The organism is Novosphingobium mathurense (assembly GCF_900168325.1).
GTDB classification, from domain to species: domain Bacteria; phylum Pseudomonadota; class Alphaproteobacteria; order Sphingomonadales; family Sphingomonadaceae; genus Novosphingobium; species Novosphingobium mathurense.
Genome location: NZ_FVZE01000003.1, coordinates 461,019 through 505,286 on the forward strand (window position 1 = coordinate 461,019; position 44,268 = coordinate 505,286).

The window sequence follows — 44,268 nt, forward strand, 5'->3', positions numbered from 1 at the left end:
TAGCTCGGCGGACAGGTCGGTTCGCTCCCAAGGATCGGCTTCGATGTCGTAGAGCCTCGTCTGCTTCCAGTCGAGCGAGCGCCACAACTTGTAGCGGCCATGCCGAAGTGCCTGGACCGGCCTTTGATCCCAGACGAAGGAGCGTTGCGTGGGGGCAGTGCCGGAGAGGGTATCCAGCAGATCAACCCCATCGAGTTCTTTCGGCAGCGGCTTGTTGGGTGACACGGCCTCGAGAACCGTTGGTACGATGTCGAGCGAACTGACCGGTGCCGCGATATGCTGTCCGGGCGCGATATGACCGGGCCAGGCAGCCATGAACGGCACGCGCATTCCGCCTTCGAGATAGGTGAACTTCCCACCGCCCCAGGGATGGGTCTGCGTGCAATAACCGAATTGGACTGGACACCCGTTGTCGCTGAGGAAGACGATCAGCGTGTCGTCGCGCAGACCCTTGTCGTCGAGTGCCTTGAGGATCTGGCCTATACCCGCGTCAAGCGCGTCGATCATCGCGACATAAGTGCGCCGTGCAGGATCGCTGATCTCGGAATGGCGATCGTAATATGAACGGGGCACCTGCAATGGCCAGTGCGGCGCATTATAGGCAACGTAAAGGAAAAAAGGATCCTCACCTTCAGCCTTGCGACCGATAAAGTCGACAGCGTGTTCGGTGATGTCCTCGGTAAGATATTTATGCGGATGGGCGACTGGGGCCATCTCCGGCCCTTCGTACAACTGTTGCGCGCCTTCACGTTTATCGGGCTGATACTTGTCGAAGGCCGTAGGCGTGGTGACGATGCCCGGTGTATCGGGCGTCGCGTAAATGCTCTCGCCAGCAAGGAAGCCGAAAAACTCGTCGAACCCACGACGGGTGGGATAGAACTCCGGGGTGCTTCCCTGGTGCCACTTGCCGAAGGCTGCGGTATCGTAACCCAGCGGCTTCAACCTTTCGGCCAAAGTCGGCACATCGAGGGGGAGCCCCGCGCCCTTGTTGACCGCTCCGCGCTCTGTGATGTTGTACATGAATCCGAATGTCGCCGGGACGCGGCCGCTGAGCAGTCCGGCGCGACTGACCGAGCAGATGGAAGCCGTCACGTAACCAGCAGAGAATGTTGCGCCCGCCGCGCCGATCGAGTCGATGTTGGGCGTCTGTATCGTGCTGGCTCCGTTTGCCGAAACGTCTGTCCATGCAAGGTCGTCCACAAGTATGACGACGACGTTCGGACGCGTTCTGGTTTGCCTTTCAGCGGGTGACGGTTGCGAGTGTGGCTGTGCTGCCGTCGCTGAGGTCGGACCCAGCGTTGTGCCTGCAAGCAAGGCTGCCAGGCCAATCTTCAATGCGCGCATGGAATTCATCTCCGAGGTCACGTCTATTGTGGTTGAGGCAGGAGCCCGCACGAACCCGTCAGGCAAGTTCGACCTTGGATTGTTCTGCGCGCGCAGCGCGCAATCCCGACATGCCGATGAGAAGAAGAACAAGAGCCATCGGCGATGCGAACGCGCAGACGAGCGAGATCGATTCGCCTACGCGGCCGGGATCGGCGAAGATGTAATCGGTCACCAAGGCTACGGCCGTAGGCCCGAGCGTCGAGCCGATCAGGTTGATCGCGAGCATGTAGATGACCGATACCTGCGCCCGCATTCCGTTTGGCGTAAGCTCCTGAAGGGCTGCAAGGCCGCCGCCGAAATTGAACCCGGCGAAGAAATTCATCGCGCCGATCCCGGCCAGTGCAAGGCTCGCCGTCGGCATGAGCGGAAAGCCGATTGTCAGCGGAATGAGTACGGAAAAGCCCAGCACGGCCGCTAGCAGGTTACCGTTGGCAAAGCCGCGGCGCTGCAGCCAACTGGCACAGAATCCACCGCTGAGAGCGCCCGTGGTGCCGCAGAAGAAAACCATCCACCCATAGGACGCGCCGATTTCCGAGATCGACATGCCGTAGCTGCGTTCAAGAAATGCCGGGATCCAGGCACCGGTACCATTGCCGACGAAGATCATCAGCGAGAAGCCGACAATAATGCCGAAATAGGCCCGTGCGTGGTGCCCGAGTTGAGCGAGTATCTCGCCCAGACTGGCGTGGGTGACCGGTTTGCCGATGGAATTGCCACGGCGACGAGGCTCGCGCACGAGGAACATTGCGAGGGAAAGCAGCGCACCCGGCAGGCCGAGCAGCAGGAAAATGATATGCCAACCTTTCATCGTACCGAGGATCGGCACGACAATGTCGCTGCCCGGAGGGACCTGTGCCGCAATCAGTCCGCCCAAAATGAGTGCGCCCGCGCCTCCGAAATAGACGCCCATGTTGTAGATTCCCATCGCGATCGCGAGCCGTTCTTTCGGAAAATAGTCGGCCAACATGGAATAAGCCGCCGGGCTGAGCCCGCCTTCGCCCGTGCCGACTGCCACGCGAGCCATGAATAACCCGGAATAGCTGCGCACAAGTCCGCAGGCGGCAGTCGCAAGGCTCCATACGAAGATCGAGACAGCGATGATGTTGCGTCGGTTGGAGCGGTCCGCCAGCCAAGCCACGGGTACTCCGACCAGGACATAGAAGATGGTGAAACTGAGCCCGTACAGAAGGCTCATGGCAGTGTCCGATGCGCCGAGGTCTTCCTTGATGGGCTGCACCAGCAGCGCGAGAGCCTGACGGTCGACGAATGCCAACGTGTAAGCCGCCATCAGCAGGAACGCGGCCGTCCACGCTTGCCGTGCCGGCGGCCAGCCTTCCGCGTCTTGGGCTTGCGGGCCGGTCAGGGAAGAAGTGGCGTCCATCAAGTTCTCTCCATCGCTGGATCCTTTATAACGGATCCATGCCTGTTCGTTCTGAGCCGGTCTGCCAGCGTGGAAGAGGCTCAGGTATGCCGAAAGCTCAGACTACACGCATCGATATTGTGTAGCGCTAAATCGCTATCCGTGCCGAGGGGGCTTGTCAATCATCGAAAGGCCAACTTATGGTCGATGTGCATGACGACAGAGACAACAGATCCCCCGGTAGGCCGCACCCGCAAGAGGGCAACCAAAGGCGCGACGATGGCAGCGGTAGCACGCCGTGCGGGGGTTTCCGCAATGACGGTTTCCAACGTCATCAACAACAAGGCGAGCGTGCAGCCCGCCACGCGCGAGGCTGTACTCAAGGCCATTGCAGAGCTTGACTATCGTCCCAACGCGGCTGCGCGTGCTCTGGCCAGTGCCAGTACGCTGCGGATTGGACTGCTCCACAGGGACGAAGACAGCGCGCTGCTCAGCGCCATGCTCGTAGGCTCGCTCAAGGCTGCGTCGCGTATCGGCGTGCAATTGGTCATCCAGACCTACGATCCGGAAACAGCGCTCGACGACATTCTGGAATTTGCCGAGTCCGGCCTTGACGGATTGCTCCTCCCGCCTCCTCTATGCGAACAGTTCAGTGACAGTGGACTGATTGCAAGAATCAACATCCCCGTGGTAGCGATGGCGCCGGGCATGTCCCTTCCCGATATGGCCTGCGTACGGATCGACGACGAAGCGGCAGCCTTTGCTCTCACATCCCGCCTCATTTCGCATGGCCATAGTCGGATTGCCTTTGTCCTGCTGCCCGGAACGCACGTGGGAAAAGCGCGCCTTGAAGGGTATCGCCGGGCCTTGCGCGAACACGGCATCGCCGCAGATCCCGATCTTATCTGGCAAGCGCGGCCGATTTTTTCCGAAGGATTGGTCCTTGCCGAGGAAAAGCTGGGCGGCGCAGGAGATACAGCTGAGCCTGAAGCGTTCACGGCCATCATGGCCGGCAACGACGATATGGCTGCGGCCTTCGTCAATGTCGCACTTCGGCAAGGCAAGCGGATTCCAGAAGACCTCTCGATCACTGGGTTTGACGACAGTCCGATTGCAATCAAGATCTGGCCGACTTTGACAACCGTGCGCCAACCGCTTGCCGAAATCGCAGAACAAGCCACGGAAATTCTTATTAATATCCTTCGTAACCCCTCGACTTACCGGGCTTTGCCACGCTTCGTCGATTTCAAGCTGATTGAACGCGCCTCGGTCGCTGACGTCATGACGGGATAAGAAAAAAAAGAGCGGCGACGGATCGAAGCCGTCGCCGCTCGAAAGAACCCGTGCGGGAGGAGAAATCTACACGGATTCCGGGTGGTCAGTATCGGGTCTGCTCAAGACCGCAGAAAGGGTCGACCGGTGATACGCCGGTAAACGCAGCCTCGCCGACAAGGCGCTCAACTACGCCCGTCTGAACGCTGTCGAGGCTGCTATAGCCGTTTACGTAGGTCGCGATCTCAGGAGCGTCGTACAGATAATAGGGCTGCCCGAGCGATATCATCAGTGTCGGTATCTCGGTATTGAAACGAAGCATCGCGCGACGCGAGCCGCCATGAAGCTTGATCCAGTCGATGTGGATCTGCGCGATGGCGGGCGTCGCCTCCTGCCCGATCAGATAGATCAGAAGATCTGTATCATCGCGTGTCGGAGGCACCTCGCTGTCAAATATCCGCACTTCGAAGCCGCGTTCGCGCAAGCCTTCAATGAAGGCTGCGCTGCTGCGGGGAAGTGCGCCGGAGACGAAGTTCCATCCCTCTTCGACCACGACCGCAATGCGCCGGTGGCGGGCAGGATCGATTGGAAGCAGCTCTTGCGTATCCTTTACCAGGGTAATGGCCTGAGCATTGGTCGCGTTGACTTGCGCCATGTTTTCAGGCTGGCGCAGAATTTTGCGTGCGTCATCCAGCGGCGGCAGCAAATCGGAGGGCTCCCGGCGATGCAGGCCAAGTCGGGCCTTGAGCGAGAGAACTTTATCGACCGCTGCCTCCAGACGCTCTTCACTGAGCAGTCCTTGCCGCAGTCCATCCAGCATAAGCCGTTTGTCGCCCGCGGCGTCGCGGCTGAACAGGAAGACATCGCAACCGTTTTCGATCACGGCAGGCACGACTTCAGCACGTTCGCACCAGGCATTGAGTCCGCCCATGGCTGTGGCGTCGGATACGATCAGGCCACGAAAGCCAAGCTCGCCGCGCAGGAAATCGAGGTTCAGGGTGCGGGATAGGGATGCCGGTTTGAAGGCCTCGCGCCCAGCATTGCCGTCTCGGGCCCGGATATATTCCGGAAGGGCGATGTGTGCGCTCATCACGGCCATAACGCCAGCGTTGATCATGTTTCGGTAGATGCGCCCGAAACTGGCATCCCAATCGGCCATGGCGAGGGTATTGACCGTCGGTACGAGATGCTGGTCGCGATCGTCGATACCGTCGCCCGGCCAGTGCTTGGCGGTTGCCGCGATGCCCTGCGCCTGCAATTCTTCGATCAGGACCAATGCCTGGCCAATGATTGCGTCCACGTTCGAGCCGTAGGAGCGGGTGCCGACCACGGGATTGCGGAAATTGACGTTGACGTCGACAACCGGCGAGAAGGTCCAGTTGAACCCCATCGCCCGGCTTTCCAGCGCAATTATGCTTGCGATCCTGCGTGATTGCTCAAGGTCGTTCGCCGCCGCGAGGCCCATCTGGTTGGGCACCGGGCATGCATAGAAGTGGCTCAGGGATCCACCTTCGATATCCCCGCTGATCAGTGGCGGGATTGCCGAGCGCTCGAACGCCGCGCGCGTTGCAGCCCAGGCCCTTTCGAGATCGTGGCCGGGGAAGCGGTGAATACCGCCTACACCGAGCGCGCAGTGGCGATCGATCTCATCAATGTCATCGTTGGTTGAGCTCAGAACGAAAAGTTGGCCCACTTTGTCCTCGGTCGACAGCTCGGCAAGCCGAGCATCGACCCAGGCCCGATCAGCGGGAGACAGCGCGAGCGGATCGACGCTGCCCCCCTGCTCGGAGTTGGGACCTTTCACGTGAACGGTCTCGCGATCCATCAGAAGCTGAACGAACCGCGCACACCCCAGTAACGATCGGCGTCACGCAATACCTGCTGATAGACGCGGCCACCGTTGAAACTGGAGGAAAAGATGTTCCCGGTGAAGTTCTTGTCGAACAGGTTTCGCACGAAGAACGCGAGCGAATACTTGCCGTCCTTGTCTTCCAGGCCGAGCTCTGCATTCACCACGGCGAACCCGTCCTGAATGGTCACGGGATTCTGGTCGAGCTGGTATTGCACCCGGGTCTGATAGGTCATGTTGGACTGCACGTAAGTGTCGAAAGGCAAACTGTCGCCCATCGGAACGTACTGCTTGACGAAGGCGGTCATGCGGAAGTCGGGCGCGTTGGGAAGGTCCCCACCGGACAGGTCCTGCGCATTGTTGACACAACCCTGATCAGCTGTCTGACCGAAGTAGCACGGGCCGTCAGTGTAGTTGTCGATCCGCGCGTCCATGAACGTACCGCCCAGCGAGATCGTGGTGAGGCTGGTGGGGCGCAGGTTGAATTCCAGTTCGATGCCCTTGGTGGAAATCGATCCGGCATTCAGCAGGTAGAACGAGATGTCGCCCGGCAGCTGCGCCTGCGCCTGGAAATTCCGGTACTTGGTATAGAACAGAGCACCGTTCACCGAGACTTTGCGATCCGCACTCTCGATCTTCATGCCCAATTCGAATGCGTTGGACGTCTCGGCGTCGACCGGCTTGTAGGTATCCTGAGATGCGAAGATCAGGTTGAAACCCTTGCCCTTGTAGCCACGAGCATAGCTTGCATAAACATTGCCCAGGCCCGCGACGTCGTGACGTACGCCAACCTTGCCGACAACGCGTGTGTCATTGGTCGAGCCGTTGAAATCTGCTGCCGTGCCGGCTGCTCCGGCCAGTGCGAGGTCCCCGGGGACAAGTACGTTGGTCGGATCGCGGAAGACCGTCCAGTCAAGCTTCTCGTGGAGCAGGCGCACGCCGCCAAAAAGCTGCATCTTGTCAGTCAGGTCGATATTCGTGCTGGCAAATGCCGCAATGTTCGAATTGGTCGTGCTGCCCATGAACTGGCCGCTGCGCGATGCTGCGGTGGCTACCGTGCGACGCATGAAACCGGTGTCGGCATCCAGCTTGAATGCAAATGCGCCGAGCAGGACGTCAAAGCCGCCAAGGTCGCCCGAGACGAGGCGCAGTTCCTGGGAATATTGCTTGAGCTGGGTATTGCCGGTGTTGACATCCCAGAGCGTGACGCCGGGGACCGGCGTGGTCAGCGGGGTGTAGTCGGTATCGCCGCGGCCCCGGAAGTTCCACTTGCGGAAGGCCGTGATCGAGACCAGCTGGAAATCGTCATTCAGTTGATATTCGACTTTGCCCGATACGCCCCATTGCTTGCTGGTGTTGGTATTGTCGGCGTTGAGATTGACTTCACGCAGGTCTGCTGAAGGCACGAGCGGGGCAAGTGCATTGGCGTAGGCCTGCGTGTTGACTGAACGCAGCGTCGGTACTGTGTCGTCACGACCGTTGCTATAATCGCCGATAAGTGTGACCGTCAGATCCGAGCTGGGCTCGAACCTGAGCTTGGCGCGCCCGCCCCAGTTGCGATAGCCGCTCAACCAGCGATCGCCTATGCCCGAGACATTGCGAATGAAGCCATCGTAATCCTTGTAGAATCCGCTGATCCGATAACCTGCGTTTTCACCGATCGGGCCGGAAATCGATCCGCGTGCCTGCCACTCGCCGCCCTCGGCGTAGCTTCCATCGAAGTGACCGGTCAGTGAGTTGCTGGGAGCTTCAGTCGTGACGGAAATCAGACCGGCAGAGGAGTTCTTCCCGAAAAGCGTCGACTGCGGCCCGCGCAGGACTTCCACACGCTGCACATCGACAAGATCCTGAAAACCCTGGCCTGAACGTGCGAGCGGCACATCGTCGATGACGACGGAAACGGCGGGCTCGGTCGCAGCCGAGAAGACGGTGGTGCCGATGCCGCGGATCGAAAGCGAGCTGTTCGACGCGTTGCTTCCCTTCGTGAAGGTCAGCGAAGGAGCGACGTTGGTGATGGATTCGACGCCACCTGCACCGACTGCGTCGAGCTGGCTGCCGGAGACGACCGAGACTGCAATCGGAACATCCTGCAGGGTCTGTTCGCGAAGGCCTGCAGTGACGATAATTTCCGCAGGCGCGGCCTGCCCGTCGATATCGCTTGCGGTTGCGGAGACATCCTGTGCGGCTGCAGCACTACCAAACGATAGCGCGATAACGAGTGCGCCCATGGAAACGGCAATGCGATTGGCTGGCGAGTAAGCCCTTGTCATACAACTCTCCCTGCTCGAACAGCCTCTATCTGAAGCTGCCATTGATAATGTAGCGCTACATCAAATCGGGCGATTGATGCCTGCGATGCGAATCTCTGTGGCAGCGATTGCTAAATGTAGCGCTAAATGTCAATAGGAACTTCGACGACGGGGCGTCGATGGCACATGGAGCCATGCTCGGCAGCGGTGATCCGCTGGATGACGTCCACTCTTGTGCCGTTTTAGAATTATCATCCTGCGAGGCAGCTTCATTGGTGACGAGTCTGGTGACACGTTTGACGTGGCGCAATGTCACTCGATGCTTCTGGTGCCAGATTTCGCAAATTGCGAAGTATCGTTCGGGTTCAGGAACCCAAACAGCCGATCGCAAGGCAAGAGAACTCTCGGGCTGGTATTGGGGGTTCAATTAGACGGTCGAGAGGGAGAAAAGGTATGGCTGACATCGATACGGCGAAACGGAAGCTTGAGGCGCGACTTGTCGAGTTGAACGCCAGGATGAAGCATCTGCAGGACGATCTGTCCGAACCGCTCGATCCCGACTTCGCTGAGGCTGCTGTTGAACGGGAAGACGATGCCTCGCTTGAAGGTCAGGCTTCATTGGTCAGCAGGGAACTGGGTTCGGTGAACCGAGCACTCGATCGTATTGCGGATGGCACTTACGGTCTGTGCGTGAAGTGTGGCGGGCAGATCTCGTCCGACCGTTTGATGGCAAGGCCCGAAGCTGCCCTTTGCATCGATTGTGCGAAGCAGGCGAGCTAGGCCCATCTGGCAGAACGTTCGCAAGCCATGATAGCGTTATTCACATGCGATCCTTTTTAGACCCCGGCGTATTGTCCTGATCCTTCGCTTCTGCGTGCAGGAAAGCGCGAGGGCTGATTGTCGATTTTGGCTAAACTCGAGATGATCCTGGCCAATATCGGCCTATGACGTAACTCATAGTGCCTCCAGTTCAGTCCGGCTGATCCCTCTTCAGCCCCATTTCGCTCGTTTGACGTTAGTGCATTGCCTTCTGGTAGCGCTACCTTTAGCGTGGCAAAAAATAACCCGTGGGAGAGCGCTAATGATTCGCCTGATGCGCATGACATCGAACCTGACTTTGACGCGGCCAATCCTGGCACCGCTTGCGGCTTGCGGGCTTGCTGCCGGCTTTGCCGTTGCAGCACCGGCACTGGCACAATCCGACAAGATGGTTTCCATCGCGACGCCCGCACAAGGCGACGCCATAAAGCTTGGTACTGGCGAACTGCCCGGGGCAACGGCGCGGGAATCGTGGCACAGCCAGTACAACAGCGTCTTTGCGCGCAACGTCACCGAAGCTACGCTCACACCTTTCCTGCCCGATCCTGCCAAGGCGACCGGCACGGCGGTCATCGTTGCCCCAGGAGGGGGGTTTCGCACGCTGTCGATGGAGAATGAAGGCTGGGACGTGGCTCGCGCTCTTGCGGCGAAAGGCGTTGCGGCATTCGTCCTGAAATATCGGCTAAACCAGACGCCGCCCAGACTCGCTGATTTCGAACGTTCGTCTGCTGACATGACCGCCCCGCGGGGTCCGGCGCCTCGGCCAGACCTGGAAGCCATGATGGCCAACCTCGGAACGCAGATAGCAGATGCACGCGCCGCCTTTGCCCTTGTGCGCAAGCGCTCCGAAGAATGGCATGTAGATCCCGATCGTATCGGCATGGTCGGCTTTTCCGCCGGCGCCATGTTGACCATGGCCACGACCCTGGCCGGGCAGGATGCGAAGCCGGCCTTTATCGGAAACATCTATGGGCCGCTTGCTCCTGCAACAGTCCCGGCCGATGCACCCCCATTGTTCGTGGCCCTTGCCGCCGATGATCCGCTGTTCGGGAATAGCGGTTTCGGACTGATCGAAAGCTGGCGGGCAGCCAGGCGTCCGGTCGAGTTCCACCTTTTCGAACAGGGCGGGCACGGCTTCGGCATGTACCAGAAGCCGACGACCAGCACTGGCTGGTTCGATGAATTCGCCCGCTGGATGGGAATGCACGGCCTTCTGAAGCCGAGCCACTAAGCCAGCCTGACTTTCTGTTGCCAATGCGCGGCGGTGCCGTGCCGATCGAGAGTCGCTTGGCGACTCTCGGCTTGATCAATTGTGCCTGAGATTTTCCAGAGGAGATTGGGATGAAGAGGATTGTAAGTGCCTTGTTGGCCTCCGCGACGATTATGGTCAGTCCGATCGCGACCCATGGTCAGGCGCTGACGGTTACGCCTGCCCAAACTCTCGAGGCGCAAGGAATAACGGTCATCGTCGATCAGAACCAGTTCAGTCCGATCTTCTTCGATGAAAAGAATGCGGGCATCCAGATCGTCCTGCATGGCGAGCGGATCGCTACGGACGGCGCGGTGCGGCTTGATGCAACCCCGGAGCAATGGGCCCCGGTGCCTGCCTTCCTCGGCAGGACTATGGGCACATCGCCCAACCAGGTTCTCGTGCGCTCGGAATACAAGGACGTGAACCTCAGTTACAGCGTCAAGGTTACGGCCGAAGGCGAAGGCTTTCGGATTGCCGTCGATCTCGACAAACCCCTGCCGCCAGGCCTGGCGGGCAAGGCTGGCTTCAATCTGGATTTTCTGCCCACCGCCTATTTCGGCAAGACCTTCATGATGGGGCAAGCGCCGGGTCTTTTCCCGCGCCATCCGACCGGTCCGATGGCCAAGGATGGGTCAGGCGATCCTCTGCCGCTTGCAGAAGGTGCCAACGCGATCACGCTGTCACCGGAAGACCCGATGACGCGGGTGTCGATCACTTCGGATACGGCACCGCTGAAGCTCTACGATGCCCGCAACCGAGCCCAGAACGGCTGGTTCGTGGTGCGTTCGCTGATACCGGCGGGGGCCAAGGAGAATGCGATTGTCTGGCATGTCCGGCCGAATGTTGTGAAGGGCTGGGTGCGCCAGCCGGTCGTCTCCTTCAACCAGGCTGGCTATACCCCCGGTCGGCCCAAGGTCGCGTTGATCGAGCTCGATCCCAATTTCAAGGCTCCGGCAGAGGCCGAACTGGTCAAGCTGTCACCCGATGGCAGCCAAGTGCCGGTGCTGCGTGCCAGAACGCAATCGCGCGGTCGCTGGATGCGCTATAACTACGCATCCTTCGATTTTTCCAGCGTTCGTGAGCCGGGGATCTACGCGATCTCCTATGCCGGTCAGACGACAAATCCATTCCGCATTTCCGCCGATGCTTACGATCGCATCTGGCAGACTTCGCTAGATACATTCCTTGCCGAGCAGATGGATCATGTCGGTATTCGAGAGCAGTATCGCGTGTGGTCATCCCCCTCGCATCTTGACGATGCACGGCAGGCCCCGCCGAACATCGTGCATTTCGATGGCTACAAGATGGGAGCCGATCTGGATTCCCCGTTCAAGGCAGGAGAACATATTCCCGGCCTTGCGGTGGGCGGATGGCAGGATGCCGGTGACTACGACATCCAGACACCCCAGAACGCATCTGTGGTTCGTGATCTGGTCTGGGCACGCGAACTTTTCGGACTCGACTGGGACGAGACGAGCGTCGACGAAAAGGCGCGTGCGGTTGAGATCCGCAAGCCGGATGGCATTGAGGATTCCATCCAGCAGATCCGTCATGGAACCTTGCAGTTGCTCGCGCAGTACAAGGTGTTCGGACACGCCATCGTAGGCATCATCGATCCGACGCTGCGGCAATATGCGCATCTCGGCGATGCCGGATCGCAAACTGACGGCCTTGTCTACGATGCAAGTCTGCAACCGACCGAGAGAAAGGGTGCCGCATCTGGGGCACAGGACGATCGCTGGGCTTTCACGACCGACTTGCCGGCCAACAACCTGATTGTCGCCGCTGCCTTGGCCGGTTCCAGTCGGGCGCTATCCGACAGCGATCCGGCAATGGCGGGCGAGGCACTCGCGGCAGCCAAGGCCCTGTGGGCCAAGCAGCAAACCGGAGATATCAAGCCGGGTGATGGGCGCGACGATTCATCCTCGCCTCGATCGGCGCAAGTCGCCAATGTCGCGGCCACGGTAGAGCTACTGATCACGACCAAGGGAGAAAAGGTCTATGCAGACCGGCTTCGGCAGCTGCTGCCCGTTATTCAGCAGAGCTTCGATTGGATCGGTGACGCAGCCGTTCGCGCGATTCCCTTCATGGATGCCGGCTACCGCAAGCAATTGGTGCCGTCAGTGCGCAAGATGAAAGCCAAGGTCGATGCCGATCTGGCGAAAAATCCCTTCGGTGTGCCGATCAGCGAAGGGTCGTGGGCCGGTTCCAATCAGGTCGTCAGCTTCGGTACAACGATGTATCTGCTGCATGAGCAGTTCCCAGAGATTGTCGGAACCGACTATACGCTTGCTGCAATCGACTATGTACTGGGTCGGCACCCTGCCAATAATCTGTCGCTCGTCTCAACTGTCGGCACCGCGTCAAAGCTGATCGGCTACGGGCATAATCGCGCGGACTACAGCTTTATCCCCGGCGGACTCGTACCCGGCGTGCTCGTTGTAAAACCTGACTTTCCGGAAGCGAAGACCGATTGGCCGTTCCTCTGGTTCGAAAACGAATACACGGTCAGCACAACTTCCGCCTATATTCTAGCCGCGCGGGCCGCCATGGCTGCGGCCGCGGAGGCCAAGTGACCACGTCGGAAGGCAGAATTTTCAGCTGACCGATAATAGAAGGTGGCAATTAAATATGGCGTGCCTGCCCGGACTGACATGCGCCGCGTTGCGCTGCGCAATCCGGGCAGGACAACCCCGATATGTCGGCGCTGCCGCAAATCGGGATTCGAAAACATCCTTGCGGACCTTACTGGGTATCGCCGATCTTCGTTTCGCTCGGTGCGATCTCGCCGTTGTCGTCGATCTTGTTGGCGGCTTCTTCGCCCTGTTCCTCGACCCTGTCGGCCTTGTTCTCAAGAGCCTCTTCCTGCGCTTCGGTGGTGGCGTTATCGGCCATTTCGTCCAGCTGATCCGCGCGGTTTTCCGCCGCATCCTCGACGTTGTCGGCCTTCTCGCTCTGGCAAGCAGCCAGAGCCAGCAATGCGGCCGGTCCTGCCAGATAGATAAACTTCTTCATCATAAGTCTCCCGACGATCAGTCTTACGTGCTCGACATTGTTGTTTGCAGCAGGATGAGCCGTCAGCTCAGGGCCCGCATGACAGAAGTCGTCGCCACTCTTCGCGTCTTGCAAGGGGAGGTGACGACGACCTGAAGACACAACAGGCGATATTCGGAAAAGTTCCGTTCCTGCATTTCGACGAATTTATGAACACTTTTGAACATAGCGAAATAAAAGGCCGAATTTCGGGCTGCGGAGTGGTGGATTGTCAATCCGGAAACTTCGGCTCAACCTGTATAAAGGCCGCATCGTCGTGACGGCGGCGTCTATATTGTCTTTGCTTTGGTCGAATGCTTCGCTCCATGATCCGGTAGGGGCACAGCGCCGGGAACCACGATCCCCTCAGCTTCAAAAGCGCGCAGAACCCGCAGATTGACGTCGGATTCAAACGCCTTCTCGAAGCGAGTATCGAGAACATAGGCCTTGAGGCGCAAGCGCACGCCCACCAGATAGTCAGATACCCACTGCTTCACGAGCACTGTTACCGGTTTGGCGAGAAAGACGAAGCGGCTCGACAGCGCGGCTTCGTTGACGATTTCGTATGCGCGATCGATGTCCTGGCCGGGGGCGATGTAGAAATCCATCACCACCTGCATGTCGAGCGCGCCATAATTGCCAGAGGACGTGATCTCGCTCAGGAATTTGCTGTTGGGGATCGTGATGGTGTTGTCGTCGAGTGTCTGCATCCGCACGGAGCGCAGGCCGATTGCGGTGATATCGCCGTACTCGCCACCGAAGGACACGCGATCGCCCACCTGGAACGGGCGGTCGAGCATGACGATCACGCCGGCAATGAAAGAGGCGACGAGGTCCTTCATTGCAAAGCCTACGGCGACCGCGATCGTGCCGCCGATGACGGCAAGCGTCGTCTCGTCGAAGCGGAACGAGAGCAGGAGGACGAGAACCGTCGTCGCCACGTAAATGACGAACTGGCCCAGCGTGTTGATCTTCTGCAGGGTCAGGCGGCGCGAGGAAAATTCGTTGCTGAAAGCAGAGACGAAGCGCGAAAGCAGACGCAGCAGGGCCCAGGCACCACCGATCACGAAGAGCGAGGTGATGGCACCGCTCCAGCGCACGATATCCGCCAGCTTGCTGATCGTATCGGCGTCGATCTCTGCCTGCGCATGGGCCGCGCTGGCCGGCATGATCATGCCGCCGACCAGATAGAGGAGCCGTCCGAGGCGTCCAGACATCTTCATTTGATCCCTCGCACCGTCAGGTTCTGCCGCAGGAGCAGCCGCGTTGCTTCCATCCACCAGTGCAGGGTGATCTGGTAATAACCTGCAACGGGCGCGATGACTCCGAGGAGTTGCAGGCTCCTCAGGGCATCGGTAACGATCGATGTGGAAAGGTCCGTGCTGGCCTGGATCGACGGGACATCGGCCATGTCCATGCGCATGATTGCGCGCAGCACGAACAGCGAGGGCAGCGGCAGGGCCGCCAACCTGTCCACCGCCGGAGCATCGAACGTGCGCACGACGACCCTCTGGTCAAGGCCGTCGACGAACAGCGACTGTCGCCAGTAGTCGAGGGCGATGGCCGGATTCCCGTTCACATATTCGGCCAGCCGATCGAAGTAGCCGCGCTTCTTGCGCTCCTCGACGGTCAGGTCCTCGCCGAGTTCGAAGACACCGTCGTCGATCATGGCGGAAAAGTCCGGCTGCAGGCCGACCTGCGCGGTCCGTCGCTCGATCAGGGCGCGCAGGTCCGCGGACGACCAGTGCGGCAACCGGATCACGGCATCGAAAAGGACGCGATCGATCCGGGCGCGCTGCAGGAAGCTCCAGGCATCCTCGCCGATGGTGAAGGCCCAGCGGCAGTTGATCCCGCTCGACCGGGCCATGGCGATCAGCGTGTCGATGGCGGCAAGCCCGCCGATCGCGGGGATCACCAGCCGCTGCAGGTCATCTACGGTAATCAGGCAAGGAGCGTCTGCGCGCGCCAGCCAGCCGGACAGTTCGGCGGGATCGGGAGATTTCACTCCGGTGCCGAGCGCTGCGTGAAGGTCGCGCAGAAGCGCCCCCAAGTCGGGCGAGCCAACCGACAGGCGAACGACCTTGCCGCAATCTTCGTATTGCCCGGAAAGGTCTCGCAGAAACGATGACTTGCCCAGCCCGCGCTCCCCGACGACGAGGGTGACCGTGCCGGGCTGCAGCTCGGGCAAGGCGAGCCCGCCCGGTCGATCCTTGCCGGTGCGGAATTCGATCGGCAGGCGATGGGGATCAAGGCACTCGAGAACTTCGGGCGAGGGGCGGTGAAAGCGCCCGCTGGCCTTGTCTTCTGCCACCTGCCGGGCGGCCTGGATCCGGGCACGTTGTTCGAAAAGTTCGCGAACCAGTGCCAGGTCGCGCATGCGGCGCGCGATGATGGAGCGCAGGCCACGCAGCAGGAGCAGGGCGCCAGCGGCGATGCGCCCGAGCAGACCGGTAAAGCCGCCCGGGTCATGCGAGACCCAGTCCAGCAGGGAACTGTCCCGCGCTTCGGCTTGCGCAAGAGCGACGATCCGGGCCCGCCACCAGTTCGTCAGCAGGACAAGGATTGCAGGCGCCAGAAGCAGGGCAAGGGTGAAGACCCAGTTGTACATTGCGCCCTTGCCGACGCTGGCGCTGGTGAGGTTGAGCAGCAGGCCCACGGCGAGCAGGCTGCCGGCGATCAGCCTCAGCGAATTCCACCGAAGCGTAGCGCGTGGATCGTCCCGCCCGCGACCGCGCGCGAGTTGGTCGACGAGATTGACGACGAGGACGGTCGTCAGCGACCAGAACAGGACGATCCAGATAAAGGAGAGTCCCGGTATCACGAGATCATCGGGCAGGAGCCACCGGAAGAGGATGGTCAGCACCAACCAGTCGAGCGGCTTGCGAACGCGGCGCCAGTATTCGAAGAACCCGGCTTGCAGGCTGCTCGCAAGCGTGCGGGGGCGCTTCGCTTGCGCCTCGGCCTGAGCGCGCCGCAGCATCGGGTCGCCGTTGCGACGCCACCAGCTGAAGACGAGAGCGATGGCGAAGAGGCGCAGCAATGCCAGCACGAATTCGGGGGTGGGCCGCTGGAACGGTTGGGAGACCTGCCCCAGCGTCTGGCGCCAGGACTGCAGGTTGAAGCGCAGCTCGAGCACGATCTCCGAGATTTCCCGGCGGACCTGAGCCACGCCCTCCGCGCCGAAACCGGTCACTTGCGCGCGCTTGGAAGCGCTTAGGGACGACAGGAGCGCGAGGCGTTCGCCATTGAGCAGGACCATCGCATCGTTCAGCGCACGGCGCTTCGCCCAAAGCTCTTCGCCGTAGGAGGCACGAAGCAGCACTGCGGCGCGCGCCAATTCGGCCTTCTGTGTGTGCAACTGCCGGGTTGCCGGAAGATCCTGAGGGAGCGCGGGGTCGAGCGATCCGGGCTCCAATGCGCGGTCCCGCCCGTTCTCGCTGGTGTCGAGCGCCCGGCGCAGTTCCTGTCGGATGCGGGTCAATTCCGGCACGAGTTCGGCATAGATCGAATCTGCCTGAAGCTCGCGGCCCTGACCCTTCTCTCCCAGTTCCTGGATGCGGCGGCGCCAGCTCAGGGCGGATTCGAGAATGCTGTCCGGTTCGGCCTTGGCTCTGGCCAGCTGGGCACGGAATGCGGCCTGAACGCTCTTCGTCCGCAGCAGCCGCGCCTGTTCGTTGGCGATGAGGCGCTCCTGCTCGCTCGCGGCATTGTGGGCCGCCCGGGCGGCGTCGCTGAGCTGCGACTTGGCCACATCGAGCAGGGCATCCGCGCTGGCGATTTCGTCGGCCGTGCCCGAACTGACTCCCGATGCGGCCTCCAGCTGGGCCAACGTTGCGGGCTGCAATTGCAGCACCTCGGATTTTGCCGCGGCGATCTGCTTGCGCAGCCAGGCGATCCTCTCATCGATCGGGGCATCAGCGGCAGGTTCGGGGCCGGGGAAGGGCGCCTGGCCGGTCAATGTCTCGAGCCGCCTGCTGTCGATCCCTGCGCTACCGTTACTGATCAGGCCCAGCTTGAGGACGGCAGAGGGGGCAGGCTTGCCCGCCAGGAAGTCCTGCAGGCCCTGCAGCTCGCGCTGCAGCCGTGCCAGTTCCTGCGCTGCCGCCTCATTGGTCTTCTGCTTTGCGCGATAGCTGTCATAGCGCTTGCGTTGGGCCTCCAGCAGCCGTTCACGCTCCGTTTGCGGCAGGCGCAGGAAGGCGGCTTGTGCCAGCGCAAGCTTTGCCTGATCGGCGGCAAGGGTCTTGAGGTGCGAAGGATCGGCTTTCGCCTGCGCATAGAAGGAGCCATCCGTCACCAGCTGCGCAACGGCATGGGCACTGGCTGCATCGCTGCTCGTGAGTGAGAAGGAGAAGAGGTTGGCGACATCGACATCGGGATCGAGCCGCCCGGCCATCAGGTCTTGGATCTGTTGTGCCTTGCCAACCGCATCCGATGATTTTTGCCGCCCGGCAATGCTTGCAGCCTGCTGCTGTCCCGCGGCCAATTCGGGAAGCAGGAGGAGGCAGGCCATAAGGCCGATCAGGCATAGCTTGATAAGTCGCAGCACCATGTCAGCCCCGGCCCCGCATCCCCCTTGCTGAGCGCAATAGTCTATCCGATCCCCCGCGAAAGTGCATGTCTCGCAGCAGGTGAGGAATTCAGCGATCAGTGCTTAGCAAAGCTCCGGAAAATAGCAAAATTCGAGCCGGGGCGGAGTTTATCGGGCGTTCCTCGGGCCTGCGCGACGACAAAGTCAGTTGGATGCTATCGCGGCCCAATCATTTTGCCGCTCGTCGTACACAGCACATACCAACGCTGCTTCCGGGCCGATATCTTATGCTATGTATCCGCCCGCGAGTCCCGCAGCATGGAGGAGAGACCATGGCAACCTATACGCTGAGATTTTCGGATGACGGTCGAGGGCTGGACAAGAAGATCGAGTTTCAGGCCGAAGATGCCAGCGGCGCGTTGATCGTGGCCTATTCGGAAGCGCCCCATCGCAATGCCGAGTTGTGGGAAGGGGCGCGAAAGCTCTGCACGATCCGCCGCGACACGGCGCAGGTCTGGCGCATCGGCGCCTGACGGCGCGCCACATTTTCTGAGAAGCGACTACGGGCCCGCCACGTGCGGGTACGGGATGCATACGCGTGCCTTGGTTTCACGAGGGGCGTCCTGTTCGCGCCGCGATGGACCGATGTCGGCACGTCCCGCGCGGTTGTCGTCCAATCTCAAGCGGGCTTCCTCAACGAAGCGCCAAGCGACTATGCGCCTTGTCCGGGGCATGGACGAAGTGGAGACAAGATCGTGAGTACCTGCCCGACACGAAGCGGCGAGATTGAGCTGGCCGACGCCCAAGCAGACCTGAAAACGGAGGCCTTGCGCAAGGACCTGCGTCTCGGCCTGCAACTGTGCCGCGCCAATACGCTATCGCTCACCCGTCTGCAGCTTGCGCTCAAGAGCGGTGACAGGCGCAGTACGCTTGAAGCGATCGATCGGCTCCACGCGCTCGATACGCAGATGGGCAGGCTCGTGCGGCAGGTGCCGGGCCATGCCAATGACGATCCGGAAATGCAGGCGCTGGCGCGCCACGTCGACGAGCAGAACATGGCGATTGCCTTCGAGAAGCTCGCACTGGTCAGCGCAGTAAGCGGGCCCAACCTCGTATCGCGCCACCCTGCGTGGAATGGCGGCCGGGAAACTTCGGAAGACTTCCCCGACCTGCCGGATCCTGGCGAACCGCTGCCGGATTTGCCCGACCATCTGATCGTTGCCGACGAACTGCCCTACCGCAAATGGCTGGGCGTCCTGCTTGGCCTGCTCGTCTTCATGGCCATCGCCTTTGCGGCGGTCTTCGCGCTGACGGGATAAGGCGCAGCGCGAAGATCCTGTCCGTTCTGTTCGCGAAATATGACAAAGATGCGCGTCGGACAAACCATGTAATTCAAGCGTTGCGAAGCTTTGTCATCGACATGAAAGGCGAGCTATATGGCTCGCCGAACATGGCAGCCATCTAGATTGAACGAAGGTTTTCGATCTTCGGTCATGCAAAAGAGCCGTTCGAACTGGCTTTTGGGAATTTGGATTGAAACGCAGATGCCCAGCCGCTCGGGCCGACCCGATACGGGCGAATGGCAGCCATTTGGAGAGGGTGACGGTCGGATAGAAACGCCTTTTTCCGACCTTTGGCGTTCATCATCGCAAATGGAAGCCATGCCAACCATAAGCCGACAGTGGCCTTATGAATACACGAAGAACTCCAGTGTGGGCTCGTTTACCGTCCATGTATTGACACTGCCCTTGAGGAACGATGCGCAGCTTCCGGCCTTCAGTTCATGAATCTCTCCACCGGAGGTCTGCACAGTAAGATGGCCATGGATGATATAGACGATCTCGTTCTGATGGCAGGGTACTTTCGTGCCTCCCTGTGCCTGTTCCGGAGTGGCGCGCCAGAAACCTGCGGAGAGCTTGCCATCGCCATCGTCTCGCAGCATGTGAACTTCACCGACTTCGAACGGCTCCCAATCTTCCGCAGCGATGGAACTGGAGATTATGTCGGGAATGGCGATCATATTGATACTCTTCTATGGGGTGTTGAAGGCCGCCCCCGGCATAGGAGCGGCCCTTGTTATTGCTTTTCTCAGAAGGTTTTGGTGACCGACAGGCCGAAGGTGCGCGGATCGCCATGCTTCGTGAAGTAGATGCTCATCGGAGAGAAAGGCACGGACTCGTTGAGGTAGTGCGTTTCGAAGACATTCTTCACAAAGGCCCCGATCGTCAGCCCCGCATTCTCGTTCTCAAGGCTGAGAAACGCGTTGGTGATCGTGTAGCTCTTCTGACTGGCGAACGGGTCCTGATTGTTATCGAAATACTGACGGCTGTTATATGTCGCTTCGGCCCGAGGCGTCAGCGTTACGCCTTCGCCCAGTGTGAAGGCATATTGTGCCGAGGCCGTCAGGTTGAGGCGCGGCGCCAGCGGCAGACGATTGCCAGACAGTGAAGAGAGGTTGGCTATGGTGACCTTCTTGATCTTCGCATCGAGCAGGGTGCCGGCGAACTGGAGTTTGAATGCGGAAACCGGACGCAGGATCAGGTCGAATTCCAAGCCATAAGTGCGTGCACTTGCCGCATTGACAACTTGCGTAACGGGCACCACGCCGTCAACGAAGTTGAATACCTGCATATCGCTGAAGTCATTGTAGAATCCGGCGAGGTTCAACGTGACGGCACGATTGAGCCAGCTTGATTTCAGGCCGATTTCATAGGCGTTCACATATTCCGGTTTGACCGTCGTGAACTCGCCAGGCACGAACACGGTGCCGTTAAAGCCTCCTGTTTTGAAACCCCGGTTAAAGCTGGCGTAAAGCAGCTTGGTGGGATCGACCTGATAGTTCACGCCGACCTTATATGTCGGCGCCTTGAACGTGCGCTTGGTGTACGCATCCACCAATGTGACCGGTACGCCGGAGAAATCATATACGCCGTCGTCGATGGTCAGGAAGCTGATGCTCTTCTTTTCGTAAGTATAGCGTGCGCCCGCAATCAGGTTCAGCTTGTCCGTGACCTGATAGGTAACCTGACCAAAGGCCGCATAATCGGCGGTCTTCTGGTTGTAGCTCTGATCGCTTGTGCCGCCAAAGAAGGTCGTGATGTTGCTTGCGGTCAGGCGCTCGCGGAAATAATACAGCCCACCGAGCCATGACAGGGGGCTGTCATTGTCCGATGCCAGACGGATTTCCTGCGAGACCTGACGGCTGAGGTCATGATAGTCGACCGTCGCGACTTCCGCGGGGGAAGCGTCGGTGTCTTCCCATGTCGAATAACGCGTGCGGTCATAGGACGTCACCGATACGAGATTCGCGCCGCCCAGATCGGCTTCCATACGGAGGATCGCGCCTTTCTGACGGATGCGTTCGCGTTCGTTCTGGTAGGGGCTGGAGATCGTGTAGAAATCCTTGCTGGCGACGAAACCGTTGATGTCGCCAAGCTCGCCGGTACCGGTCGGGACCAGGCCACGGCTGTAATAGTAGTTCGGGTTCGCCTTGGTATTGGCGGCATGCACGTTCGCCGTGATCGTGACGTCTTCGCTCGCCTTGTAGCGGGCGATAGCGCGACCCGCATAGGTGCGATAGCCATAGGTACGGCGGCTGGTGAAATCGTTGAACTCTACGCCCTGACGGCGGTCATAAGTGCCAGCAAAGCGCACCGAAAGCTGCTCGTTAAGCGGGATCGTCACCCCGCCTTCAATGCCTCGCTGAAAGAATTCACCAGCGCTGGCAGTGACATAGCCTTCGAAATCGTCGCCCGGTTGCTTGGAATTGAAGTTGATCGCGCCAGCGGTGGTGTTCTTGCCATAAAGAATGCCCTGCGGGCCGCGCAGCACCTCAACACTTGCCAGGTCGTACATCTGCGCCAGCTGGCCTGAGCGCGCGGCAATGAAGACTTCGTCCTGATACACGCCGACTGCCTGCTGGTCGGTGGCATTGAAGCTCTTGAAGCTTATGCCGCGGATCGCAAACACAGGCTTGGAGAACTGGAAAGAACCGGCGATCTGGAGGCCGGGCGTGGCGACCGCAAGGCTACGCGGATCGTTGATATGCGATTGGGCGAGTGCAGCGCCGTCAAACGCGGCGATCGAGATCGGCACTTTTTGCAGTGGTTCCGCCCGGCGCTGTGCCGTCACGATGATTTCGCCTTCGCCGGGGGCGTTGCCTGCAGACTGGGGTTCAGGCCTTTCTTGTGCAAGCGCGACAGAGGAGCAGCCACAAAGCGCCGCTGCAAGCAGCGAACGCGTTACATACGCGAACGTAGTCGATTGTTGAGTCAAAAGAAAACCCCCCATGGAAGCGCCAAGCGCGCAAATACTTTATGTTTAAAATTCTTTGGCCAACATCTGCAATGCGTCCGGGGCTGTCAAGATCAATTTTCTGGGCAGGCTCAGAAGTTATTGATCAGAGGCAGAAGTTGGCGGTCGCAGTGACGCCTGCGCCAGAAAAGGAGGAGGCTTTCAGGCATCGACAGTGGCATGTCGCGATGCGCCGCCAGTATAGGTGCGGACCTGCCCAGCGGTCGTGAAAAAGCAGATCGGACGAGCGTTCGCATAACCCACCTGTTATGCAGCATGCCACCCTTGTTGCGTCCGATCAGGCATCCCGCCCCCCTTTTTCACCCCAAGGATGGATGTTGTACGGCGCGCTTTGAGTTAGACGGCGCCGAGCATATTCGTCTTGCGCTAGGGGAGCTGAGATGTGCCAGGCCTTTGTCAGGCGATTGAAGGAGCCCCTGTCGCTCCACCGTTCCCAGCGATTGTAGAGCGACATTTGCAGGTCGTAGTCACGCGGTGTATCCCGCTGTCTCATCCCAACACGATTGACAAGGATAATCCCGCGCGGATCACGCGGGTCATCAACCCGCTCGCGACGATGGCTCATCGAAAAAGGGCTGACGGCGCGCCATCCGCTCGTCCGTCAGCCAAAGGAAATCGCTCGTGCTTCATGCTCCGCACCGCGAACCTGAATTTCCCCATTACATTAGATCGATGGGTCCATACCCTAGCGGATCAGGTGTTGGCTTGGGCGGGCTGCGCCATCAGCTGTTCGGCAATGCGGTTGGCCACCTGTGAAGTGGGCAGGTGCAGTTCGCCGGCCTGCTCGAGAATGTCGGCCGTACGCGGCCCGATGCGCATTACGCGGGCGCGGACCTGGTTCTCGTCCTCGTGCAGGTATTCCGCCGATACATTGATGATTCCCCCGGCATTGACGACGTAGTCGGGCGCGTAAGTGACGTCCATGTCCAGCAGGCGGCCAGCGATATGCGGGGCGGCGAGCTGGTTGTTCGCAGCGCCGCAGACCACCTTGGCCCTGAGTACGTCGAGCGCGGCATCGTTCAGCGCACCGCCAAGGGCGCAGGGCGCGAAGACTTGCGCATCCACCCCGGCGATGTCCCCGACCGATGCCACCCTGGCCCCGAGCTTGTCGGCAAGTCCGGCGGCGCGTTCATCGACGATATCGGCCACGACTAGCTGCGCCCCTGCCCTGGCGAGCATGTGGCACAGTTCGGCGCCGACGCTTCCCAGACCCTGAACGGCAACCGTCATGCCCGACAGCGACGAACCATAAGCGAACATGGCGGCCGCCTTCATGCCTTCGAACACGCCCAGGGCGGTCCAGGGGGAAGGGTCGCCGCCGGCGAAGCCCGGCCTTGCGCTGCGACCGGCGACGTGGCTGGTGTGAAGCGCTGCGAATTCCATGTCTTCCACGCCGGTGCCGACATCTTCGGCGGTGACGTAGCGTCCGCCCAGCTTCTCGACTTCGCGACCGAAGGCTTCGAACAGGGCGCGGCGGTCGAAATCCCCTTCCGGGCGCCGCAGTACGGACTTGCCCCCGCCGAACGGCAGTTCGGCCATGGCGTTCTTGTAGCTCATGCCCTCTGCAAGGCGGGCCGCATCGGCAAGCATCGTCTGCGCATCGGGATAGGTCCAGAGGCGGCAGCCGCCGGCCGCGGGGCCGCGCGCGGTGGAATGAATGGCAATCACGCCGTCGAGACGAGCAGCTTCGTCGATCAGGCGGACATATTCCACGTGCGGCAATTCGTGGTTGGCAGCGGCAGTCATCTTTTCAAGGCTCCGGTTGGTGTCGTCGCTATTATCGCGGAGGTGAGGAGGGAATTCTCACCTCATTGGAGCTCGTCTGCTTTCAATATGGGAAGGACAGACCTGAATTTTGAGGATATCAGGTCATAATGATCGAACTTGATGCCTATGAGAAAAAGATTCTCCGTGAACTCCAGCGCGACGCGAATCAAACGACAGCCCAGATCGCCGAACGGGTGGGGCTGTCCGCATCCCCGTGCTGGCGGCGGATCGACCGGCTCGAACGCGAAGGCGTGATCAAGCGGCGTGTGGCTCTTGTCGACCGCGAAAAGGTGGGGCTCAACGCTCACGTTTTCGTACAGGTGAAGCTGACAGCGCATGGCCGGGCCAACCTCGACGAGTTCGCTAGCAAGATCCGCGAGTTTCCCGAGGTGCTGGACTGTTACGTGCTGATGGGCGCGGTCGATTTCATGATCCGCGTCGTGGCAAAGGACATCAACGCCTACGAGCGGTTCTTCTTCGAGGAACTCTCGCAGCTTCCCGGGGTCCAGGAAGTGATCTCCACGGTGGCCCTCTCGCAGATCAAGTCGACGACCGAACTGCCCATCTGACCGCAGTTCAGGCGGCGCTGCGGGTGTCTGCCGTAGTCGCCTCGTAAGTGCTGAACAGATCGGCGAAGTGCTCTTCCATGGATCGGGCGCGCAGGGCCGGGCGTGGGCGGCTGACAGCGACGTCGCGGATGGCAAGGGCGCAGCTGGCGGCATTGCCCGAGATGTAAGTCCGGCCTGCACCGCCGGCTGCGTGATCGGCCGCGCCGCCGCCATCCGGAACGATAACCGGCGTGCCGCTGGCGCGGGCCTCGGCCGCCGCCATGCAGAAGGTCTCCGCTTCGCAGCCGTGGACGAGTGCGTCGGCGCTCGCCATGAGCCGAGCGAAGGTTTGCCGGTTACGTTCGGGCCGGAACAGTCGGATATGCGGGTTGCCCGAGATGTGCTTGAGGATCGTGCGCTCTTCGCGCCCTTCGCCCAGCATGACGAGGCCGATCGGTGCCCATTGGCTTGCGGCATTCACTGCGTCGATGACCATGGGCCAGCGTTTCTCCGGGGCAAGCCGACCAACGCCGAGAAGCAGGGTGGCGCCTTCGGGCAGGTCGCAATCGGCCAGAAGCCGCGCGCGCAGCGCGGGATCGCGGTGATCGGGAGAGAAGCATCCCGGTTCCACGCCCATGGCAATCGTCGTGGTATTGGCAACGCCGCCTTCGCGCAGGCGCCGGGTGAGATCGCTGTTGGCGCTGACGACATGATCGAACTTGCGGCTGTGCTTGCGCAAGTGCTCCCAGAAGACCGAGAACTGCCAGTCGATCGTCTTGCGCGAAAAGACCTGACCGAACCAGCGGTAGGCATAGGCCGACAGGGGATCGGCATGCATGATCAGGCTGCGCGGTGCTGGCCCCGGCCATTCGGCAACAAGGCCGGCACTGCGCCACGGCGAAGTCGCTTCGACGAAGTCCGGCGCTTCGGCATCGAGCGCGGCATATAGCGGTTCGGCCGCGGGAAAGTACCAGTACTTGCGGTCGAGCGGAAAGCGTGGGCTCTTTACGGTCACGATGCGCGCTCCGGGTCCGCGCTCGATCACTGCGTCTTCGTCGCCCGGGGCGATAATTACGATCTCGTGGCCCAACCGCGGGCCGATCTGCAGCTTCTGCTCGACATAGGTGCGTACGCCGCCGCCCATGGGCGAATAGAAGGCGCAGACATCGACGATCTTCATCGGGTGGTGATCCTTTCTAGCGAGCGCGATCGAGCGGCGCGACGCCGAGGCCATGCTGGTAATTGAGGACGATGGTGATGGACGTGGGACCGTTGCCGGCCTCGGCGCTGGCCTTGGCCGCCTTGGGCTTGCCCCAGCCCAGACGCGGATTTCCGGCAAAGCCGATGCCGTCCGTGCGCCATCCGAACTTTCTGTTCTCGTCGCGGTCGTGAAGCAGGCTCACCGCGTAGGTTCCGGGATCGGGCAGGCGGATACACATGACCGGGGTGCCCGTCGTCGGCACCGGCGCCACTACGCGGCGGAAGGTCTTGCCCTCGCTGATGAGGATGTTGTCGTCCTCGAGGAAGTCCTTGTTGTTGTCCGGGTAGACCTCGAGCTTGAGAGTGCCCTTGCGGTCCTTGAGACCGTCGACCCTGACCAGGAACGAGGGGCCGCGCTCGCCCGGGCGGCAACGCCCTTCGGCCTGCCCCAACTCCGGCGTCGAGGGGATCACGGCTGCGGCAAGCATTGGCAGGGCGAGGGGCAGGGCAGTCACGCCGGCTTCTCCGGATTGGCCAGATCGTTGATCGCAAGAAGGCTGCCTAGTACGAGATGGGCAGCGAGAATCAGGCCGGCCATCAGCGCCATAAGCGCGCCGATATCGCGTTCATGGCCCAGCGCTACGACAGCAACGCCGGCGAAGAGCAGGTCCTTGTTGGGCACCAGAGGCAGGCGCGATACGAGCTGGCGCAGCGTGGCGAGATAGAGCCACCAAGAGAGCGGGACGTCGGGCAAAACGATGTGCCAGAGTAGCGCGGAAAGCAGGGTCGAAAGGCCGATGCGGGCAAGGTGGACCTGCATGATCATCGACAGTTCGGCGCGTGGGAGGGTGAAGACGCGTCGCCGCCAGATCGTCGCTGCCACGGAAATCGCGAGGATTACACCCAGCGAAAGGGTGAGCATGTGTGCATCGAGCCCGAGCTGGGTCGATCCGATCATCGGGAGCATCACGACGAGAAGCAGGACGGTGACGCCATTGCCGGCCATGGCCGAGAGGATCGCGACATCCTTTACCGCGCCGAATGGTGCTGCATCGAGCGAAACGCGGCGCCGTGCCCAGGTGTAGAAGTAGGCCTCGCCGAGGTAGCCCAGCAACAGCTCGTTGTAGACTTTCTTGCGCAGCAGGGCGAGAAAACCGGCAGGCGGGATGGTCCACAGACGGCGGAAGATCACCCATTCGCTTGCCGGTGCAACGAAATAGGCAGCGGCAAAGACGACCCAGAAGCCCGGCGATACCGGGATCATGCCGAGGACGTGGTGGATGTCGAGCCGGCTCATCTCGTGGAAGACAGTGGCAATGACGGCCAGCGAGAGCACGATCGAGAACACGGCATTGCGGCCGCGGGTGGACTTGCGGTCCAACGGCGTCAGCTCGATTGCAGCTGCGTCATTTGCCAGGATGGCGGCGGGTTCGGACACGAAGTTCTCCGATTAGGGGCTGGTCAGCTCAGGCGCGGGCCGTGGGTTTGGGATGATAGGCAGCTCATCGTGAGCTTGCGCTGGCGATTGCGTTCGTTCTGTCGCACGACGTCGTTCATCAGCTCGATGTAGCGCCGGGCCGCGCCTTCCAGTTCAAAGCCGGAGGCTATTTGTCGCGCTCTTGCAGGATCGGTGCGGAACTGCCGGATCGCGACAAGCCCCCTGGCTAAGCTCTCCTCGCAGCGGGCCGGGACGAGAACCCCGGTCCGGCCATTGTCGAGCAGGTAGGACATGCTCACGCAGCAATCGGTGGCAAGAACCGGCAATCCGGCTGCCAAAGCCTCGACGATGACGCCGGGTAGCCCTTCGTAGTCCGAACTGAGGACGAAGGCATCGGCCTCTGCCAACAGCGGGTCGATGCTCGCCAGGTATCCGGTGAAACGCACCCGACCGGCGATCCCCAGTTCCGTGGCAAGCAGCACCAGCGCGTCATGCTCCGGGCCCTCGCCGGCGATGGTCAGGGTGTCGTCGGGGCGGGCCGCCCGGGCGAAGGCACGCAGCAGCAAGGGGAAGTTTTTCTGCGGGACGAGACGGCCGGCCGTCAGGTACCGGGTGCTCCAGACCTTGGTATGGCGGCGCTCGATCCGGCTCAACAGGTTGAGACGTTTGCGCGGCAACAGGGGGTTGGCGATCGTCGCCAGTTGCTCGGGGAGGGCGAGAGTGCGCTCACGGATTTCGCGATGCATAGGCTCGGACAGCGCGACGAGGCGATCAAATACGGTCCCGTGCAAGCGAAGCCAGGAGTCGTAACCGCGGCGCATCAGAGGCGGCATATCCGGGCGGTTGAGCGCATTGCTTACCTTCAGGATCATCGGTGGCGCGCAATCGCCCAGCAGCAGCTTCACCGCCGCGGCAACGACGGCATAGGTGTTGCCCGGGCAGAACAGGACGTCGACCCGGTTCTCAATCAGGAAGCTGTACAGGCTGTGCACCATCCAGGGCGTTTCCCAGGAAGCCGTCGGCAGTCTGGTCGGGATCTGCCAGTAGTCGAGCGCGGGTGCACTGCACAGATTTGCGCAGCCTGAGCGTCCGAGCACGATCGTGACCCTGTGGCCGGCGCGATCCCATTCGCTGGCCAGACCCAGCGCGACGCGCTCCACGCCGCCAGGTTCGAGACTGTGAATCGGAACTGCGATCCTGAGAGAGCCGTGCATGTCCACCCTGACGCCGCCAAATGACCTCGTCCACAGTTGCGGGACAAGGTTTTTTCTTTTGCGGGCGTGCTCCTATGGGCGCCAGATTTCCGGTTTGTGACGGCAGCTCAGGCTGTCATCTGAGAGATCGAAATTCGACGCCGAAGTGTCATCCGGGCATTGCTGCCGGGAACGGGCTCGCTCAGGACAGATCGGCGTAACGCGCCGGGTGGTGACTGCGGGCAAAACGGCTTAACGTGGCGTCGATGCTGGAAAGCAGAGATGGCTTGGTCACGTCGCCCGGATGGACGGCGATGCGCACGGTGTCGAGCGCATGGGGCAGGACCGTGCGGGCAAGAGCGGCAAATGCCAGCGAAGAGGCCGTGCGCGCTGTGCTTCTGCTCGCCCAGGTGATGACGGGCCCCTTGGCGAGTACCCTGTCGCTAGTTGCGTTCCAGACTTTCCAGTGATCCTCGGCGAGGGCGAAGCCGGCCTGCCTGAGTGCGGCCAGCGACCCTTCCCCGTAGAGCCAGGCCGGAGCGATGAAGCCAGCCACTTCGCGGCCGATGGCATCTTCGATCAGGGCCTTTCCCTCTCGCATCAGGCGCAGCGCGGTGGCTTCGTCGAGGCCGAGGAATTCGCCTTCTCCGGCCGTCATGTGCCGCGCCTTGAAGCTCGCCGCGCCGACGTGCCGGGCCGTGTCGCGGTGGAACCAGCCATGGACGAACATCTCGATCCCGCTATCGGACCACGCGCGTAGCCGGGACTGGAATGCCTTGTCTTCGCGAAGAGGGGCCGCGCCCCAGTGGTCGGGAACGACCAGCATGGCGAAGCGGCCTTGGCCCAGTCGGTTCTCCAGCAGTTCGGCGAGCTGATCGACCTCAGCCTCGAACCTGGGGCCGACATCGTGAATCGATGCCAGCAGGCGCTTGGTGCTGCTCATGACGTACCGGCGATCCCCGCGTGGCTGCTTTTCGCGGGCGGAGATAGGGCTTGGGCGTCGCCATCACAATATCCCGCCTCAGCAAGGACGGGATATTGCCCGGCAATCCTGTCCGTCAGGCCGTGACGGGTTTTCTCGCGTACCAGCCGAACAGGGCGATGATAGCATAACACAGGGCCGGCAGTGCGAGCGCGATCTCGAGGCTTCCGGTCACGTCGGCAAGATGACCGGTCAGTGGCGGGATCACCGCGCCGCCTACGATCATCACGCAGATCACGCCCGAACCGTCCGCGGCGCGCTTGCCCAGGCCTTCGCAGGCGAGGCTGAAGATCGTCGGGAACATGATCGAGTTCATCAGGCCGATGGCGAGATAGGTGTAACCCGAGACCACGCCGGTGGTGTGCGTCGAAAGCAGGATCAGGCCGATCGCGCAGGCGGCATTGAAGCTGAGGATCTTGCCCGGGCTGACCATGCGCAGCAGGGCCGAGCCGATGAACCGACCGATCAGCGCACCGCCCCAGTAGAGCGGGATCAGCTTGCCGGCGGCCTGTTCGGTGAGGCCGAGCACGTTTTCCTGCATCATGTAGTTGACGATGAACGAGCCGATCGCGACTTCCGCGCCGACGTAGAGGAAGATACAGCTGGCGCCGAAGCCGAAGCGCAGGCGGCGCATGAGGTCGAAGCTCCTGAGGATCGACCCGCCTTCATGCTTCTCGCCCTTGAGGCGGTTGCGGTTGAACCACACGACGCCGGCAATGACGGCCAGCGCTACGGCAAGTCCAAGGTAGGCGCGTTCGATCGCGGCCGTTTCCGCGACCCGATAGGCCGCGAGTTCCGCGCCCGACAGGTCTGCGGCGCTGACTGCGGCGAGGCCGCCCAGCATGATGATCGTGCCGACATAGGGGAAGATCGTCGTGCCCAGCGAGTTGAACGCCTGCGCGAAAGTCAGGCGCGAGTGGGTGGTCTTGACCGGGCCCAGTAGCGAGATGAGTGGGTTGGCGACGACCTGAACGATTGTGACGCCTGCCGCGAGAATGAATAGGGCGAAAAGGAATACGCCGAAGGTGGCGCTGGCGGAGGCCGGGATGAACAGCAGGCAGCCGGCCATCATGGTCAGCAGGCCGATGGCCGCGCCGCGCATGTAGCCCACACGCTTGACGAGCGCCGCACCCGGGATCGAGATGATGGCATAGGCGGCGAAGAATGCCGTCTGGACGAGCATCGCCTGCATGTAGTTGAGCGTGAAAAGCTCCTTCAGCTTCGGGATCAGCACGTCGTTGAGCGATGTGATGCCGCCGAAGATGAAGAACAGGGCCATCACGAAGAGGCGCAGTTCTGGCGCATCGATGTGCGGGCTGGGGCCTTCGTCGCCGACTTGGGGGTCAGTGCTGCTTGTCGCACCCGGTGCGAGGGCCATTGGCGATCCTTCTCCGAAACATCAAAATACAATGCCCCGCTGCACTTAGGCAGCTTGAGGCGAGCGCGCATCTAGTCGCGGTGCAAGGGGACAGGCAAGCAACTGCGGGGAATTTGACCACGAGAATTCGAATTATCGGCCGATGGCGCTCTTTGCCCAGGCGACGATGGCACTCGTTGGCATGGCGCCAGCCTGCCGCGCGACTTCGCGTCCTTTGGAAACTACGGCAAGGGTCGGAATGGACTGAATCGCGTAGCGGGCGGCAATGGCGCGCTCCGCTTCCGTGTCCAGTTTGCCGAGGCGCATGTGAGGTTCGAGTTGCGGCGCAGCGGCGGTGAACGCGGGGGCCATCTGTCGGCAGGGGCCGCACCAGGAAGCCCAGAAATCGATAAGCAGGGGAATGTCGCTTCGCGACGCATGGGCGTCAAAGTTGGCGGATGTGAGCGTAAGGGGCGCTCCAGTGAACAACGGAGAAGCGCATTTGCCGCATTTGCCCCCGGCACCCAGTTTTGCGGCCGGAACCCGGTTGGCCGTTGCGCATGCCGGGCAGATGACGATCCGTGCGTCGTTCTGAGTCATCGAGTCTCTCTGTGCCTGTCCTTGACGGTACAAGGCAGGATCGAACGCTCCGTGACAAGCCTTTCGTGGGCCTGTGGGATCTTTCTTGCAAGCTTTCAGACGGCGTGAAGTCGTTCCACCGTTGCCGCGTGCTCACTGTGCAAGTTCAGCTGATCGTGCTCTGCAAACACGCGTTCGATGTCTGCGCGCTTGTCGAAAATGAGCTTTGCCACGCCCGCCGTCATGCCGCCCTCGTCCCCGACGCGGCCCAGTACGGCCGCAAGGTCTTCGAGAGTGGCTTTTTCGAGGCTGGCGTGCAGTCCTCCCTTGGAATCGCGATAGGCGACACATTCTAAGGCCATGCCCCATGCTCCTTGTCTAGCGTACTCGATTTAGAACGCCGGAGAAGGCGGCAAGTTGCAGGGATCGCCGGAGTCAGGGGTAGATCACGTGACTTCAACGGCTTGACGCCAGGTAGCGGATGCACCGTTTCTGCAGGTATGAGAGTGTCTGCAATTCGGTTGGACGAAAGGCGGTGTCGCCCTGGGATCGTGTCCCGCAGCATTGAAGTGGCACTTGCAGTTCTGATTATTTTACAGATGCTTACGACAGTTTTTGGGCAACAAGATCACCAATGGCCATGGAGGCTGTCAATCCGGGAGATTCGATGCCGAACAGATTCACGAGACCGGGCAGCCCGTGCTCTCCCGGCCCTTCAATAAGGAAATCTGCTGAAGGTTGGTCCGGTCCCGACAATTTTGGCCGGATCCCGGCATAGCCAGGTTGCAGACGATCCGGATCGATCTTCGGCCAGATCCGCCGGGCTGCATTTACGAAGCGCTCTTTTCGGGCCGGATCGACAGTGTAGTCGATATCGTCGATCCACTCTACGTCGGGGCCGAAACGGGCCTGTCCGGCAAGATCCAGCGTGAGGTGCGTGCCGAGCCCCCCGGGTTCGGGAACAGGATAGATAAGGTGATTGAACGGGAGCCTGCCACTGTGTGTGAAGTAGACCCCGCGCGCCAGGCGAAGCGGCGGTACCCGGTCTGCAGGCAGGCCTTCGATGGATCGCGCCAGTGTCTGCGCAGCCAGCCCGGCGGAATTGACCAGGATCGGCGTTTCGAGCACCGGGGCGTCCATTCCCTCGATCCAGATGCGCCACAGATTCCCTGAGCGGGTGGCGCGGATGACCTTCGTCGAGCACACGAGGTTTGCGCCCCTGGCCTCTGCCGACCCGATCAGTGCCTGCATATAGCCATGGGCATCGATTATTCCGGTCATGGGAGAAAGCAGGGCATCGGCCACATCCAGTTCGGGCTCCAGGCGCTTTGCCTGGCCGCTGGTCAGACGCTCCAGCTTTCCCGCGCCTGCAGTATCTGCGGCGTGTTCTATTGCGTCGAGTTCGCCGGATTGGTCGGGCGAATGCGCGAATATGATCTTGCCGAGGCGCTTGTGCGGTACGCCCGAGCTTTCGCAAAAGGCATAGATCCTGTCGCGCCCCTCGACACAAAGACGCGCCTTGAGCGAGCCTGGAGAATAATAGATTCCCGCGTGAATGACTTCGCTGTTGCGACTGCTCGTCCATGAACCGAAATGCGGTTCCCCGTCCAGGATCAGCGCCGGTATGCCGCGTCTTGCCAGAGTTTCGGCAATGGCAAGGCCAACAACTCCGGCCCCGACAATGACGGCGTCAGCTCTATCCATTCGGGTCCGCCAGTTGCTTCCAAGTCGCCGCCGATAATAAGGCTCATAGCTGGCTTGGCCAGATTATCCTCTCGGGTAAGCTCCAAGCCGTGAAACAACGGCAGTTGGTCTCACCTCTATGGGGCTTCGACGAATCCACCCGCTTTGGCCCTCTCGGCCGATTTCAGGACTTCTTGCTTCTGAACCATCAAATCGGCCGCGGTTTCGAACTTCCCCATTCCCTTACAAGCCCGTTCGTCCTTCGCATACATGGCGTTGCGCCACAGGCGTTTGGACCGGATCCAAGGAAGCTCGTCAGTCTGTTACGATACAGCAAGGCCACCTTCGGAAATTTACTTGCATATGCAACAAGAATCGTTCAGTCATTTCGTTGCCGGGGCAGTGCAGAGCCTCGCTAGCAACATGTAGGCGGGGGGCCATGAAAGACAGTCAGCGCATTCAACAGGTTTCTGAGAACACCTTGCGCACCATCCCTGCCATGCTCCGTCGGTGCGCTGTAGACGGCGGCGACAAGACGTTCCTGAGCATAAGCGGACTCCAGCTCACCGCTGCGCAGCTTGAAGACAGGGCTGCCCGAATGGCGACTGTCCTTGAAGCGGCAGGCGTGGGGCCGGGTGATCGTGTCGCCATTCTTTGCGGCAATCGCGTAGAGCTGTTCGACCTGCTGCTGGGCTGCGCGTGGCTGAACGCGGTTGCGGTCCCGATCAACAAGGCGTCACGCGGGCCGCAGCTCCACCACATCCTTGCCAATAGCGGCGCGCGGCTGCTGGCGGCCGAGGCCGATGTGCTCCCCGCGCTGGACCATATCGCACGCGAGGGTTTGGCACTGGAGACGCTGTGGGTTCTGCCGGAGCAGGGCGAGGTTCCCGCTATATCGGCAGACTGGGACGTCGAACCGCTGCCGCCGCTCACGACACCTCGCGAGCCTGTGCCGTGCCAGCCTTCGGACACGGCCATGATCATCTACACGTCAGGGACGACCGGGCCATCCAAGGGCGTTTGCTGCCCCCACGCCCAATTCTACTGGTGGGGCCATCATTCCGTCGAGATTCTCGAGCTGACGGCCGACGATGTTCTTCTCACAAGTCTGCCGCTCTTTCATGTGAACGCGCTAGCGACGGTGTTCTCGGCCATGTTGTCGGGCGCGTCGGTCGTGGCTCTGGAGCGCTTTTCGGCAAGCGGCTTCAGCAAGTCGCTGGTCGAGCACAAGGCGACGGTGACCTATCTGCTCGGCGCAATGGTATCCATCCTGCTGGCGACCCCCGGGCACCCGGAGGATAACCGCCATCGCGTGCGGCGTGCGCTGGCGCCCGGCGTCCCGCGGCATTTTCACCAGGACTTCACTGACAGATTCGGGATCGGCCTGGTTGATGGCTATGGATCGACGGAAACCTGCTTCGTGATCGGGGACAAGGTGGCCGAGGGCAAACCCGGCAGCATGGGGCGCGTGCGCGATGGGTTCCAGGCGAAGGTCGTGGACGAATGGGACAACGAGGTTGCCGACGGCACACCCGGAGAATTGCTCATTCGGCCGGAGCAGCCGTTCTCGACATCAAGCGGCTATTTCCATCTGCACGAACAGACCGTCGCAGCCTGGCGCAACCTCTGGTTCCATACCGGCGATCGTGTCTATCGCGATGACGAAGGTTACTTCTACTTCATGGACCGGATCAAGGACGCCATTCGGCGCCGGGGTGAGAATATCTCCGCCTACGAGGTCGAGCAGGTTTTGTTAAGCCATCCTGCGGTGGCGATTGCAGCAGTCTATTCGGTCGACTCCGAACACGGTGAGGACGAAGTGATGGCATCTGTGGTGCTGACCGAAGGTGCCGACCTTTCACATGAGCAATTGTTGGATTTCTGCCAGCCGCGAATGGCCTATTATGCGGTTCCGCGTTTCGTGCGGTTCGTGAACGAACTGCCCCGGACGGAGAATGGCAAAGTGCAGAAGTACAAATTGCGTGAGGAAGGCATTACGGTCGATGCCTGGGACCGCGAAGCTGCAGGCTACAAGCTCATTCGCGACGCCAGGCGGCATAAGGCATGACGAGCGTGCAGGATTTCGCCGGTGTTGCCGTAGCGGTCCCTGTAACGGTCCCGTACAGCCGGTTCAGCGACAGGGCCGCGCCGTGGTGGATCGGCAGCGCCCTTCGCGAGCTGCTCAAGCGGAGCGGGCTGCGCAAGGAGGAGATCGACGGCCTTGCCGCGACTTCCTTCACGATGGGGAACGATACTACCGTTGCGCTGACCGAGCATTTCGACATGTCTCCGCGCTGGATCGAGTGGCTGCCTACCGGCGGTGCGAGTGGGGTGATGGCCCTGCGCCGCGCAGCCCGTGCCATTCAATCGGGCGATGCCAACGTGGTCGCCTGCATCGCGGGCGACACGGCCAACCCCGAGAGTTTTTCGAAACTGGTCGCCAATTTCAGTCGGTTCTCCGATGAGGCGGCCCGACCGTACGGCGCGCCAGGGCCTAACGGGATATTTGCCCTAATTACTGCCAACTACATGCAGAGATTCGGTGCGACCCGCGCAGATTTCGGTGCGATCGCCGTAGCCCAGCGTGCCAATGCACAAGGCAATGCCAATGCACTGCTGGGATCCAAGCCTCTGGATCTTGACGGTTATCTTGCAGCGCCGCCCATTGCTGAACCGCTGCACCTGTTCGACTGCGTGATGCCTTGCGCTGGGGCAGAAGCCTTTCTGGTCATGTCGCAGGAGAAAGCGGCAAGCCTGGGTCTGCCCCATGCGATCATTAAAGGGGCGATCGAGCGTCATAATGCCTTCTTCTCCGATCCAGTGGCTACGCGGGGGGGCTGGTTGCAGGATCGTGACCAGCTTTATGCGCAGGCCGGTCTTGGCCCGAACGAGGTGGACTGCGTGCAGGTCTATGACGATTATCCCGTGATCGTCGCCATGCAACTGGAGGATCTGGGATTCTGCGATAAGGGTGAAGCTCCGCAATTGCTTCGGTCTCGTTCACTGCGGGTCGATGGCGACCTGCCGGTCAATACCTGCGGTGGGCAGCTATCATGCGGGCAGGCTGGTGCGGCAGGTGGCTTCCTGCCAGTGGTCGAGGCGCTGCGGCAAATAACCGGGCAGACCTTGGGCCATCGCGTCGCCGATGCGCACATTGCGCTCGCGAGCGGCTACGGCATGGTGGTACACGACCGCTGCCTTGCGACTGGAGCGGTTATCCTGGAAGGGGCAGGCCGATGATCGACGTGCAATCCTGCCAGACCTGCGGCCAACTTCAATACCCGCGACGCGATGTATGCCGTAATTGCCTGTCGGATGATCTGGTGGACAGTGCTGTGGTCGACACCGGCACCATTCTTGCCGTGTCGACCTTGTGGCGCAGTAATGAACCGCGTTTCGCGAGCAAGCTGCCGCTGTATATCGCCAAGGCCGATCTGGACTGCGGCATTCATGTCATCTGCTTTGCCGCAGCGGATATGAAGGCGGGCGACAAGGTTCGTGTCTCGGGCAAACTTGATGAGACCGGACAGAAGATCTGGATTGCCCACAGCCTTTAGGCTGTGAGGCTCAGTCTTGGGCGCGGCTCATTTGCCGTCTGGTGTGTGACCAGCCTGTCCCGGCTCAAATGCCATCGCTCTGGCTCCGCGGACGCATGTGGGCTTACGGATAGCCGGTTTCGCCGAGCTGCTTGTATGAGCCTCGTTACCGCACGAGACCGGTACGCAACTCGTTGAATTTCCGATTATTGCTGTCCGCAATGGGCCGCCGCTTCGTCAGCGGCCTGGTGACCTGTTTCGATGGCGCCGTCGATCCAACCTATCCACCGCATCGCCAGGTCAGAGCCCGCGAAGCTGAGCCGTCCTTCCGGACTGCGTAACCCCGTTGCATGGCGCGAGAGTTGGCCGACCGGGCTCGCCACCCAGGCTCCGCGCGCAAAGGGGTCGGCGCTCCAGTCGTGTGCAAAGGTGGCGATGACATTTGCCGAGGGAACATGTTGATGAACCGCTCGCACGACCGCCTGGTGGTCTGCTACGTCGATCAGGTTTGGCGGTGATGTGAAGCCCACGAGTATGCTCCGGCCAGGCAGGCGGTATTCGGTCTGCAGAAGCAGCAGGTCTGTATCGCCGCCGAAAGAGGAGATGTCCTCCTCCAGGTTATCTACCATGATCCAGACCTTGCCCATGCGACCGGCATGGCCCCGTTCAGCGGCATCGCGCTTGGCAACATTGAGAGGGGGAGAGAAGGCGATCGTTGACCACAGTGTTACCGGCACGGCCAGCACCGCCGCGCCGGCCGCATACCGCTCACCGCTTGCGAGTGTGACGGCAATATCATGGGCAGTCTGTTCGATCGACGTGACGACCGAGTTGAGCCGGACGGTTTCGGCGCCTGCAGCCAGGGTCGCGACCGGTTCGGCAGTGCCGTCGCGGAAACGGGTCGTCACCGATGCGAACCATGCGTATGGACTGTTGTCGTAAGCGGCCACGAGCGAGAGGGCCATCAGCGCCGACCAGTCTTCGACCGCAGCGCCTGAGCCGATCCGGGCATAGGCGGAAATGAGATCATAAACCCGCTGGGGCAGATCCATTCGTTTCAGGTAATCGGCGACGGATATGTCGAGGTCAGCGAGGTCTTGCTTGTCGCGCGGACGGCTCGTGTCGATCCGGCGCGCATCGAGGCCGATCTGGAAAAGCGCACGCTCGAAGGCGTAGCGTTCGTCGGGCGATATCGGAAAGGCATCTTCGTCCTCGTCACCAAAATGCCAGAGGAACTTTAGCGGCCCGACTTCGCTGCCTGCCAGTTGCCAGCCGTAACGTTCGATCTCGCGCCCCACTTCTTTCATATATTGCGGCATGACCCAGGTTCCGCCAAGCTCGACTTGCTTGTCGGTGCCCGGAAAAGTCTGGAAGTATGCGCGTCCGCCCAGTCGGTCGCGCGCCTCGAGCAAGAGCACGCTCTTGCCTTTCTCCTTGAGGTCACGTGTGGCGATCAGCCCTGCAAACCCGCCTCCGACGACGATGACGTCGTAGAGCTTCCGTTCAGTCATCCCTTGCCCTCCAAGACCCAGCGCGTGTCGACGGCCCATGACCATCACACGGCAGCTATCTAAGGCGCGGATCGGTGCCAGCTCCATACCGGTTCCGCTGTCAAGTGTTGCTTTAACGGCAACAGTCCGACTGGTTCGCCGTGAGGGCGATGTCCTATTGCTGTGGCTGGCGCGCTTTTGTAGGCAATGGAAAGGCCTGCCATCGCGGCAGGCAGGTGCAGGAAGGAAGCTCAGGCTGTCTGGGATGTCGATGATTGATGATGGCGAGCGGCTGCCGGCCGCAATGGATCCCGTGGAAACTGAGTTCGAGATCCACAGCTGGCCTTTCTATCATCTTGCCCGCCTCACCGCCATTTATCAGCAGCGGATGGACGCCTCACTGAAGCCGCTGGGTGTGGACGTACCCCGCTGGCGCGTGCTTGCCCTGCTTCAAAAGCATGACAAGTGCACCATCACGCAACTGTCGATGGAAGCTGTCACCAAGGTCTCCACCATGGCCAAGATCATCCAGCGCATGACCGCCGAAGGGTTGATCACCACCCAGCCCTCGGCGGAGGACGCCCGTTCGACTGAAGTCATGCTGTCGGAGCGGGGCAGCCAATTGCTGGAAATCGTGCAGGAGAAGGTCAGTCGGATCGGGCGGCAGGCTTTTCACGATGTAGCCGATCAGGAAATCGACGACCTCAATCGTCTTTGCGAACGGATGTATTCGAACCTGGCTCCCTGATCCGATTGCCATTTCATGCGTGCGTTGTATCGTATTGGTCCTTGCTCCAAGTATGCCCACCAAGGCTGCGTGCTTTTGTGAATACCGGCATTCTTCGAATGTGTTGAGAGGCTGCAAGTTCTCGCGCCTTTTCATGGCCACGTCGGCCGCTGCCGGCTTACAGAAAAGGAGTCTCTTGAACGGAAGGAGCAATGGCCGGAGTTTCTGCCGCAAGAAGTGGACGTCCATGCCTTGAACCCTGTGAGAGCGGTTTGCATCTTGTCACTCTCCGAGTGCAGCCCTTGCGCTACGCGCTACCACGGTTCGATCGATGTCTGCTGATTCCCTGCTTTCAGGCTCATAGGGCTGGATCAGTTGCTTGTTGCGCAGAAGTGCAAGCCCGTAGATCGTGGACCAGAACCCCATCACGCGCATGGATCTATCGTCGAATGGGGCGTCGGGCATCGCTTTCGTGATTGCTCCCAGCAACGCTTGATACCCTCTTTGCTGATACTCGAGCAACGCCGGATCAAGCGTCGGGATGGTCAATTCACTCTCATACATCAGTTCAAGCATGCGGGGCTGCTCGTCAGCGAAATCGAGGAACGAATGCCCCATCATTATCAATTGATCGAGGGGCGAGAGGGCCTTGGCGTCGATGGCTTGCGCTCGCCCAATCAGATCCTCAAAGCCTTCCATCGCGAGCGCAAGGAGAAGGGCCCGACGATCCGAAAAGTGGTGATAGGGTGCGGCGGTAGTAACGCCGACCTGTTGCGCGAGCGATCGAAGAGAAAGCGACAAATGTCCGTTCCGTGAGACGAATTCGCGGCCAGCCTTCAGGAGGTCGCGCCTCAGGTCTTCCTTGTGGTAGCTCTTAGCGCGCGCCATTGCGTGTCCTCACCTTTCCCATGCCTCAAACCCCTAGCAACCTTCCTTTGACCGGCAAGCTTTCAAATTGAGGCTTGTCACCAATTTGAGCGACGCTTAGATAAATCTTAGCACCGCTGAAATTGCAAGTGATTCGGAAGGGAAGAAGGATGAACGGCTCCAAAGGCCGCATTGCTATCGTTGGCGCAGGGCCCGCCGGTATGGCCGCTGCTCTTGCTGCGATCAGGCTCGGTTTCGATGTCACGTTGTTCGAACGCGCGAAGGAAATTCGGGCGGCTGGCAACATCCTCAACCTGTGGCCGCCGCCACAGAAAGTGCTGAAGCTCATCGGCGTCGATACCGAGGATCTCGGTGCGCCGTGTCACACGTACTTCGAGAACTCCAGGGGCAAGCGTCGCGCTGACGTCCAGCTGCCGGCTGAAGTCGAGGCTGAGTACGGAGGCGGCTTTATCGGCCTGCTGCGCTGGGGTCTTTACCAGCGCATGATCGACGCGATTCCGCCGGGCGTGGTGAAGCTGGATCATCAGCTCACTCACATCGAAGACAAGGGTAACTCCGTTCGGCTCAAGTTCGCCAATGGTCTCAGCCACGACGCGGACGTGCTCATCGGCGCCGATGGCATCAACTCGTTCGTCCGCAAGCACCTGTGGGGTAACAGGCCCATTCGCCATCAGCGTTTGCACCTCGTCGGCGGCTACCTCTTCCTCGACGAAGAGCCGCAGGGAGTTGGCATTCTCGCGCACAATCGAACCACGCAGGTCAGCTACACGCCGATCCGTCATGAGGGGAAATGGGGGTACGAATGGTGGGTGCTGGAAGCATGCGACCCTGACGCGCCCCCGCCGGAGGACCTTATCGGCTTCTGTCGGACCCGCGCAAAGGGCTTTTCGAAGACCGTGCGCGATCTGATCGAGGCCACTCCGCTCGAGCACATGCAGCGGTGGGAAATCCGCGACAGGCCGCCTCTCAAGGCCTGGAGCAAAGGTCGTATCACGTTGGTCGGTGACGCAGCCCACCCGACATCGCCTTATGCGGCCTACGGCGCAGGCATGTCTATCGAAGACGGCTACTTCGTGGCGCGTGAACTGGACGCGGTATCCTTGTCCGATACGGCTGCAGTTCGATCGGCACTCGTCGCGTTCGAAACACGACGAATTCCCCACACCGTACAGATTACCCAAGGTGCCTATTTCACCGGCAAGATCTTCCATCATTGCCCGGCGTTCCTGCGGCCGCTTCGAGACTGGGTGTTCGACAACACGCCATTTCTCCAGAAGATGGTCGGCGATGAAATGCCGGCACATATCCTATCGCAGCTGGCCGAGATCGAAGATTGCGAGCCTTATGTCCCGGTCCACAAGCGAGTGAAGGAGCCCGCGCTATGAGCGGTTTCAAATACGGCGTGTCGCTATACAGCTACACCGATGACCTCGGTACGGTCATGACCCTGGAAGATGCCTTCGATCATGTCGCTGAGACAGGATCCACCGGCATCGAGATCCTCGGCGAAGCCAACATTGCCGGATACCCCGAACCGTCCAGCGCCTGGCTCGACAAGTGGTTCGCCCTGATCGACCAGTACAAGCTCGAGCCAACCAACATGGCTTCGTGGCTCGACACCTGCCTGACGCTTGATCATACGATGAGCGTCGAGGAGGGGGCTGCGCAGGTCGCGCAGGATCTACGGCTTGCAGATCGCCTCGGGTTCAAGTTCATTCGTCCCAAGTTCGGCGTGATCGACGAAGAGTTGACGCCCCATCCCATCTGGGAAGCGACGATCGAACGCAATCTCGATCTCGCGAACAAGCTGAGTATCGTGATCGTCCCGGAAATCCACTCTCCGACCCCGATCAAGCACCCGGTCACGGATGCCTACATCGAGTTCATCGAGCGTACCGGGACCAAGAATTTCGGCATCATGATCGACACCGGGATCTTCCAGGACCGGCCGTTGCCCTATTGGCCCGGCGAGACTCCGGAAATCCGCGCTGCCGCTCTGAGCTTCCTGGACGGCATCAAGGTGCCGGTGGAGCACCTTGCCGACGTGATCCAGTACGTACCCTTCATTCAGGCCAAGTTCCATCATATCGACGAGAACCTGCACGACCACCACATTCCTTGGGAGAAGGTGATCCCGATGCTGAAGAAGCTCGGTTATACGGGCTATCTTTCCAGCGAATATGAAGGCGTGCGCGATCCCTGGGTCGCAATTGAACAGGTGCGCCGCCAGCACTGTCTCATCCGTAAACTCGAACGCGAAGCAGAAGCCGCGCAGGAGAAGCTCGATGCTTGAACGCACCCACATCCAGAGCAGCGGCTTTCGCAATACCGGGGAGCCCGGTGCCTATGACGGTTTTCAGGTCCGTCTGCGCCAGCCAAACTATCGTGGGACGCGTCTCAGCCTGCTGGCAGGCATCGACATCACGGTCGATGGAGAGACTTACCGGTCGGTCGATAACCGGTTCGTCGTTGGGGGTCGCGAATACACGCATGCTGAACTGCTTGCTGCCACCGAAGATCGCTGGGAAGTTGGCACCTACATGACCGTGCTGATCAAGCGACCGGAGGGATTGCAGGCGGGCGTGCACGATGTGTCGAGCGAGATTGCCTTTCGGCATCCCTACTTTCCGCCGCAGTTTCAACCGACGTTCGTGCGGGACAACCGCAAGATCACGATAATTATCTGACCTTCAGAAAGAGTATAGGGGAGAGCGGGACGTGACAGCCATTAGGCAGCCGCAATTTGCGCCGCCGACGCAGAAACGCGCAGGAGCAGGCCAGGGCATCGTCGTGGTGCTGGCAGGATTCCTGCCTATCCTTGCGATTGTTGCCCTGGCGCCGGTCGTACCGCGGATGATCGAGCAGTTTGCATCGGTGCCCGGCGCCACGACGCTCGTGCCATTGGCCGTCACCGCGCCGGGCCTGATGATTGCGCTGTTTTCTCCGCTCATGGGGTGGCTCGCGGACCGGTATGGCCGGCGCCGGCTGTTGCTGGTGTCGACCTTCATCTACGGCATCGTCGGTGTTGCGCCGTATTTTCTGTCTGACCTCACCGCAATCTTTGCATCCCGATTGGCTCTGGGGCTCTGTGAAGCGGCGATCCTGACTGTCACCAATACTCTGATCGGTGACTATTATGCGCAGGATCAGCGCCGGACATGGTTGATGTTCCAGGCCGCGGTCGGCCCCGTGTTCGGCGTTTCGGTCCTGACATTTTCCGGATATCTGGCGGCGATCAGCTGGCACGTGCCCTTCCTGATCTACGCCGTCGCACTGCCGATCTTTTTAGCGATGCTGGCATTCATCTATGAGCCGGACGTCGAGCATGCACGCGGTTCGCATGACAATGGCGCTGCGTTTCCCGTTCGCCACGTCGTGCTTTCCGGTGCTGTGACCCTCGTGTCGGCAAGCCTGTATTATGTCTATATCGTACAGGTTGGATTGGCGTTCGGCGGAATTGGTGTGACGTCGCCAGAAACTGTCGGGATGCTGATCGGCATCGCCAACATCGGCGTGTTCCTCGGCGGCCTGCTTTTCAAGCCCATCTCCGCAAAGTTGCCCTCCTCATGGCAGATTGCCATTTTCCTTTCGCTCATGGGAGCAGGAATGGCCGGAATCGGCCTGGCCCGCAGCGAGCAGGTCATGACGCTGGCTGCTTGTCTGCAACAACTTGGCGCCGGGATCCTGATCCCTGCTCTGGTGCTGTGGGCGATGAACGGGCTTCCGGCGCAGCACCGTGGCCGCGGAATGGGGATCTGGAGCGCGTGCTTCTTCCTCGGACAGTTCACCAGCCCGCTACTGGTTACCGGCGTTGGTGCATTTACAAGCGGAATTGGCGGAGCGTTCTTGGCACTTGGCGTTGCCGCACTGCTCGGCGCACTCGCCGCGCGGGTTTTCGCCCGACCGATCGATGCCTGATCAATAACCGAACAGCAGAACCATTGTGACGAGAGAGAGACGATGGCTGCTTCCGGAATTCAGAGATAGTTTGCTGTGACGACGGCGCTGGCGATGAGAGGATTCTTTGTCAGTGCCGTTGCTCAGGTTTAGGCCGCTGCATAGGAATCCAGCGGTTGCCACTCAGGCAAGTTCATCGTCTATAAGGCAACGTTGGGCGTAAAGCGTCTGACAGGTGTTCGGCTGTGAGACCACCATCGACTTTGATGCTTTCAAATGCAGCCAAATGAAAGACCTGCGCTCGGTGCCCTGGCGCGCGCGGCGTCTCCTGGCCGGCCACAATAGCTCGGTAGCGATCTGAGGCCCCTCCATACGTCGCCACTGCTGTGCCGGGTGCTGGCCGTGCTTCTCGTGCAACGATTCCAACAAGGAATGCACGTGGTGCCTTGATTGTGTCGAAGGCCGAAAACTGGAATGCGTGCCTGTTTCTTAAGAATGGCTTCAATTTCCTTCGACGGGTATCGATCGAATGGGAAAGTGGTGCCGGTATCAATGCAGGCCATCTGACTCACTCTCAGCGTTGAACCTACGACCAAATTCGCATGGTTGGCGTGTTTCTTGGCCCTAACGTCCGTGCCATCCTTGGCTTGGCCTTGGCCCGGTAAGACTCTGTCTAGCAATGGCGTGAACACATGTGAGCTCTCCTAGTTTCCAGATCTTCAGGCCAGCTCTGTCCTTCGCTAAAGGGAAGGAGCAATCTGTCCGCGCAAGTGGGCTCGCCTACTGTAAGCGCGCATTTCGTAGCACGTTGCTTCCGGAGGCGGTGCGGCCATCATAGTTGACGCTGGACGAGACAGGCCACCGCAACGACGTCGGCGGGTCAGTCGTGTCTTTCGAAGTTGAATGGCAGCAGGTCGT

At 60.7% G+C, this 44,268-nt stretch carries 36 protein-coding genes (1 of these 36 cut by a window edge); 15 read left to right on the forward strand and 21 right to left on the reverse strand.

Annotation, left to right across the window (positions count from 1 at the left end; all coding sequences use genetic code 11):
* Window positions 1-1,344: the 5' portion of a sulfatase family protein gene (locus B5483_RS13095; protein WP_245829152.1), read on the reverse strand. The gene continues 129 nt to the left of window position 1, outside the view; the window shows 1,344 of its 1,473 coding nt (coding positions 1-1,344); it begins with the start codon at window positions 1,342-1,344; its stop codon lies off the left edge, out of view.
* A gap of 58 nt (window positions 1,345-1,402) precedes the next feature.
* Window positions 1,403-2,767 carry an MFS transporter gene (locus B5483_RS13100; RefSeq protein ID WP_079730654.1) on the reverse strand — a complete coding sequence of 455 codons (1,365 nt, stop codon included), beginning with the start codon at window positions 2,765-2,767 and terminating at the stop codon, window positions 1,403-1,405.
* Window positions 2,768-3,025: 258 nt separating this feature from the next.
* Between B5483_RS13100 and B5483_RS13105 the strand changes: the two genes are divergently transcribed.
* Window positions 3,026-4,039, forward strand: a complete 1,014-nt coding sequence (locus B5483_RS13105) for a LacI family DNA-binding transcriptional regulator (protein WP_255352315.1) — start codon at window positions 3,026-3,028, stop codon at window positions 4,037-4,039.
* A gap of 85 nt (window positions 4,040-4,124) precedes the next feature.
* Here the strand turns inward: B5483_RS13105 and B5483_RS13110 are convergent, their stop codons facing one another.
* Window positions 4,125-5,843: a glycoside hydrolase family 3 protein gene (locus B5483_RS13110; protein ID WP_079730655.1), complete on the reverse strand. Its 1,719-nt coding sequence runs from the start codon at window positions 5,841-5,843 to the stop codon at window positions 4,125-4,127.
* Window positions 5,843-8,137, reverse strand: a complete 2,295-nt coding sequence (locus B5483_RS13115) for a TonB-dependent receptor (protein WP_176168038.1) — start codon at window positions 8,135-8,137, stop codon at window positions 5,843-5,845. The genes B5483_RS13110 and B5483_RS13115 overlap by 1 nt, the downstream gene beginning before the upstream one ends.
* A 432-nt stretch (window positions 8,138-8,569) precedes the next feature.
* On the opposite strand from B5483_RS13115, the gene B5483_RS13120 reads away from it, so the two are divergent.
* The 3 genes from B5483_RS13120 (at window position 8,570) to B5483_RS13130 (ending at window position 12,763) form a co-directional block, all read left to right on the forward strand.
* Entirely contained in the window at window positions 8,570-8,896 is a 327-nt protein-coding gene (locus B5483_RS13120) for a TraR/DksA family transcriptional regulator (protein ID WP_079730657.1), read from the forward strand.
* A 313-nt stretch (window positions 8,897-9,209) separates the two neighbouring features.
* Entirely contained in the window at window positions 9,210-10,166 is a 957-nt protein-coding gene (locus B5483_RS13125; protein ID WP_139383998.1) for an alpha/beta hydrolase, read from the forward strand.
* Window positions 10,167-10,276: 110 nt separating this feature from the next.
* Window positions 10,277-12,763: a glycoside hydrolase family 9 protein gene (locus B5483_RS13130; RefSeq protein ID WP_079730658.1), complete on the forward strand. Its 2,487-nt coding sequence runs from the start codon at window positions 10,277-10,279 to the stop codon at window positions 12,761-12,763.
* A 169-nt stretch (window positions 12,764-12,932) separates the two neighbouring features.
* Here B5483_RS13130 and B5483_RS13135 read toward each other — a convergent pair whose 3' ends face one another.
* The 3 genes from B5483_RS13135 to B5483_RS13145 all read right to left on the reverse strand — a co-directional run bounded on the left by B5483_RS13135 (window position 12,933) and on the right by B5483_RS13145 (window position 17,772).
* Window positions 12,933-13,202 carry a hypothetical protein gene (locus B5483_RS13135; RefSeq protein WP_231634751.1) on the reverse strand — a complete coding sequence of 90 codons (270 nt, stop codon included), beginning with the start codon at window positions 13,200-13,202 and terminating at the stop codon, window positions 12,933-12,935.
* A 308-nt stretch (window positions 13,203-13,510) separates the two neighbouring features.
* Window positions 13,511-14,437 carry a mechanosensitive ion channel family protein gene (locus tag B5483_RS13140; protein ID WP_079730659.1) on the reverse strand — a complete coding sequence of 309 codons (927 nt, stop codon included), beginning with the start codon at window positions 14,435-14,437 and terminating at the stop codon, window positions 13,511-13,513.
* Between the two features lie 2 nt (window positions 14,438-14,439).
* Entirely contained in the window at window positions 14,440-17,772 is a 3,333-nt protein-coding gene (locus tag B5483_RS13145; RefSeq protein WP_245829155.1) for an SMC family protein, read from the reverse strand.
* Between the two features lie 311 nt (window positions 17,773-18,083).
* Here B5483_RS13145 and B5483_RS13150 point away from each other — a divergent pair, with 311 nt between their 5' ends.
* Together B5483_RS13150 and B5483_RS13155 are read left to right on the forward strand one after the other, a co-directional pair.
* Window positions 18,084-18,284, forward strand: coding sequence for a hypothetical protein (locus tag B5483_RS13150; RefSeq protein ID WP_231634753.1), 201 nt, complete (start codon window positions 18,084-18,086; stop codon window positions 18,282-18,284).
* 222 nt (window positions 18,285-18,506) lie between these two features.
* The gene (locus B5483_RS13155; protein WP_079730660.1) at window positions 18,507-19,070 is read left to right on the forward strand and encodes a hypothetical protein; all 564 of its coding nucleotides are present in this window, start codon (window positions 18,507-18,509) and stop codon (window positions 19,068-19,070) included.
* Window positions 19,071-19,438: 368 nt separating this feature from the next.
* Here the strand turns inward: B5483_RS13155 and B5483_RS13160 are convergent, their stop codons facing one another.
* The 3 genes from B5483_RS13160 to B5483_RS13175 all read right to left on the reverse strand — a co-directional run bounded on the left by B5483_RS13160 (window position 19,439) and on the right by B5483_RS13175 (window position 23,811).
* The gene (locus tag B5483_RS13160) at window positions 19,439-19,771 is read right to left on the reverse strand and encodes a cupin domain-containing protein (protein ID WP_079730661.1); all 333 of its coding nucleotides are present in this window, start codon (window positions 19,769-19,771) and stop codon (window positions 19,439-19,441) included.
* A gap of 68 nt (window positions 19,772-19,839) precedes the next feature.
* Complete coding sequence (locus B5483_RS13165) at window positions 19,840-21,882, reverse strand: TonB-dependent receptor (RefSeq protein ID WP_176168039.1); 2,043 nt, start codon at window positions 21,880-21,882, stop codon at window positions 19,840-19,842.
* 876 nt (window positions 21,883-22,758) lie between these two features.
* A complete protein-coding gene (locus B5483_RS13175) occupies window positions 22,759-23,811 on the reverse strand; it encodes a Leu/Phe/Val dehydrogenase (protein ID WP_079730664.1) in 1,053 nt (350 codons plus the stop codon).
* 128 nt (window positions 23,812-23,939) lie between these two features.
* Between B5483_RS13175 and B5483_RS13180 the strand changes: the two genes are divergently transcribed.
* Window positions 23,940-24,401, forward strand: a complete 462-nt coding sequence (locus tag B5483_RS13180) for an Lrp/AsnC family transcriptional regulator (protein WP_054947575.1) — start codon at window positions 23,940-23,942, stop codon at window positions 24,399-24,401.
* Between the two features lie 7 nt (window positions 24,402-24,408).
* On the opposite strand, the gene B5483_RS13185 is transcribed toward B5483_RS13180, so the two are convergent.
* From B5483_RS13185 to B5483_RS13225, 9 genes are all read right to left on the reverse strand, one after another.
* A complete protein-coding gene (locus tag B5483_RS13185; protein ID WP_079730730.1) occupies window positions 24,409-25,560 on the reverse strand; it encodes a glycosyltransferase in 1,152 nt (383 codons plus the stop codon).
* A 16-nt stretch (window positions 25,561-25,576) separates the two neighbouring features.
* Window positions 25,577-26,068 (reverse strand): DUF2141 domain-containing protein, encoded by a 492-nt coding sequence (locus B5483_RS13190; RefSeq protein WP_139383999.1) that lies wholly within the window; start codon window positions 26,066-26,068, stop codon window positions 25,577-25,579.
* 23 nt (window positions 26,069-26,091) lie between these two features.
* On the reverse strand, window positions 26,092-27,018 hold the full coding sequence (locus B5483_RS13195) for a hypothetical protein (protein WP_054947577.1): 927 nt from the start codon (window positions 27,016-27,018) through the stop codon (window positions 26,092-26,094).
* A gap of 23 nt (window positions 27,019-27,041) precedes the next feature.
* A complete protein-coding gene (locus B5483_RS13200) occupies window positions 27,042-28,178 on the reverse strand; it encodes a glycosyltransferase (protein ID WP_245829158.1) in 1,137 nt (378 codons plus the stop codon).
* 235 nt (window positions 28,179-28,413) lie between these two features.
* A complete protein-coding gene (locus B5483_RS13205) occupies window positions 28,414-29,154 on the reverse strand; it encodes a DUF2334 domain-containing protein (RefSeq protein ID WP_054947579.1) in 741 nt (246 codons plus the stop codon).
* A gap of 115 nt (window positions 29,155-29,269) precedes the next feature.
* Entirely contained in the window at window positions 29,270-30,571 is a 1,302-nt protein-coding gene (locus B5483_RS13210; protein WP_054947580.1) for a sugar MFS transporter, read from the reverse strand.
* Window positions 30,572-30,703: 132 nt separating this feature from the next.
* The gene (trxC, locus tag B5483_RS13215; RefSeq protein WP_079730666.1) at window positions 30,704-31,150 is read right to left on the reverse strand and encodes a thioredoxin TrxC; all 447 of its coding nucleotides are present in this window, start codon (window positions 31,148-31,150) and stop codon (window positions 30,704-30,706) included.
* Window positions 31,151-31,245: 95 nt separating this feature from the next.
* Complete coding sequence (locus tag B5483_RS13220) at window positions 31,246-31,491, reverse strand: hypothetical protein (protein WP_054947582.1); 246 nt, start codon at window positions 31,489-31,491, stop codon at window positions 31,246-31,248.
* A 241-nt stretch (window positions 31,492-31,732) separates the two neighbouring features.
* Window positions 31,733-32,833 carry an NAD(P)/FAD-dependent oxidoreductase gene (locus tag B5483_RS13225; RefSeq protein WP_079730667.1) on the reverse strand — a complete coding sequence of 367 codons (1,101 nt, stop codon included), beginning with the start codon at window positions 32,831-32,833 and terminating at the stop codon, window positions 31,733-31,735.
* Between the two features lie 478 nt (window positions 32,834-33,311).
* Between B5483_RS13225 and B5483_RS13230 the strand changes: the two genes are divergently transcribed.
* From B5483_RS13230 to B5483_RS13240, 3 genes are read left to right on the forward strand one after another with little or no spacing between them, the layout of a single operon-like run.
* Window positions 33,312-34,880 carry an ATP-dependent acyl-CoA ligase gene (locus B5483_RS13230; RefSeq protein ID WP_245829167.1) on the forward strand — a complete coding sequence of 523 codons (1,569 nt, stop codon included), beginning with the start codon at window positions 33,312-33,314 and terminating at the stop codon, window positions 34,878-34,880.
* Entirely contained in the window at window positions 34,877-36,052 is a 1,176-nt protein-coding gene (locus tag B5483_RS13235; protein ID WP_079730669.1) for a thiolase family protein, read from the forward strand. Before B5483_RS13230 ends, B5483_RS13235 begins: the two co-directional genes overlap by 4 nt.
* Window positions 36,049-36,369, forward strand: a complete 321-nt coding sequence (locus tag B5483_RS13240; RefSeq protein ID WP_079730670.1) for a Zn-ribbon domain-containing OB-fold protein — start codon at window positions 36,049-36,051, stop codon at window positions 36,367-36,369. The genes B5483_RS13235 and B5483_RS13240 overlap by 4 nt, the downstream gene beginning before the upstream one ends.
* 185 nt (window positions 36,370-36,554) lie before the next feature.
* On the opposite strand, the gene B5483_RS13245 is transcribed toward B5483_RS13240, so the two are convergent.
* Window positions 36,555-37,859, reverse strand: a complete 1,305-nt coding sequence (locus B5483_RS13245) for a flavin monoamine oxidase family protein (RefSeq protein WP_176168040.1) — start codon at window positions 37,857-37,859, stop codon at window positions 36,555-36,557.
* Window positions 37,860-37,896: 37 nt separating this feature from the next.
* Here B5483_RS13245 and B5483_RS13250 point away from each other — a divergent pair, with 37 nt between their 5' ends.
* Window positions 37,897-38,586 (forward strand): MarR family winged helix-turn-helix transcriptional regulator, encoded by a 690-nt coding sequence (locus B5483_RS13250; protein WP_079730731.1) that lies wholly within the window; start codon window positions 37,897-37,899, stop codon window positions 38,584-38,586.
* A 261-nt stretch (window positions 38,587-38,847) separates the two neighbouring features.
* On the opposite strand, the gene B5483_RS13255 is transcribed toward B5483_RS13250, so the two are convergent.
* Window positions 38,848-39,453 carry a TetR/AcrR family transcriptional regulator gene (locus tag B5483_RS13255; protein ID WP_079730672.1) on the reverse strand — a complete coding sequence of 202 codons (606 nt, stop codon included), beginning with the start codon at window positions 39,451-39,453 and terminating at the stop codon, window positions 38,848-38,850.
* Between the two features lie 149 nt (window positions 39,454-39,602).
* Between B5483_RS13255 and B5483_RS13260 the strand changes: the two genes are divergently transcribed.
* The 4 genes from B5483_RS13260 (at window position 39,603) to B5483_RS13275 (ending at window position 43,371) form a co-directional block, all read left to right on the forward strand.
* Window positions 39,603-40,838: an FAD-dependent oxidoreductase gene (locus B5483_RS13260; RefSeq protein WP_079730673.1), complete on the forward strand. Its 1,236-nt coding sequence runs from the start codon at window positions 39,603-39,605 to the stop codon at window positions 40,836-40,838.
* Window positions 40,835-41,746: a sugar phosphate isomerase/epimerase family protein gene (locus B5483_RS13265; RefSeq protein ID WP_079730674.1), complete on the forward strand. Its 912-nt coding sequence runs from the start codon at window positions 40,835-40,837 to the stop codon at window positions 41,744-41,746. The genes B5483_RS13260 and B5483_RS13265 overlap by 4 nt, the downstream gene beginning before the upstream one ends.
* Window positions 41,739-42,140 carry a C-glycoside deglycosidase beta subunit domain-containing protein gene (locus tag B5483_RS13270; protein WP_054947593.1) on the forward strand — a complete coding sequence of 134 codons (402 nt, stop codon included), beginning with the start codon at window positions 41,739-41,741 and terminating at the stop codon, window positions 42,138-42,140. Before B5483_RS13265 ends, B5483_RS13270 begins: the two co-directional genes overlap by 8 nt.
* A gap of 106 nt (window positions 42,141-42,246) precedes the next feature.
* Complete coding sequence (locus B5483_RS13275) at window positions 42,247-43,371, forward strand: MFS transporter (RefSeq protein WP_281251244.1); 1,125 nt, start codon at window positions 42,247-42,249, stop codon at window positions 43,369-43,371.
* Window positions 43,372-44,268: the final 897 nt, after the last annotated feature.

What these genes read in the sequence shown, in the direction of transcription:
- B5483_RS13240 (WP_079730670.1), top strand. Translation starts at nt 36,049, where the DNA reads ATGATCGACGTGCAATCCTGCCAGACCTGCGGCCAACTTCAATACCCG.
- B5483_RS13255 (WP_079730672.1), bottom strand. Translation starts at nt 39,453, where the DNA reads ATGGCGCGCGCTAAGAGCTACCACAAGGAAGACCTGAGGCGCGACCTC.
- B5483_RS13135 (WP_231634751.1), bottom strand. Translation starts at nt 13,202, where the DNA reads ATGAAGAAGTTTATCTATCTGGCAGGACCGGCCGCATTGCTGGCTCTG.
- trxC (WP_079730666.1), bottom strand. Translation starts at nt 31,150, where the DNA reads ATGACTCAGAACGACGCACGGATCGTCATCTGCCCGGCATGCGCAACG.
- B5483_RS13145 (WP_245829155.1), bottom strand. Translation starts at nt 17,772, where the DNA reads ATGGTGCTGCGACTTATCAAGCTATGCCTGATCGGCCTTATGGCCTGC.
- B5483_RS13190 (WP_139383999.1), bottom strand. Translation starts at nt 26,068, where the DNA reads ATGCTTGCCGCAGCCGTGATCCCCTCGACGCCGGAGTTGGGGCAGGCC.
- B5483_RS13160 (WP_079730661.1), bottom strand. Translation starts at nt 19,771, where the DNA reads ATGATCGCCATTCCCGACATAATCTCCAGTTCCATCGCTGCGGAAGAT.
- B5483_RS13270 (WP_054947593.1), top strand. Translation starts at nt 41,739, where the DNA reads ATGCTTGAACGCACCCACATCCAGAGCAGCGGCTTTCGCAATACCGGG.
- B5483_RS13120 (WP_079730657.1), top strand. Translation starts at nt 8,570, where the DNA reads ATGGCTGACATCGATACGGCGAAACGGAAGCTTGAGGCGCGACTTGTC.
- B5483_RS13265 (WP_079730674.1), top strand. Translation starts at nt 40,835, where the DNA reads ATGAGCGGTTTCAAATACGGCGTGTCGCTATACAGCTACACCGATGAC.
- B5483_RS13230 (WP_245829167.1), top strand. Translation starts at nt 33,312, where the DNA reads ATGCTCCGTCGGTGCGCTGTAGACGGCGGCGACAAGACGTTCCTGAGC.
- B5483_RS13180 (WP_054947575.1), top strand. Translation starts at nt 23,940, where the DNA reads ATGATCGAACTTGATGCCTATGAGAAAAAGATTCTCCGTGAACTCCAG.
- B5483_RS13130 (WP_079730658.1), top strand. Translation starts at nt 10,277, where the DNA reads ATGAAGAGGATTGTAAGTGCCTTGTTGGCCTCCGCGACGATTATGGTC.
- B5483_RS13235 (WP_079730669.1), top strand. Translation starts at nt 34,877, where the DNA reads ATGACGAGCGTGCAGGATTTCGCCGGTGTTGCCGTAGCGGTCCCTGTA.
- B5483_RS13150 (WP_231634753.1), top strand. Translation starts at nt 18,084, where the DNA reads ATGGCAACCTATACGCTGAGATTTTCGGATGACGGTCGAGGGCTGGAC.
- B5483_RS13225 (WP_079730667.1), bottom strand. Translation starts at nt 32,833, where the DNA reads ATGGATAGAGCTGACGCCGTCATTGTCGGGGCCGGAGTTGTTGGCCTT.
- B5483_RS13250 (WP_079730731.1), top strand. Translation starts at nt 37,897, where the DNA reads ATGACCATCACACGGCAGCTATCTAAGGCGCGGATCGGTGCCAGCTCC.
- B5483_RS13185 (WP_079730730.1), bottom strand. Translation starts at nt 25,560, where the DNA reads ATGAAGATCGTCGATGTCTGCGCCTTCTATTCGCCCATGGGCGGCGGC.
- B5483_RS13125 (WP_139383998.1), top strand. Translation starts at nt 9,210, where the DNA reads ATGCGCATGACATCGAACCTGACTTTGACGCGGCCAATCCTGGCACCG.
- B5483_RS13205 (WP_054947579.1), bottom strand. Translation starts at nt 29,154, where the DNA reads ATGAGCAGCACCAAGCGCCTGCTGGCATCGATTCACGATGTCGGCCCC.
- B5483_RS13110 (WP_079730655.1), bottom strand. Translation starts at nt 5,843, where the DNA reads ATGGATCGCGAGACCGTTCACGTGAAAGGTCCCAACTCCGAGCAGGGG.
- B5483_RS13260 (WP_079730673.1), top strand. Translation starts at nt 39,603, where the DNA reads ATGAACGGCTCCAAAGGCCGCATTGCTATCGTTGGCGCAGGGCCCGCC.
- B5483_RS13115 (WP_176168038.1), bottom strand. Translation starts at nt 8,137, where the DNA reads ATGACAAGGGCTTACTCGCCAGCCAATCGCATTGCCGTTTCCATGGGC.
- B5483_RS13105 (WP_255352315.1), top strand. Translation starts at nt 3,026, where the DNA reads ATGGCAGCGGTAGCACGCCGTGCGGGGGTTTCCGCAATGACGGTTTCC.
- B5483_RS13210 (WP_054947580.1), bottom strand. Translation starts at nt 30,571, where the DNA reads ATGGCCCTCGCACCGGGTGCGACAAGCAGCACTGACCCCCAAGTCGGC.
- B5483_RS13245 (WP_176168040.1), bottom strand. Translation starts at nt 37,859, where the DNA reads ATGACTGAACGGAAGCTCTACGACGTCATCGTCGTCGGAGGCGGGTTT.
- B5483_RS13220 (WP_054947582.1), bottom strand. Translation starts at nt 31,491, where the DNA reads ATGGCCTTAGAATGTGTCGCCTATCGCGATTCCAAGGGAGGACTGCAC.
- B5483_RS13100 (WP_079730654.1), bottom strand. Translation starts at nt 2,767, where the DNA reads ATGGACGCCACTTCTTCCCTGACCGGCCCGCAAGCCCAAGACGCGGAA.
- B5483_RS13140 (WP_079730659.1), bottom strand. Translation starts at nt 14,437, where the DNA reads ATGTCTGGACGCCTCGGACGGCTCCTCTATCTGGTCGGCGGCATGATC.
- B5483_RS13175 (WP_079730664.1), bottom strand. Translation starts at nt 23,811, where the DNA reads ATGACTGCCGCTGCCAACCACGAATTGCCGCACGTGGAATATGTCCGC.